Genomic DNA, 57671 nt, shown 5'->3' on the forward strand with positions numbered 1-57671 from the left:
GCATGTATTAGGCACGCCGCCAGCGTTCGTCCTGAGCCAGGATCAAACTCTCCATAATAGTTAAACCTATTTGAAAGCTTAATTGCTCATTTGCGTTGCTAGCGAGATTTGCATCTCTTTTTTGGTCACTTACGTGACCTGCTGATTGTTCACTTATTTGTTCAGTTTTCAAGGAGCTTTATTGCGTTACCGTTCAAAGCGTTAGTGCATCGCTCTTGCGGTGACAAGAACATATACTATCAGGTTTCAAAACCAAATGCAAGTATATTTTAATATCCATTATTCAACATTTCGAAAAACCCTTTTACTTTGTCGTCCAGACACCTAAGCATGCATTGTTCTCAATAAACGAAAACCTCCTAATCCTATCATGAACGCCATTTAACTATGCCCCACTAATCTGGTTAGCACCCACTCCCTTGCTTCAAAGAGACGCAGTCAGGTTACAAAACAGCGGATTGTTACACTATAACCAAATAACCAAGCCGTCTACCTTCTATATTTCTTTCCCTCCCTTGGGCTTGAAAGATAAAGGACCTCTCGGACACCTGCATGTCGATAGGTCCTTCGTATAAAAATTCGTTCATAACATATCAATACTTCTAACGTCTGGTTTCAAAATTTCCACCTAAACATCACAACACAAGTTGGTCAGACGGTTACGCTTCGCCTAGAAGCTGCAGAAGCTCCTGCTCATCATCAATAATTCTAATACCCAGGTCTTGCGCCTTCGTTAACTTGCTTCCAGCACTTTCACCTGCAATAACGATATCCGTTTTCTTAGAAACACTTCCGGTAATTTTGGCCCCGAGCGCCTCAAGCTTCTTGGCTGTTTCATCGCGCCCCATGGTGCTGAGTGTGCCTGTAAGAACAATCGTTTTACCAAAAAACGGATTATCAGAGCTTGCTTGAATGACAATCGGTTCCTCCGAGACTGGATTGACCCCTGCTTCCAGCATCCTTTGAATGCTCGATACCATAACGGGATCATGGAAAAATGTAACGATGCTATCGGCTACAATGCCGCCTACATCTGGAAGCATAATTAACTCCTCAGGTGTAGCCTCCATTAATTTAGCTAAGTTGCGGTAATGATCCGCCAATACTTTAGTCGTTGTTTTTCCTGAATTCGGAATTCCGAGCGCATACAGGAAAGAAGCGAGGTCGCGAGATTTACTTTTTTCTAAGGCGTCCAAGAGGTTCTTCGCTTTCTTCTCTCCGAAGCGATCAAGCTTCACGAGGTCTTCGAATTGAAGGGCGTACAAATCAGCAGGATCACGAACATCTAGCTCTTGATGAAGCTGTGAGGCGGTCATTTCGCTGAAAAATTCAATATCCATCGCGTCGCGCGAAGCAAAATGCGCCATACGTCCGACTAGCTGCGGACTGCAGCCAAGACGATTCAAGCAAAATAAATGCGCACCACGCATTTCCAATTCACTACCGCAGGAAGGACAATGAGTCGGGAAGAGGATCTCTTCGCCGTCGTTATCCTCGGTTACTTTGCCCAGTATTTCAGGGATAACATCATTCGACCGACGAATATAGACAAGGCTGCCCAGAGCATGCTTAAGATTTTTGCGCTCAATGTCGCCAACGTTGTTAAGCGTACAGTTCTGTACAGTCACGCCTGCCAAATCAACGGCCTCAACACGGGCTAGTGGGGTGATTTTACCTGTACGGCCTACTTCCCAAGAAACGCTTTGAAGAATGGTGGTTGCCTCTTCCGCTTCAAACTTGTACGCAACTGCCCAACGAGGAAATTTCTCCGTGTAGCCCAGCACTTCTCGCGTACGGATGTCGGTGAGCTTAATGACGCTTCCATCAATTAAAAAGTCAAAGCTATGACGCTCCTCAGCAATGCGCTCCAACTCGGCTGAAACGTCTTCCATATTCGTGAAAAACCGCGTACGATCGCTCACTTTAAAATGGTTATCTCGAAGGAATTGAATCATATCCGCATGGTTATCAAATTGGACATCGTCGGAAAAACCAACATTATAGAAGAAAGCGTTCAGCTTACGCTCTGCGGTCGTTTTGGGATTCAGGTTCCGCAGCGCTCCAGCGGCTGCGTTTCGGGCGTTTTTGAGTGGTTCCGCAGCTGTCTGGTTGTAAGCCTCCAGTACAGAAAGGAACATCATCCCCTCTCCTTGTACCTCAATTGTCCCCTGATCGTAAGGAATTTCTAACGGAATGGTCTTAATCGTCTTGATCTGCGCTAAAATTCCCTCGCCCACAGTACCATTGCCACGGGTGGAAGCTTGAATGAGCTGCCCCTTCTCATAAGTAAGATTGAGCGTCAATCCATCGAACTTCAATTCTACGACGTACGAAGGCTCAGGAAGTGGCTGTTCTGGATTCTTACTATTGTATTCGCCAATCAGCTTCAGCACACGCGTGTGCCAAGCTTGTAGATCCTCTGCATTTTGCGCCTTATCGAGGCTCCATAGGCGTGAAAGATGGCGATGTGGCTCAAAGCCTTTGAGAATATCCCCGCCAACTCGCTGTGTAGGTGAAGAGGGCAGGGTAACCCCTGTCTCTTTTTCCAACGTGACTAGTTTATCGTAAAGCGCGTCCCATTCCTGATCCGAAATGGTAGGCTTATCTAATGTGTAGTAATTACGGTTATGTTGATTAATTTCTTGGATGAGGGCTTTCATTGCCGCGATGGCATCTGTCATTACGGGCTCTTCCTCTCTATGTCGATATGCGATTAGGATTCTTTCGTAATCGGTGCGAATTTCGCTAACAGGCGCTTGAGCCCGACTGGTGCCGGGAAAGCAATTTGAAGCTCGGTATCATCGCCTGAGCCTTTGACGGACACGATGGTGCCGATGCCCCATTTGCCATGGGACACTTTGTCGCTGGCTTTGTAGTCCGTCACCGCGCCGCCCGCTGCGGCCTGCGGAGCCCGGAACGCTGTGGGTCTAGGGCTGGCTGCCGGGCTCGGAGCTGCCGTACTGGAGCCCGACCGACCGAAGGAGGACGGTGTGCCCCATGCGGACGAGCCAGTGGATCCGCGGCTCGCTGAGCTTCCAGCACCGCTGCTGCCCCATGAACTGGTGCGGCCAGCTCGCGAGAAGCTACCGCCCCCGCCCATCGAGACATTCTCAAGGAGTTCTTGCGGAATCTCCGTAAGAAATCTCGAGGGTGCATTAGCAGCGGTGCGACCAAAGAGCGTGCGCATACGCGCGCACGTCAGAAAGAGCTCTTGCTCAGCGCGCGTGATGCCTACGTAGGCAAGTCGGCGCTCCTCTTCCAGTTCTTCATTGTCGGAAAACGCACGACTGTGCGGAAAGACGCCTTCTTCCATACCGATAATAAAAACAACCGGAAATTCAAGCCCTTTGGCGCTGTGCATCGTCATCAAAACGACAGCATCCTTCTCTTCCTCACTCTTCTCCTTATCCATCGTGTCGATATCGGCAATCAGCGCCAAGTCAGTCAGGAACGAGATGAGTGACTTATCTTCATTACGTTTTTCAAAATCCATCGTTACAGACAAAAACTCTTCAATATTTTCAAGTCGCGCCTTAGATTCAATCGTATTCTCACGCTGCATCTCAAGCCTGTACTGCGACATCTCCAATATTTTCTCCGTTAACTCGGTCACTGATAAGTATTCAACCATCCGATTAAGGTTATCAATCATTTCTCGGAAATCCGACAAAGCATGTTTCGCTTTCGTATTGATTTCGAGCGCCTCGACTTCCTCTAGCATCGCGTAAAGAGAAATCCCTCTGCGTCCTGCCATGTCGGCTAATTTATCCATGGTGGTACCGCCAATGCCCCGCTTCGGCACATTCACAACTCGATTTAAGCTGATATCGTCATCTGGATTAGAAATGAGGCGTAAATAAGCCAAAATATCTTTAATCTCTTTGCGATCATAGAACTTCACGCCGCCGACAATTGTGTAGGAAATATCCGATTTAATCAAAATTTCCTCAATAACCCGGGACTGGGCGTTTGTTCGATAAAGAATGGCGTGATCGGCAAATTTTTTCCCTTTTGACTTATTCTTATTGATTTCACTCGTAACAAAATAACCTTCTTCATGCTCGGAGTCAGCTTGATACAGCTTAATTAGATTACCGCCTTCTTTATCCGTCCAAAGGTTTTTTGGCTTACGCCCTGTATTGTTCGCAATAACTTTGTTAGCCGACTGCAAAATATTCGAGGTAGACCGATAATTTTGCTCTAACAAGATCGTCGTCGCATTAGGGTAATCTTTTTCAAAATTAAGGATATTAGTAATATCAGCTCCGCGCCAGCGGTAAATGGACTGGTCACTATCGCCCACAACGCAAATGCGCTTATGTTTCTCAGCAATCATCTGGCATAACATATACTGTGCACGGTTCGTATCTTGATACTCATCAACATGAATATATTGAAACTTATTTTGATAAAAATCCAGCACTTCAGGAACTTCCTTGAATAATTGAATCGTTGCCATAATTAAATCGTCGAAATCAAGTGAATTATTACTTCTGAGCTTTTTTTGATACAAGGAATATATCTTAGCTGTAAGGCCTTCAAAGTAGTCACCTTGCTTATTTTCTAATTGCTGCGGGGTAATGAGTTCATTCTTTGCTGTGGAGAGCGCGGCTTGAAACGCCTTCGGTTCAAACTTCTTCGTGTCGATATTGAGCTCTTTGCAGCAGGCCTTAATGACGGAGAGCTGATCTCCGGAATCAAGAATCGTAAAGTTCGAGGAGAATCCGATTCTTGTAATATCTTTGCGTAGAATCCGCACGCACATGGAGTGAAAGGTAGAAACCCAAATATCCCTTCCGCCTCCGCCAACAAGCTTGCCTACTCGATCCTGCATCTCACGGGCAGCTTTATTCGTAAAAGTAAGAGCCAGGATGCTCCAAGGTGCCGCCTTGCGTGTTCCAATTAAGTAGGCGATGCGGTGCGTTAGCACACGCGTCTTACCGCTGCCCGCTCCTGCCATAATAAGAAGAGGGCCTTCAACGGCTTCCACTGCTTTACGCTGCTGGGGGTTGAGCCTTTTAATTGCATCCAAGATATTTACCGTTTCGTTCATAATCTACCTTCCTGTTCTATCAAGGTTCACGGTCTGAAGCGCTTGCTCCAAATCCGTATAGATAACGTTTCCTACTACAATAATGTCTGCCGCCTCCGCTGCTTGCTGCGCTTTATCCAAGGTATCGATCCCGCCACCATAAATGAGCCGCGCATTCTCCAGCACACTTCGTGTACGACGCACCAACTCCATGTCGCCAAAAACGCCGCTGTATTCCAGATAAACGATTGGCATGCGGAACAGCTTGTCCGCCATGCGGGCATAAGCTGTAACATCTTTGGTATCCAAGTTCGTACGGGCTGAGGTGAGCTGCGCCGCTGTCGCTTCATGGTTTAATATGATATAACCCTCGGTTATAATTTCATCCCAATTCAAAATGGCACCAAATTCTTTCAAAGCGTCATGATGATGCCCTACAATCCATTGCGGATCATTCGCATTTAACACGACAGGTATCAAAAACAGATCAAATCCAGGCACGATAGCCTCTTGATTGGAGATCTCCAATACACAAGAAACTTCGTACTGACGAATTCGAGCCAAAAGATCCACTGTATTATCAAAAGTCACCCCGGTAGAACCGCCTACCATGATTGCATCTGTACCCGACTGACACAATCGATCTAACGCCTCGTCGGAGATTTCTTTGTCCGGGTCAAGCTTAAATACATGCTTCCACTTGCTTATATCGACAATCAATGGTTTCCCTCCGATTAAGCGGCAATTATGCCATACTACCACCAGTCTATGCTAACCCATTCCGGTGTGTCAAATGACAAAAGACGGGCTAATCACCCGTCTTTTTAAGCAATTTGTACTTTTCACGACCTGACGTATGCTGAACCACTTATTTACTAAAATACAAACAAGCGTTCTTGTATATGGAACCTTTATAAATAAAAGCTGAGACGCTTGGTCTCAGCTTCGGGTTTGCCTACGTTTAAGTCTTATTTAACTTCAATGTTAAATATTTTTTCAACGTTCGTATCTGAGTGATCATTTTGCTGCAGCTCGAGTTTGATTTCATGCTTGCCTGCAGTCAGATTGGTCAGCTTCACAGGAGCATTCGTACCAAGCATAGCTTTCTGCTTTCCATCCACATATAAGTGAAGATGACCTTCTCCTTGTACGTTCTTCTTATCCATATGGTCTGTCGATAGTTGAAAATTGCTAGTCTTATACGAAATGGTAGCATTCCGTCCATCTAGGTTGATCTGCGCATCAATACTAGGCTTAGTTCCAGCTGGCGCAGTTTTTATGCTGCTTTCTTTACTGGGCTGAGCCACTGTCGATGTTACTTTGGAGACTCCAGTCAATCCCGTTGCATCAGCTTCATCTTTAGAACCACAAGCTGTTGCCATTGCCCCTAGTATAATGAGTGAAGCTGCGCTATAAACCCACGTTTTTCTCATCAGTGATACACCCTTTTCCCCATAAGTTTGGACATCCTTAGTCTCTTATATATGTATGACAAGCTGATTCCATACCTTGAATATTGTGATCCCATAGAATTATGCGCCTAAAGAAAAACAAAAGGACGCCCTAGAGCCTGGGAGCTAAGGACGTCTTGACAAATACAAATTCAATTAACCGTTTAGAAGCTATAACGGCTTCCTTCTTGGTGTCTGCTTAAATATGAGCTTTCCCCTGTCGAATGCGAGCTTTGATCACTCGATTGATTGCGAGCATTTTGCGTTTGGTTGGCTGACTTGCCAGTCAAGCTAGTGATTTCCGAAGACGTAAGATCGGTAGTATTGTAGGCGGATTTATTCTCAATCCCTCCTGATGAAATACCACCTACTCCATAATCGGATGTAGAATATCCTTGATTTGGACTATATCCTTGATCTTGCAATACGTTATAGGGCTGCTGTTGATGCGTATTTGGGGAATTACTTGTATGCTGGGAAAAACCCTGATTGTAAACGGCATTCGGGAATGAAGTCGCATTAATGGTCTGTGCCGGTTGGAAAGGCGCCTGATGCAAGGCCGCAATCTGATTTTGGCTAGGGCTCTGCGTCTGCTGGTGTTGGGCTTGCGTTTGATTTACCTGCTGTTGGCTATGACCTTTGTTCACTCTACTTAAATTCTGTTGAACAAACGATTGCAGCTTAACTGAGGATTGGCTTTGTTTTTGTAGTTCTTGTTGAAGCTGCTGCTGAGCGGCAGGTTGAATTTCATAACCGCCCAGGCTTTGAATTTCTTGAAACACAGCTGACTGATCCTGCAGCGTCTTCTGCAAAAGCGTCTGGAACGTTTGTCGAACCTGCGGATTCGCCGCCTCCAAGATGGCTGTCGTATATTCACGTGCAGTACGCTTCAACTCAGACAGAACGAAGTTTGCAAGATCTTGCTCTTCTAGATAAACTTGCTGCTGTTGGCTTTGTTGATGTTGTTGGTTTCCATAAGCCTGCTGCTGGTAGGAATTTCGCTGATTTTGTTGGCTTTGCTGATACACGATTCAATGCACCTCCTGGTGTCCGAATTAATGGGTAATGCCAGATTGCTGCTGCAGGGTGTTCACGAGCAAGCTAATGTTTTGCAGGCGCTCTTGAGAAAGATGAATCAACGTCATCTTCAAAGATGGGCTTTGGGACTCAACCGCGCCTTGCACACAAAGCTTCGTAAGTAACTCCTCATTTTTCAGTGAATCCGATATGTAGGCTAGTTCTTTACTGGAAATGGTTTGGTTTCCTTGATTGTACATGTGAATGATTACCCTCCTTTCCTTTGTTACTAGTAGGCTTCCCAATTTATTCCGTTTTATGTAAGTTCAAAAAAGGTTCACAAAAAAACCGTCCCTCGCATCATTTCCTGCGGAGAACGGTCTTCTGTGTTAGGAGGCTGGTTGTTCCGGTTTGCCGGCGTAGGCATCTGCCACCTTTTGTATATCAGCGGTTGTGAGCATGTAAGCCCAATCCCCACCTTGTTTAGCTAGCCAAAGCATATCTTGGTTCAGCTTTCCTTCATAGGTCTCTGTAGTGTCCTTACCATCAATCGTTAATCCGAGTTCAACTTTGAACTCGCCTCCCACTGTCGCGTGTCCTGCCGATGGTTGTGGCAGCACTGCCGTTCGCAGAAAGGTCAGTTGATCTAGCAACGGACTCGCCTCAGAACCTTTCAATTCCTTATCACCGAGCTTCCAATTAGCTTCAGCAGTAACCTTGTCCTTATCCGTCTTCGCTAACGTCCAAGATTGGCCTTTCCAAGTCAGCTTCACGTTCTGCACTTTATCGTTATCTAAAAGAAACGGATTCGTCTGGGCGAAGTCCACAGACTGCTTGTTAAGTGCCATTAACGATTGGTCACTCACCTGATAAACAGCGGCAGATCCCTCTACCATGGCATAGGAATATCCTTGAATGGGAAGCGCCGCTCCAACCTGAAGTCCTTTTTTTGATCCATCCTTCATCGTAACTTCATACGTTTGCGCAGGGTGATCTAACCCATACTTAGCCAAATCCGTTGTCTGTTCCTCCACGACCTTCACTTGATTCACAAGACCGAGCGCGTCAAGCCAGCTACTGACCAAATTCGTGTTGGTAGGCGCAGCCGCCGGCTCCTTCATCTCCCAGCCATTGTTGATTCGACTTAACTCAACCTGCTGAGTACCTGCCTGCACATGAAGAGACTGGACCTGCTCTTGCTGAATCGTGAGAAGAGCTTTCGGTTCTTCTTTCTTTTCTCGGAAGAAGTCCTTGCTTGAAGCATACCAGAATCCTCCAATGCAGATGACCACTAACAGAATGGTAGGAATAAACCGTTTCATCCCCTTCTCCTCCTCCACCAAATCATTCCACCAATCACTAAGAACAAGAGCGGGAAGAACACGATTGTAATGATGAAAATGGTATTAGCTTGGCTTGGCGTTATAAGCGCCTGTTGAAAAGCATCCCCTTGACGCGGACGAATGGTCACTTGGTCCTTTTGCTCCTGTAACCAGCCAATGCTATTCAGCGCAAAATCTTTATTGCCTTGATTTTGAATATCTTCATCCAATACGAACGTCGATCCACCTAAAATAACAGCTTTTGGCTTGTTATCCTTATTTTGGATCGCATAACCAAGGTTCAATGGACCTTTTACATCTGCCGCATCCTGCTTCGTTTTGGATTGTGCCAGGAGGTTAATATCGGTTTCACCGTAAGCCTTGTCAGACGTTGTGAGCAGCACCGATTTCGTCCATTCCCCTGCACTTTCGTCAGCATTCAAGCTTACAGCAAGCGACAGCATGGTGATCAAATTGTTGCTAGCCAATTTATTCGTAATCTCATGAGACCCATATTCCGGAATAATCGTCAATGGATCATAGAGGGATGTTTGCTTCGGTTCAATGGCAACAGCATGCTGATCCTGGATACCGAACGTTTTCATGATCGAATCGATGTTTTTCCATTTCGTCGCCATATCTTTATTAAAGCCTAAAGCGATATAAATTTTCCCTTTATCCTTCAAATAGGTATTGATGAGCTCAGCCTCTTTGTCATTAAGGTCATTTTGCGGCCCCAGCAGCAGCAGCATTTGCGCATCATCTGGTATTTTACCCTCGCGATACAGGTTCAGATCCTTAACGACATAGTTAGAGCTTATTAGACTGCTTGTAAGGATAGTCATCGCATTTTGCGGATACTCTTGATGCCCTGACAACAAGTAGACCGTATGCTTCTCAGTAGAAGTCAGACTTGTAATTGCTTGGGTAAACTTCTCTTCGCCCGTAAACGTATACGAGCCGTCTTGTTGACCGTTAAATAGCTCCGCAAAGTTTACATTTTTCTTTTTGTCACCTAATTCAAAAATGAGCGTTCCGCTTTGATCGACACCATACTGTTTCGCCATCGAAGGCTGTTTCAGCATATCGTATTCATCATAAGTGATTTTGCCGCTTTGCTTTTTATACTCTGCAGCCATATCAGTTACCTGGCGAGTAATGAAATCACTGCCCGCTCCACTGTTCGTAAAGGCGATAATATGGATGTCTTGATTCAAATTTTTGAGTGTCGTTACCGTTTGCTCGGAGAGCGTGAAGCTCTTGTTCTTCGTCAAATCGAGCTGAAAGCCCTTCAGCGAATGAAGGAAGATCGTCAGAATGATGAAAATCCCGATAACGGCGATTGATAACACAGTCGCATTGGTTCCCCGTATCCACTTATTCATCCCGCTCACCTCCAACGCTTTCTTTCAAGAACTTGTATGCTAAGAACAAGGAATACAGCAGCTAATGAGATATAAAAAACGATGTCTCCGCCGTGTAAAACGCCTTTTTGCAGGTTAGACATATGGCTGGTTAACGAAAATTGGCTTACCCATTCCTTCAGCTTCCCGCCAAAGCTATCGCTAAGCCAATCAAGCAACCATAAAAGCAGTAAAATAACAAAGCCTGCTATACCGCCCACCATTTGATTGCTTGTCAAGCTAGAGGCAAATAGACCTACTGCCATCATCGCGCAGCCAAGCAGGAACATTCCTAGGTAAGACAGCCACATAACCGGCTTATCTAACGTTCCGAAGGCTGACATAATGAGCGGATAAATTAAGCTGATAGCTACGAGCCCTACTTGAACAACCAGTGTGGACAAGTATTTGCCCAGAATGATTTCACCGATGCCTGCAGGAGAAGTGAGCAGTAATTCATCCGTTCCTTGCCGGAATTCGTCTGCCACGAGCCTCATCGTTAGGAGCGGAATAATAAATAGGTATACAAAAGTTGTATTCCCTACAACAGAACGAGCATCCACAATCGGCGGCTGGCCATTGACGAAATTAATGTAGAAAAAGAAGCTCGACAGAAGCACGTAAAAAGCAAATGCCACGTAAGCAATTGGCGAATAGAAATACATTTGCAGCTCTTTGGAGCAAATGGCCCACATTCTACGCATTGGCGGCAACCTCCTCTTCATCCTCAGATGAGGAGCCCTGTTCAGCAGGTTCATCCGTTGTCAGCTTAAGGAAAATGTCCTCTAAGCTCAGGCTCTCCCGCTTCATCTCGAGAATCGGATAGCCGGCCTGGGCTAGGTGGAAAAATAGCGCTTCGCGGATATCGGAACGATCCGCGGAGGTCACGAGCAGCTTCACGGTTTCCGAGGAAGCAGTTGTCACCGCAGCATCGATAGGCTCATCGCTATCGATGGCCGTAGTACTGTCAGGAGCGTCTACGGACGCTGCTGGGTGCATGAGGCTCGGCGCAGCTTCAGCGCCGAGTTCTTTCACTGCCGCGACGGCTTCCAGCCCACGCAGCTCGGTCAAGATCCGCTCGCGAGGTCCCTTGACCTCAAGCGATACCTCGAACGTCTCGCCCATTGTGCGGCCGAGATGCTCCGGGCGCTCGTCAAGGACGACGCGTCCTTGGTTAATAATGAGAACGCGGTTACAGATCGCGTTAATCTCAGGCAAAATGTGCGTGCTCAGCAGCACGGTGTGGTTCTCACCCAGCTCGTGAATGAGCTGGCGAATTTCAATGATCTGCTTCGGATCGAGTCCCGAGGTGGGCTCGTCCAAAATGAGCAGATCCGGTTGGTGCAGGATCGCCTGCGCCAAGCCAAGACGCTGCTTGTAACCTTTGGACAAGGAGCGAATAACTTGCTTCTCGCGGCCTTGCAGACCAAGCTTGTCAATGGCCTCGCCAACACGCAGCTTCTGTTCCCTCGCAGGGACATCCCGCAGGTTGGCAATAAATCTTAAATAAGCTTGCACTGTCATCTCTGGATACAAAGGTGGCGTTTCTGGCAAATAGCCAATCTTACGTCGTGCCTGCTTCGGATGATCCGCCATTGAAAGTCCGTCTACCCATATGTGTCCATGTGTCGGATTCAGATACCCCGTAATCATACGCATTGTCGTCGTTTTGCCAGCACCGTTCGGCCCTAAGAAGCCGACGATTTCGCCGCGCTGCATCGAGAAATCGATGTTATGCACGCCGCGCTCATTTTCGTACAGCTTGCTGACCTGTTTGACCTCAAGCATCGAAGATCCTCCATTCATAACATTCGTTCATATAAACCATCATCACTATACCCTTGGAACAATAAACCAACCTTAAGCAAAACTGAAAAATAGATTAAAATAATATGTCTAAATTGTGAACAAGATAGCTTGTTCGGATATAACCATTCAGCAATACTAAAAAACCTCAACACTTGCCTCGCATACATGAGCAAGGACGTGTTGAGGTTGCTTTTAAGAGAATTCAGCATGCGATCTAACATGCAAGCTGTTTTTTTCAAATTATTTAACAAGCTGACCGCGCGTAACTCCAAGCTGGTTAGTCGCTTTCAACGACTTCCATACTTGTGTTCCGCTGATTTGACCGGCAATAGCACGACTGTACAAGTCAAGAATCTCACGAACCTTATCCGGCGTCTCTTCAAGAAACTCAACACGGAAAGAACGAATACCTAGCTCCATAAAGTGGCTCAAATACTCTGCGCCCGATTGATCGACTGCATTGTAAACCGTATTCCGGCAGCCTTCGTCCACGCGAACTGGATGCGACATGCCTACGCGATCTTGCAAGGACACGCTGTGGTCCTCACAAGGACGACCACAGTTCGTGAAATCTGTGCCTTCACTCAGGAACGTACAGTATACACAATGTTCCGTATGGAACATCGGCATATGCTGATGAATCACGACCTCAAGCTTCGATGTTTCCGCTCGGCGCAGCAAATCAACCATCTGCTGGATATTCAAATCATAGGACGGAGTTATCTTGGAAAGCCCTGCTTCCAAGAACAATGCCGCCGTCTTGTGATTCGATACATTCAGCGAGAAGTCACCGATTAACTGAGGTTTCGGTGCGTTAAGATTCTCCCACTGATGTTTCAGGAAGAAGTACGCTGCGCCCGTATTGCGTACAAGCACGGCATCCGGATTAAGCTTCAATATATGGTTAAAGTAGCCTGTTTCCCCTGGCATATGAATTCTCGGCGTCACTAGCGCGATTTTGCGACCAGCGGCACGAACGGCTTCCACCGCGGCGGGGAACTGCTTAATAAATTCAAAATCGGCATAAATAAAATCAATCTCGGTTGTTTCCAGCACAGCCTTCACCTGATCCAGATTACGGCAAAGCGCAGTCAACTGAACCCCGTCCTTATCAGCAGGAACGGTACTGGAAGTCTGCTGCTGAGCTGAAGGTTCGCGCACATCGTCGTAAACGCCGACGATTCGCTTCTGATAAGCGCGAGGCTTCTGACGCTCGTCTTCCATCAGTTCAACAGCCATCCGACGCATGCTGTTCAGCTCGCGCATCGGAACGATTAACTCTCCCGTCAGCTGGACATCCAACTGGCTGAGCTCATAAATCGTGCCGCCTAGGCGTCCGAACTGCTCCTGGAAGAGCTGTTCGTCCATGGGACGCTTCTCCGCGCGAACTAGCGGAAGCTCGGATTGTACGAAGACAGTATGTCCGCCTCGGATATCTGTCCACCAGCTTTTCAGCGGCTCGCCTTCAACACCGCTTACCTTCAAGCTGACCGGGAACGTCCGGTAAGGCTTCTCGGTCTCGTACGTTTGGCGCAGACGCTTGTCCAGATGCGGATCGTTCGTTTTCCAAATGCGATCGCCTACGTGCAGACGGTTTAAATTCACATCATTCCGTCCTGGAATAATTTCAATCATTCCGCCCTCGGCCTCGCCTTCGATCTTCTCTCCCTTGCGGCGCAAATCGTAGATGCGCCCACCCTCTTCTTTCTTCGTTGGGTCCCCCGCATCGAACACAATCCCGTCGCCGCGCTTCAAAGGCGCTTCCAGCTCGCAAATGACGCCATCACGCAAAATCTGCCTGATGCGACCCACAAACACTCCACGACTCTTCGGATATGTACCCTCTACGAGTTGCTTATTGTTGGTCCCATTCAAGAAGCCAACCGTAAAACCACGCGAAAAGCTTTGCTCCAATTCACGCAGCTCTTCTTTCGTTGGGCGCGGATTCTCCCCATCGAAATACCGATCAATCGCGCGACGATATTTGCTCACGACGTTCGCAACATATTCAGGGGTCTTCAAACGTCCCTCAATTTTGAAAGAAGTCACGCCCGCTTCAATGAGCTCCGGCACCAGTTCCAGCGCCGCTAAATCTTTGGGAGACAACAAGTAGGCTACATCGCCCATTGGCTTTTCCACACCGTCAATCATCAGATCATAAGGCAGTCGGCAAGCTTGCGCGCATTCCCCACGATTCGCGGAGCGTCCTCCCCACATTTCCGAGGTGAGACATTGACCCGAATAAGAAACACACAACGCGCCATGTACAAATACTTCCATTGGAAGCTTTGCTTGATCGCCAATCTGTTTGATTTGTTTTAGGTTATTTTCACGTCCCAAAACAACCCGTTCAATATCAAACGGCTTCGTAAACTCAACAGCTTCTGGTGACGTAATCGTCATCTGCGTTGAACCATGAATCGGGAAATCCGGCGAGATTTCGCGAATCAATTTTACAAGACCGAGATCCTGAACAATCACCGCATCAACCCCGGCGTCCACGCAAGCTTCGATTAGTTGTTTCGCCTCATTTAATTCTTCCTCAAAAACTAGGATGTTAAAAGTTAGAAAACCTTTCACGCCATATAGATGAAGAAACGACATGATATCGGGCAATTCGTCCATCGTAAAGTTGTGAGCTCGCGCCCTAGCATTGAATTTCTCAACGCCAAAAAACACGGCATCCGCACCATTGGCCACTGCCGCCCTCAGGCAGTCCCAATCCCCGGCCGGGGCCAGCAATTCTATATCTTCTCTGCGTATCGTACGCATGGCAGCAAATCCTTTCACAAATAGATCCTTAAGTCACACTTAGTCTTCCTCAAGTCTTCTCTTTAGTGTAACAGAAAGGGTGGCAGGGAAGCTAGGGAGGGAGTAATTTGCAAACTTACCCACTTTCCGACACACGTCAACCCTTTTCCAAACGTTGCCTCTGGGATATATAACCCGTTAGAAGTTAACAAACCCCTTTATCAATGCTATAATGGCGAGGATAGTGACCATTTTAGTAATTGAGGGATATGTGTTGGTTTTGTCGAAATTTCATTATAAAAAGCTGCTTATCGGAATCGTCCTTGGATTCATTTTACTTGTTTCCTTGCTTTATTTCTTACCTAAAATAGACAGAACAAAGCTGCTCTATGCAACGAGCGGAAACACCTATGACTCAGCAGCCTACGGAAATTTTCAGCAAACCTTGCAAACCGGCGTTCGAATTGAACGTCAAGACCTACATACCTTATCAGGAAGCAAGCTGAGGCAGTACAGCGCTATTTATCTCGATCCTGCCCTTGGGCAAGCTACAGACTGGGCTGTGCAATCACCTAAGCTTACGCAATACGTCAAGGATGGCGGACATTTACTCTTGGAAAACACGTTCGCTAACAGCTTTGCGACGGCATTCCTCGGAGTTGAACAAGTTCTTGATTTGAAAACCGTCCGAGCAGCAAGTATCGCTGCCCCTGACTTTGCCGCTGGAGCGCCTAACTTTGGTTTCCCTCAGGTTCCCTTGAATCTGCAAGGCTTACAGCAAGTAGTTAGGTTATTTACGGAGAGCTATTTCAAACACAACACGTTGGATAACACACCTGGCTTCAATTGGGGTTATGGTTTCGTCCCATCCTCTGCGCAAACGATTGTGACGTTAAATCAGACGCCAATAAGTATCGTTAACCAAGTGGGTAAGGGCACGGTGCTCATGAGCAGCAATTTCTTGCCGAACCGCTACTTTCCGACTGGCTACGACATGCGAAGCGGAATGGACCCGAACCAAGGCTTTGCGCAGCTTGCAGACAAGTACAAAGCGGAGAGCAAACCCCTAGCCGGAACATCTTATTTCAATAAAAGAGAGCTACCGATTGAGCCCTATTTTAACTTCACTTTTGCAGCGGCTAACATGCAATATCGCAGCGAGCTGCTCGCCTATGTGTCCAAAGAAACACTTGGCTATAGTATAAAAAAAGTACTCGGCCCCTACGGCCGGCCAGCTATGGCTTTCCAAAACCATTTTGAGGCCATGCCGGCCATTCAGCAAAAAGATGGCATCGCTTGGGCTGAGCTTCTGAAAAAGTATGACGAGATTCCCTCATTTACACTAGTGCGTAACGCCTTCTATTGGGGGCAGTGGCGCGAGAGCTTGACCGTTCAGCTCAACAGCGGAACGAACGTTCAACCCAAATTCGCCGGGGAGCTTGCAGGCTCCGGCTATGCAAGCGGGCTGCACATAATGGCTGAAGGCAAGCCGCTGCGTCAAGCTTTGTTCCCTCAATATCGCGATCTGGCAAGCGCGATTGAGCTGCCTTACCGCGCTTACCCAGCCACTGCGGACTTGAACGGCGACGGCCGCAGCGATCTGCTGGTCGGCAGCGCGGATGGATTCGTGTATGTTTACACGAATCAAGGGACTCAGGCAGCGGCTTATGCGAGTGAGCCGCCGCCCGATGGCCTTGTGCTGCCGGATACGTTCGGCGCACCTGAGAAGTTAAAGCTGGAGTCGGGCGAGTCGCTCCAGCTCCAGCCCTACAGTACCGTTCACGCGGCAGACGTGAACGGGGATGGCCGCAAGGACCTCGTCGTTTCCGACGAGTCCGGCGCAGTTCGGTTCCTGCCGCAGCTTGCTAGCGGTAAGTTCGGCAAGCCCGCGGCTGTGCTCGCGGGCGGGAAGCCGTTGCAGCTGCCCGGAGGGCCTGCAGCGGCGGCCGTCGCCGACATCCATGGCGACGGCAAGCTTGACCTCGTCCTAGGCGAAGCCGATGGACGAGTGCGCCTGTACAAAGGCCGCAGCGCGGCTGGCCTGGATCTGGAAGAAGGCAGCGTGATCATCACGCTGCCCCGCAACGCCACGAACGCGGCGCCAGCCGTGCGTGATATGAACGGCGACGGCCGACCGGATCTCGTGGTCGGCAGCAGCGACGGGGACCTTCAAGTGTTTCTCCAAGGCGCAGACGGCGCTTGGAAGGCACAAGGTCCGATAGAGGGAGCAACTCTTAACCAAGTCGGCAATTATGCTTTGGTTGTAGGACATAATACTGTCCCACTATGGTTGGATCTCAATCACGACAGCAAAGACGATCTCATTGTTGGCAGCATCGAATTCGGATCTCCTGTAGCAATCGACGATCCGCAATTTCCTTATCAAACGGAATTGAAAGCATTCATCGAATACGCGCAGAACAATCATTTGGATCTGAATCCGCATGTATTTGTACATAATTTCAAAAACAACGAACAGGAACGAACCGAATTAGCCCTCCACAAACAAGCATTCGATAAGCTTGGTATCCCTTGGCTGCGTCCAGGAACTAATCAGCATACTTGGCGCATCAATAATGAGGACCAACAACAAACCTTGCGAAGCGAACAACAACAAAGCATGTGGTATAATTTCGGCTTCCTACCCTCTGAATCACCGGTTATCGCTCGGCCCGACTCGATATGGTCACTCCCTTTTCTGCTTCAAGACCAGCAAGGAAGTTCAGACCAGACGATGTTGATTCATACACCTACACCGGTGCTTAGAACAGGAGACTATTCGACAACGGATGTTTTCGAATCTATGGTTAAACTTGATATGCCGATTGATTATTTCGAGCACATCGAGTACCATTTTCCCGTACCTGCCAAGATTAATGATTTAAAGGAATTCGCAGATTATTTTAATAAGCTTCGAACGAAGCATGATTATAATTTTATGACTGAAACTCAAATGGCCAAATCTTTTTTGGCAGCGATGAAAAGCGATGTCACGGTCAGCCAGTCTTGGGCTCAGTATTTATGGGATAAACTAAAAGATCGTCTGACTGGCGGCAGCCCTCATTGGCATGCAACGTTAACGCCAAATACGGCACATGTGCCAGATTTGGCAGACGAGTACGCACATACGCTTGGCGTAGTTATTGAAAAGGGCGAAAAATTAGCCCCCTACACGCTGCAAAGCGACTCCGATATTTATACAACATTGGACAATCGCTTTTATGTCGGCCTTGCTAGACCTTCCTTAGTTGGTATTGGGCCCACCCAGGATCGTTTACATGTCGTACGCTCTAATATGCCCTTTGCTCTTACTCCCAAAGGATCTACTTATCAGCTAGAATTAAAGTCTTCTGGTCTCCAACAAGTAAAGTTGTACAGTCCTTATGATCTGCTTTTTGATAGCAAAGAGGCTAAAATTGAGTATGACGCCTTAGCACGCACGTATACAATTACCCGCTATGGCGATTCGACAACAATTATTTTTTCGAAGGCGAAATCACGATAACCGCCTTCCTTCACTTTTATCTACACATATCAGGAGGCTTACCATCATGTTTAATGAAGATCTTATTGCACAGCTAGAGCAGCATATTCGCGAGCGTTATGAAATTGCTGAAGACGACGACGATTTTGATGTTGACGTTCATTTATTTGATTATGGGTTTATCGATTCGATCGGCGCTACGGCACTGATTGCCCATATCGAGAAAACATATACTATCCAAGTGACGAATCAGGATTTAATGCTGTACACAATGAATACCGTACGCGAAATTGCTGATTTCATTTCCAAGAAGACTGCGAGGTAACTGACCCATGATGGAGTGTAAGATTTCTTTAGAACGTTTAGCTGAAAGTCAACATGGACAAGTAAAGTATGCCTCATCTTTCGTTGATGAGCACATTCAAGAAATTGCTCTTGTTGATAACCATATCCTTATTACACATAACTCACCAAATGGAAATGACACGATCATCGAACGAGTGGAACGCCTCATTGAGCGCTTCTCTCATGGTGATTTTGGCTTTAAAGAAAACATTCTGTTTGAACATAAAGTCGATACCCCTTATGAGGGCGATATTATCGCTGAATTGGTTGATCGCAAAGCGATTAAAGTGCTGGAGCCTGGACTGTTCATATTCCGTGAGCCTTTCTCCAGCTTAATGAGATTTTTCGACTACTCCTTCGTAACAAAAATCGCCAAAAAATTCGAAGGCATGCAAGAAGAGTCTTACCCGGCTGTCATTCACAGTCATACGTTAAATAAAACAAACCACTTCACGTCATTCCCAGAACATATTCATTTCTTAACGCATTTACGTGAGGACCTGGATGTTATCGAATCGTTCTCCCAATCCATCCGTGAAGCCGGTGGTTGGAACAAAGATCAGCCTATCGAGCTAGATCGCAATATGGTGAAGCCGAATTTTACAATGAATCCATCCACCTGCTATCACTGTTATGAAGGATTAGAGAATGAAACTCTTGAAGGCGACGGCATCGTTGTTACTGCCATTGCGAAATGTCACCGTTTCGAGTCTAAAAACCATACGGATTTCGGCCGACTGCTTGATTTCTCAATGCGGGAAATTATTTTTGTAGGTAAACCAGACTTTGTCAAAGAAAATCGTCTGAAATCAATCGAATATTTGAAAGAACTCGCAATTGAATGGAATGTAGACAGCATGATGGAGGTCGCTAACGATCCCTTCTTTACGAATGATTTCCAAGTTAAGGCATCCTTCCAACGTAACCAAGAGATGAAATATGAGCTGCGCCTGACGATTCCGCATGTGAAGAAGTCTATTGCATGTAGCTCCGTAAATTTCCACAGTAACACCTTCGGTAATGCGTTTAATATCAAAATGGGCAAAAGGAATGCTGTTACGGGTTGTGTCGGCTTCGGCATTGAGCGTTGGGCATTTGCATTCTTAGCGCAATATGGTCTGGACGAGCAGCAATGGCCGGCGACGTTCCGCGAGCAATACCATGCTTGGCAGGAGAAGGAACTCTAAGATACACTTCTTTCTGTCTTCTATATCCCAGCTTATCCGATCTTTCATCCAATATAATGATAATGAGTGATATCCATTGAAGGTAGCATCGTTTCTCCAGAAAAATAGCTTCGTTCTCGGTCTGCTGCTAGCATTTGTTGTTTCCGACCTTCTAGTCTCTTGGTGGAACCCTATGGCTAGCTCCCGCCGTTTTTACAAAAATGACTTTACTAAAACGCTCTACCACCACAGCTGGTCCCAATCGGGGCCGGTTTTCTTCGGTAATTCATCTGTTACGGGTGCTTACATCGAAGAGAAGTCCGCTGCTCATTTAGTTGAAATGGGACTGTCTTACGGCAAGTTAACCGATCTACAAGACATTCTGAAACATAATCTATATCAGGTCCAAAAAGAACTTGTCATCGGAATTGATGTTCACACCATGCTGGATTCACTGGAAACTGATCCTACTTATCAATGGTTTAAGCCTGTGTATCAGCCTTATGTGTATACGTACCGTGACTATTTCCGTGATTCGGGAGAAGAGTTTGCTAAAAACTTGTTAAAGGGCAGCCTCGCTTATGAACCGCGGTGGATCGATAAAGAGCTATATCCAGGACGCAAGGATAACACTTTTCTAAAGAGTAAATGGGACGATTACGACAAGCGCTTTGGCTCCATGACGCTCAAGGATTTTAAAGCGAATTTAACCGCACTAAATTGGATCATTAACTATGCGGATGAGCATCAGCTTTCACTGCGTGTCATCTGGATGCCATGGAATAAAGACTATGCGGATCCCCCATATGTCACTTCACTCAAACAAGAAGTAAATCGCCAGCTTGAGGCTGCGAATGTACCTACCCTTGATTTAATGCATACGTACGACCCTCGTTATTTCCATGATCTTGTGCATCTCAACCGAGAAGAGGGCGCTCCGCTGTTTACGAAGGAGGTTGACGCATGGTTAAAATCCTTAGAAAAACCATCGAGGTCCTAGTCTATCTCGTCATGCTTTACCTGGTTTTCATTTATTTTACCGGCAAGGGCCTGTTTATTTACGAGAAGTTCTAGTCATCTAGGTCGTCAAGCTTTTGAAGCGAGGAGTTCTGCAACCATGTTTTATATGCACATGAACGCGATTGTTGCCATGGCTGGTATGATCGCTGTTCTGATGCTCACCCGTAAGTGGGCCGATAATAAACGAATCCTGATGATTGTATTCAGTCTTTGTTTCTTGCTCTTGTTCAGCAAGAAGCTTTGTCTGTTCTATGCTGCCTTCACCATCATCAACTACGGCGGTTTTGTTTACTTATGCCGGACAACGCTATGGCGTAAGGCTACCTTTATTTTTGCGATCGCAGCTAATGTCGTTGGTGTGTTTCTTGGTGTTAGGCTGTTCGTTATGGATATTTTCCATAATCCCCTTTTCGATGCCATTATTTATTTAGGGCTCATTTATAACGTACTCAAAGTGATTGATTCTTACTATTTTGCTTATTTCTTTGGTAAAGAAGGCCAAGTGCCTGCTATTGACTACGCGAATTACATTCTCTTCATTCCGACATTTACTTCTGGGCCGATTTTGAAATTTCGCGATTTCATGGCTGATAGCAAAAAGCCTTACTCGGTGGATGCGACGCTGTTCAAGGATAGTGTGAAACGAATCATTTTGGGGATGTTTAAAAAAATTGTCGTCGTCACTTGGATGACCGGGATATTTGACCAAGTGCTGAAACAAGATCTACACACGCATCAATCCTTGTTCTTGCTTATCTGGTTCTATGCTCTTATTTATTTTGATTTCTCGGGCTACTCGGACATGGCCATCGGGTTTGGTCGACTTATGGGATACACGATGCCTGAAAATTTCAAACGTCCTTTCCTATCTCCTTCCTTAACCCAATTTTGGCGGAATTGGCACGCAACGCTCGGTGATTTTTTCCGTGATCATATCTTCATGTTCTTCTCGCGATCTGTTCCCTCTCGTTGGGTCGCTTCAGGTCTCTCCGTTTTGATCATGATATTGATTGGATTATGGCACGGTTTCACTTGGTTGTACCTGTTCTATGGCTTGTACCACGGTATTATCCTTGCAGTAGAAAACCTACTGAAAATCACGACTGTCAACAAAAAGAAAGTTTCTAAAACTTATTTCTACTTCCGCTGCTTCGTTACCCAGGCATTGGTTACTATATCTGTCATTATTTATAGCTCCAACTATGAAACCGTGCTGCGCATTTATAAGGGCCTGCTTCATTTTATGTAATACCAGTGATATAATTTGTAATGGTTCTTTACCTATTGATAGACATTAATGGAGGTGTACCGAATGAAGTTAGGCGTTTTTATGGTTCTGTTTGGAGGAAAGCCTTTCGAGGAAGCGCTGGATTATATTGCTGCAAAAGGCTTAGATACCGTTGAAATTGGTACGGGAGGCTATCCTGGTACGGCACATTGCAAACCCGAAGAACTTCTTGCCGATGAAAGCAAGTTGAAAGCATTTAAACATGCGGTCGAATCCCGCGGTTTGACAATCAGCGCATTGAGCGTCCACGGCAACCCGCTGCACCCGCAAAAACATATTGCCAAAGAATTTCATGATGCGTTTATACAAACGGTTGATCTTGCACAGCGCTTAGAAGTACCCGTCGTTAATACATTCTCCGGTTGTCCAGGTGACCACGAGGATGCCAAATATCCGAATTGGCCGGTAGCTCCTTGGCCAAACGATTTCCAAGAAATTCTGGACTGGCAGTGGGGCAACAAAATTATCCCCTACTGGACTGAAACAGGGAAATACGCTTCTGACCGTGGTGTGAAAATTGGACTCGAACTGCATGGAGGCTTCTCCGTACATACACCAGCTACGCTCCTTCGTCTACGCGAAGCAGCTGGCGAAGTCATTGGTGCCAATCTTGACCCGAGTCATATGTGGTGGCAAGGTATTGATCCCGTTCAAGCCGTTCACATCCTCGGCCGAGCTGGAGCGATTCATCACTTCCACGCTAAAGATACATCTGTTGATACCAATAATGTTAATCGCTATGGGGTAACAGACATGCAGTCCTACTCTAACATGCTGGATCGTGCTTGGCAGTTCCGTTCCGTCGGTTTCGGCCATGATCTCAAAACATGGGCTGACATCATCAGCGCACTGCGCCTCGTCGGTTACGATTATGTCGTGAGTATCGAGCATGAAGACGGCTTGATGTCAGTTGATGAAGGCTTCTCTAAGGCCGTACAGAATCTCCAACAAGTACTCATCAAGGAACCTCTTGGCGATATGTGGTGGGTTTAATCCCAACATAAACAAAAAGCCCGCAGACACTGATCACTCGATCACGTCCTGCGGGCTTTCTCTTTTATTCTAATTACCAACCACTGACCATAACAACATCCATGATACCAAATACAAGCAATGAAACTCCCGCAAATCCGAGGGCAAAAACATTTTTTTTCGGGCTGATCAATTGTCTGATGAAAGCGATCGCGATGATTATTGTAAAGATCAACACATAAATATCAAATGTTGTGTAGGTGCTAGTTGAAACCGCTTCTTCCGCGAATAACATGGTGAATCCTCCTCATCGTAACTCGGTGCAAGGCACACGTTCTGCTATTTTACTTCTATGTTAGCTTGATTGGACATCAGATGCAAGTGATTCCACTCATGTGTAACAAGTTTGTCACCATTTGCATACAATTCACACTTCTTACCGACAATATAACACATTTGAATGATTTGTATAACAAATGCTTATACCGTTTGAGAGCCATTTGCGTTTACCTGTATCACTAAGTATGGTACGATCTAGTTATATTCTTACCAAAGCTATCGGAATTCAATTGCAAGTTGCTGAGGCTTTCTCAAATAAAGCTTTTGCTTACTGTACAGTTTCTAAGAAACTCCAGTTTATGCTTACAACGGCCAGTTAAACTGGCAAAAAAACCTAAGGAGGACCTACAACGTGGCTTACGAAACGATTTGGGCTCAAGACCCTAAGCTAAACAAAATGGAATTGTGGAAACTTGAAAAAGACGGCCTTGATGTTATCCGTACGATTATTGAAGAGTATGCACATAAAGGCTATGATTCAATTCCAGAAGACGATATGAACCGTTTCAAATGGGCTGGCGTTTACGAGCAAAAGCCTAGGGATGGTCATTTCATGATGCGGGTGCGTATCAACTCAGGCGTAATGACAAGTGAGCAAGCTAGAGAAATGGCTGCCATTGCTAAAGAATACGGACGTGATTTAGTAGACATTACGACTCGCCAAGCCATTCAATTCCACTGGCTGCGCGTTGAGCAATTGCCAGATATCTTTAAACGTCTTGAAAAAGTTGGCTTATACTCCTATGAAGCTTGTGGAGATTGCCCGCGTACAATCGTTGGTAACCCCCTTGCAGATATTGATAAGGATGAGTTGATAGATACAACGGATCTGGTCAATCAAGTCAACGATTTCTTCTTAATGAACCGTGATTTCTCAAACCTGCCTCGTAAGTATAAAATGTCCATTTCCTCAAACATTTATAACTCCGGGCATGCTGAGATTCAATGCTTGGCTTACACGCCAGCTACTAAAGTCATTGATGGTAAGGAAGTAATCGGCTTCCATGTATGGGTGGGTGGCGGTCTTTCTGCGAAGCCTCACTTGGCTAGACAACTTGATATATTCGTCACGCCAGAAGAAGTACTTAAGGTAGCGGTCGGGGTAACAACCGTTTATCGTGATAACGGATACCGTGAAAAACGTCACCATGCGCGTCTGAAATTCCTAGTTGCAGACTGGGGCGTTGAGAAGTTCCGTGAGGAATTGGTTAAAGTTATTGGAGAGATGCCTACAAGCGGTGACGATAAAACAGTCGGCTGGAAGGCCGCTTATTTCGATGGTGTACATCCTCAGAAGCAAGAAGGACTAAGTTATATCGGTCTTAACTTACCTGTGGGTCGTCTTACGGCAGATGAACTTCTTGAGCTTGCTCGTATTTCGGATGAATATGGCAAGGGCGTGTTGCGCGCCACAGTTTCCCAAAACTTGATCATCTCAGATATTCCTAACGAGAAGATCGACGAAGTGTTAAAAGCACATGTATTCGAGCGCTTAACGCCAAATCCGAAGCATTTCATGAGTCGTACCGTTTCGTGCACAGGCAACGAGTTCTGTAACCTTGCTGTTGTTGAAACGAAAGAGCGTGCCGTTCGCGTTGCAAAGTATTTAGATGAGAATGTTCAGCTTAATGAAGAAGTTCGTATCCATTTCATCGGCTGCCCGAACGCATGTGGTCAAAAGCATATTGCTGATATCGGTCTACAGGGGGCTTTAATAAAAACACCTGAAGGCATGGTAGATGCATTCGATATCGCGGTTGGTGGTATTCTTGGACCAGGAGCGCAGTTCAACACAACCCTCAAAGGTCGTGTAAAAGGCGATAATGTTGGACCTGTTCTAGCTCAACTTATTCTGTTCTTCAAAGAGAACCGTGTCGATGGTGAAACCTTCAATCAGTACTTTAATCGTGTCGGTGCTAGTGCCTTCCAAGAGAAGCTTACACAAATTTTGGTCGACGCATCTTAATTTAATCATTTCACGAATCCGTATGAAGTTTACTTCATGCGGATTTTTCTTTTACTAAGACTTATTACTTTATGTATATATACATTGATTAAATCCGTTGCTGAGCTCGCTATAACCTTGCTCTTGATTACCACTGAATGACTTACAACCTCTTAATTACAACATAGTAAAAAGCCTATTTTGACTATTAAACATGTTACTCAAATGGTTTGCTACATATAAATTTACGTCTAAAAAATAAAAGTCAATAAAATGAAAGTGATAATCATTCTCATATTATCATAGTAGGTTTTAAACCCTTTGTCAATATTTCCAATTGCATGACTGTTGCTATGCGTCGCAAAATAAGCGGATGCTAACAAAGTATGTTACTCATCCGCATTTTTTTCTTTTTAGTATTTAAAATACCATCTCATAAACATCTGGTGCATCCATTGATTTATCTTCTAAGCTGGACGCTTCTGGTCTAGGCAGCTCACTCTGCTGCCATATGCGAAAGCGTTCAAGATCAATTCCAAGAGCAACAATAATCTCTTGCAGTTCTAACGTTGGTTTCATAACAAGCCTCCACACCCCTAGTAATTACTCTCTCTCCATCTCATCTGTATACATCGAGCAATCTGTCATTTTTATCCTATACTTTATTATAGGACTATATGGTCGCATTAGGATAGAGGGTGAAATTGTCGAAGCTTGTATGATTAAATTATTTATTACTATAAAACTAAAATATTCCACAGCTAATTGAAAAAGGCTTGGATACACGATCTATTTTCATCGTTTACCAAGCCCTTTCTATTAACCCACAGCGTCCTCTAACAACTCGAGGCGCTTGCTGTAATTCTCAGAACGCTCTCGATCCCGCTCGAGAATCGGTTTTAAATACTGACCGGTATATGACCCGGCCACCTTCACGACATCTTCCGGCGTACCAGAAGCGACGATCTGTCCACCCCGGTTTCCACCTTCTGGCCCCAGATCGATGAGATGATCCGCAGTCTTAATCACATCGAGGTTATGCTCGATGACAAGGACGGTCTCACCGTTCTCAACCAGACGGTGAAGAACCTTCAGGAGACGATCGATATCATCGATGTGGAGCCCTGTAGTCGGCTCATCGAGGATGTAAATCGTCTTACCTGTACTGCGGCGGTAAAGCTCCGCCGCGAGCTTCACACGCTGCGCTTCGCCCCCTGACAGCGTTGTCGCTGGCTGACCAAGAGTCATGTAGCCCAGCCCAACATCCAGTAATGTTGTTAGTTTACGATGAATACGCGGTAAGTTCTTAAAGAACTCACATCCATCTTCAATCGTCATCTCCAACACTTCTGAAATGCTCTTTCCTTTATACTTAATTTCCATCGTCTCACGATTATATCGCTTACCTTTGCAAATTTCGCAAGGTACATAAACATCCGGCAAGAAGTGCATTTCGATCTTGATAATGCCATCTCCGCGACAAGCTTCACAGCGGCCGCCTTTTACGTTAAAGCTAAAGCGGCCTTTCTTGTAACCACGTACTTTGGCTTCATTTGTATTCGCGTATACGTCTCTAATATCATCGAATACGCCAGTGTAAGTAGCTGGATTCGAACGAGGTGTCCGACCAATAGGCGATTGATCAATATCAATAACTTTATCAATATGCTCCAAACCATTAATCTCTTTGTGTTCACCAGGACGAACTTTGGCTCCGTTCAAATCACGCGCTAACGACTTGAAGAGAATTTCGTTAATGAGTGTGCTTTTACCAGACCCAGAAACGCCCGTTACACATGTAAATACACCTAGAGGTACTTTGGCCGAAACATTACGCAAATTATTTTCTTTAGCGCCCTTCACTTCAATCCACTTACCGTTGGGCTTTCGGCGCTCCGAAGGAATGGGAATGAAACGTTTCCCACTCAAATATTGACCTGTGATGGAGTTAGGATCTTCCATCAACTCCAGGGGTGTACCTTGAGCAATAATTTGCCCCCCATGGATACCTGCGCCTGGTCCAATATCAATAATATAATCAGCTGCCATCATTGTATCTTCGTCGTGCTCTACAACGATCAAGGTATTGCCTAAATTACGCATATGCTCCAAGGTTTGAATCAGTCTCGCATTATCCCTCTGGTGGAGTCCAATGCTGGGCTCGTCCAAAATGTATAAAACGCCCATTAAGCTAGAACCAATTTGCGTGGCTAGCCGAATCCGTTGGGCTTCTCCCCCAGATAGCGTCCCTGCAGTCCGATGCATCGTCAAGTAATCCAAACCAACGTTAACTAAAAAGCCTATTCGAGCTCTAATTTCTTTGAGTATCAAGTTGGAGATAGTAAGCTCTTTCTCGTTTAAATTCAGGCCTTTAAACCATTCCTCCGCCTCACCGATTGATAATGAAGTTGCGTGAGCAATGTTCTTGCCATTAATCGTCACAGCCAGAGTTTCTGGCTTCAAACGTTGTCCCTTACACTTAGGGCACGGTTTAGTACTCATATAGGTCTGGATATGCTCTCGGATACCCTCAGAGAACGTATCTTTAAACCTGCGCTCCAGATTACGGATGATCCCCTCAAAAGGAACGAGTGCTTCCTTCGTTGCACCCATATCGTTTTCATAACGGAAGCGGATCTTCTCTCCACCCGTCCCATAAAGAATGACCTTCATGTGATCGCTACTCAATTCAGAAACTGGCAAGTCTCGCGGAATGCTGTAATGCTCACAAACCGCCGCCAGAAATTGCGGGTAATAATTCGACGTACTGCCTGCCCATGCTTCAAAAGCGCCATCCTCAATCGTGAGCTTATTATCAGGAACGAGCAATTCAGGGTCGACAATCATCTGACTACCCAACCCGTCACACTCAGGACAAGCCCCAAAAGGACTGTTAAAAGAGAACATTCTCGGAGCCAACTCTTCAATGCTGAAGCCGCATTCTGGACAGGCCAGATTCTGACTAAAGAGAAGTTCCTCTTGGTCAATGATATCTACGATAACACGACCATTAGCCAGCTTCAGTGCTGTCTCCAGAGAATCAGCCAAACGGGCATGTACGTCATCCTTGACGACAATACGGTCTACGACAACCTCAATCGTATGCTTTTTGTTCTTTTCCAATTCAATTTTCTCAGAAAGATCAAGGGTTTCACCATTTACTCGAACCCTGACAAAGCCCTGTTTCTGAATATCGGTTAATAACTTTGTATGTTCACCCTTACGTCCAGAGACGAGCGGAGCAAGAATTTGCAGTTTCGTGCGCTCTGGATATTCCATGATTCGATCAACCATTTGTTCGACAGTTTGCGACGTAATTTCGATGCCATGCGTTGGACAATGCGGCCGTCCAATGCGGGCATAAAGAAGACGCAAATAATCATAGATCTCCGTAACCGTTCCGACTGTGGAACGCGGATTACGACTAGTCGTCTTCTGATCAATTGAAATTGCCGGTGATAGACCTTCAATGGAATCTACATCCGGTTTATCCATCTGCCCAAGAAACTGCCTTGCATACGCAGATAAAGATTCTACATATCTACGTTGACCTTCGGCGTAAATCGTATCAAAGGCAAGCGATGATTTTCCTGATCCGCTCAAACCCGTTAATACAACAAACTTATCGCGCGGAATGGTTACATCAATATTTTTTAGATTATGAGCTCTCGCTCCTTTAATGACGATATTATCTCTAGACACGAATACCCTTCCTCTCCAAGCTTCTTATCTATTCCTTTTAAACTACTAGGCCTCAGCTTTCATTTCCATAATTGCATCACGCAGCTCCGCAGCTCGCTCGAACTGCAAGTTCTTAGCGGCCTCTTTCATCTCGCCTTCTAAACGTTCAATGAGCGCAGCGCGATCCTTCTTCGACATCTTCGCGCCTTTAATATCGCTTAGATAATCCGCTTTCTGCTCAGCTACTTTCGTAGCCTCAATTACATCACGAATTTTCTTAGCAATCGTCTGTGGTGTAATGCCTTGCGCTACGTTATGCGCTTCTTGAATACTGCGACGACGACTCGTCTCGTAGATTGCCTTTTGCATCGAGTCGGTTATTTTATCTCCGTACATAATGACACGTCCATCGGAGTTACGCGCAGCGCGACCAATCGTTTGGATTAGAGAGCGCTCTGAGCGCAGGAAGCCTTCTTTGTCCGCATCTAAAATAGCGACTAAAGAAACCTCTGGCAAGTCAAGACCCTCTCTTAAAAGATTGATCCCTACAAGGACGTGAAAGGTTCCTAAACGCAAATCGCGGAGAATCTGCATCCGTTCAAAAGTTTTGATATCGGAGTGCAAATAACGAATTTTGATGCCGATTTCTTTGAAGTAATCGGTTAAATCTTCCGCCATCTTCTTCGTTAACGTCGTCACCAAAACGCGCTCATCCTTACGAATTCGGTCTTGAATCTCAGCCAGCAAATCATCAATTTGCCCTTTGGTAGGTCTAACTTCAATTATAGGATCCAATAAACCCGTTGGACGAATGATCTGTTGCGTCATTTCTGGACAATGTTCAAGCTCATAAGGTCCTGGTGTTGCTGATATATATAAAATCTGACTTATTTTCTCTTCGAATTCTTCAAAGCGAAGCGGTCGGTTATCCAGTGCAGAAGGCAGACGAAAACCATGATCTACGAGCACTTCTTTTCGTGCTTTATCTCCATTGTACATCGCACGGATTTGCGGCAATGTCACGTGGGATTCATCGACCATGAACAGCATATCTTCAGGGAAATAATCGATCAAGGTATACGGCGTTGCCCCACGTTCCCGAAACGTGAGAGGTCCCGAATAGTTCTCGATACCTGAACAAAAGCCCATTTCCTGCATCATTTCCATATCATAGCGCGTCCGTTGCTCTAGTCGCTGGGCCTCCAAAAGCTTTCCTTGCTCGCGCAGTTCCGTTAGTCGTTCCTCTAGCTCACGCTCAATATCCACAAGCGCCCGCTTCATAGAATCTTCATGCGTCACAAAGTGAGACGCCGGGAAAATCGCAATATGTTCGCGTTCTCCAACAATCTCTCCAGTAAGTACGTTAATCTCCGTTATCCGTTCGATTTCATCGCCAAACAATTCAACCCGTACCGCTTGTTCGCCATGGGAAGCCGGAAAAATCTCAACGACATCCCCACGAACTCGAAACGTACCCCGCACGAAATTCATATCATTTCTCTGATACTGAATATCGACCAGTCGGTGCAGAATCTCATTTCGTGATTTCTCCATCCCTACACGCAAAGAAAGCAGCAAAGATCCGTATTCCATCGGCGAGCCTAACCCGTAAATACAAGACACGCTCGCAACAATAATAACATCACGACGCTCAAACAACGAACTTGTCGCGGAATGACGAAGCTTATCAATTTCTTCATTAATACTTGAGTCTTTCTCGATGTAGGTGTCAGAGGATGCAATGTAGGCTTCTGGTTGGTAATAATCGTAGTAACTAACGAAATAGGAGACGGCATTATGAGGGAAAAATTCCTTAAATTCACTGCACAGCTGTGCGGCTAGCGTTTTATTATGTGCAATGATCAGAGTAGGACGATTCAACTTTGCAATGACCTGAGCAGCTGTAAACGTCTTACCTGTTCCCGTAGCACCGAGAAGCGTCTGATGCTTATTTCCCGCCTGAATACTGCTGACCAGTTCCTCGATAGCTCTTGGCTGGTCTCCTTGCGGGGAAAATTCCGATACAAGCTCAAATTTTTTTGGACTGACCACAATTTCATTCATCCATTATCACCTACACTATGGAAATAAATCGAACTTTTATCCTATAAACTTTCAGTTTGCAATTTCCGATAAAGAAGTAGAACTTCCAACATTTCCTTCTAATAAGAATGTTTGTTCTGGTTTTCCCATTATACTCTTTTTACACCATTGATGCAAACGGCAATATGTGTTTATACCGATTTAACCTTGATGCATGCGGCATCATTTTCAATGCCTTTTCTCTCTATTCTTTCTTAATGCTAATGTAGGAGTGGTACAAACATGGATTTGACAACAGTTTTAGGATTACTTTTAGGTCTTGCAGGTTTAATCGGTGGTTATATGTGGGATGGCGGGCACATCAGCTCATTAATTATCCCTAGCGCCATGTTGATCGTGTTCGCTGGGACGTTCGGAGCCGTGGCGATCAGTTTTCCTGGTTCTATTTTAGCCACGATTCCTGCAGCATTAAAAATTGCTTTCAAACAAGAGAAGCGTGATTCCGCTTCCACTATTGACGAAATCGTCGATATGGCCACGATCGCTCGCAGAGAAGGCGTTCTTGCCTTAGAACAACGTGCTCAAGAACATACAAACCCCTTCCTTAAAGACGGGCTGTTAATGGTTGTTGACGGTACAGACCCCGAACTTACACGACAAATTCTTGAATTAGAGATGGACGCGATTGAGCATCGAATCGATCATATGTCCAAAATTTTTGAGGCTGGCGGCGGATATGCACCTACGATGGGAATTATCGGTACGGTTATGGGATTGATTCACGTTTTAGGCAACCTTGAAAATCCCTCAACCCTAGGACCTGCAATTGCTGTTGCTTTTACAGCCACACTCTATGGCGTTATGAGCGCCAACTTAGTTTACCTGCCAATTGCAAGTAAAATTAAGCTTCGCGGCAAAGAGTTGATCTCTGAAATGGAACTAATGCTTGAGGGTATCCTTGCTCTTCAAGCTGGAGAAAACCCTCAACTAATTAAGAAGAAACTGACCTCCTTCCTTCATGACAAGTCGTCGAAGAAACCGGTAGAGGCAGGTGCTGATCATGGCGAGGAGAGGTAAAAAGCAAGAAGAACACGTCAACCATGAAAGATGGCTCATTACATACGCCGATTTAATCACCTTGCTTCTTGTATTTTTCATCATCATGTATTCGATGAGTAAAGTCGATGTTCAAAAGTATGCCGTTCTGGCTCAGATATTAAACATGCAGTTCCAGAAAGCCGACTCCGTTCTGGACCAAGGTAAAGGCATCAGCGGCCAAATGACCCCTAAACAAGGGGATGCTGACAGCAAGGATAAAGATTATACCCAGCACAATCAAGACGTTCAAAAGGAAGAACATTCGAAGACAAAACCAGAGGACAGCGAAAAAGAGAAGAAGGAGAAAGAACTTCAAGACCTCTTAAAACAAATCCAAGCTTACATCAAGGATCAAAATATCGAAGCGCAGGTGTCGGCCAGCGATACGGATCGAGGCGTAGCCATTACACTTAATGATCTGTTCTTATTTGATCTAGGCAAAGCGGATCTGAAAAATCCTTCCTTTCCAATTCTTCAAAAGTTAGCTTCGCTGTTTCCAACGCTCAACAGTAAAGTTAGTATCGAAGGCCATACAGATAACCTACCATTAGCAACTGGCTCTCCTTATAAAGACAACTGGGGCTTATCGTTCGCCCGATCATTATCGGTACTTCGGTATTTTAGCGATACAGCAGGGCTCGATGACAACAAATTTATTGCTACAGCTTATGCGGATACGATGCCCAAAGCTAACAATGATAGTGATGAGAACCGAGCTAAAAACCGACGCGTCGAAATCATCGTGCTGCGCGACGGTGTGTCCCCCGTCTCGACCGGTAATAAATAACAGCAAGACCCTGCATCTCACGGTGAGATACAGGGTCTTTTTCATCTATTTATCACATTGGCTTCGTCGAATCATTCGATAGGAGCCCTGTTAGCTTACTACGTAAATAGGAGAACAGATGCAGCGGTCGATACTCAACATAGTAAAGCGCATGCTGATCTGGGGCTAGAATTATGCCCAATTGATGATGATCACCGGAAAAAATACCCCGCTGCAGAAAGCGCACTTCCCCCTGCTCATTCAGCACTTCAAGCTTACAAAAAGCTGAGTTCAACTGCATGGCCGCATGGAGATCCGCTTTACTTAAAATCTTATGCCCGTTCACCTTGTGAATGATTTCTCCGGTTACAATCCCCATACCTTCTGCTGGACTATTAGGTACAACGGACAAGACCATAAGACCGCGCGAGGAATGAACAAACAATGGACTTTGCTTTGCATCCACCCAGCGGTTATAACTGATTAGCGCTTCATGTAAACCAATACTTAGCACTGCAGCTACAATAATAACCGGCGACCAATAGTTAGAAACGATAGCTGCTCCCAATACGATCATACCGTACAAGTACAGAAGCTTAGCGCTTTGCCGTGTTTGGATTCTAGGTAGCTTGGAAATCGTCAGCTCCGTGAAGCCAATCATCGCTGGGAAGGCCAGTAAACTCCATCCTGATGCAAGATCTGCATCTAGCAGTGTCCACCACGGAAGTCCACCCGTACTGCCACCAGCAAGCGGTACAAGTAAAAATAACGGAATCGGCCAGAAACCTTGCAGTTGATGTGCACCGATTATTCTCCCTCTTTTCCCTTCAAGAAATAAGGGAGTTGCCATCCGAGTTCCTTGATAACCTACCATGATCCCCTCCAACAGATGGAGAACAGCTACGATAATTAGCAATGAAGGAATGTCTGCCCGTACGACGATATCCAACATAGGTACAGTTTCCTGAAGGCTAGCAATATTGGGCAACCACGCAGCCACAGCATGCGCTATACCAAGGATACCAACGGCATAAGCCAGACATAAAAATCGAACACGTATGATCAGTAAAACGATTGAGATTGCCCATAAAAGCACGATCACATCGGCTTGGACGGTGACACCAGCAAAAAGCATCAAAACAGAAGCACTAATTCCGCCAACCCATCCCCAAAGTACGGTTCGCCAACTCTCGTCCAGCAGAGAATGTAGCTTCGTATGGAACAGTTTGCGCTCCATTTGCACTTGCTTACGATAGTGCAGCACGATAAACAGGATACCTATATAGTAAAAAGGATTTAGAAACAGCTGCAGCACAGCCTGTAATAATCTTTCCAAGAGTTGAATCAATAGTTCCATACGATTCGGGGCTCCTTGATCAAAAAGAAATAGGAAGGCTGCTACAGCAACCTCCCTATACTATTTCGACTATGCTGAGCTCATTTCCTGCTGAACTCGGCTATTTTCCAACAACTAAGCAACTTTATTTCCCAAGCTGTTTCAGCAATTCTTGAACAGCCGCTTTCAATTGCACATCATTTTTCGGTTCTCGAATTTGGGAGAGAACCGACTTCTCCAGCTTTGTTGCCGTTTCCGTATCCACTTCCCCCGTCATTGGGAGACCATTCGTACGTTGGAATGCCTTCACCGCGGTTACAGTCTTGTCATTGAAGTAACCGTCTGTCCGTTCTGTCGCGAAGCCGATTCCCGACAGCATCAATTGCAAATTCTTCACATCATCACTTGTATTATCCTGCTTTAATACCATTTTCTTAGAGATTGGCGCTGCTTTAAAGTAAGCAGGTTGTTCAACAACGATATCTGGTTGGATACCTTTCTTGTGAATCCAATTACCATTAGGTGTTAACCATTTATACACGGTCATCTTGATATTGCTGCCGTCGCCCATTTCCTTCTCAAAAGTCACTTGAACCGTGCCTTTCCCGTAGGACGTCTCACCTATGATTTTACTGCCCACAGCTTCTTGGAACGCTCCAGCCAAAATCTCAGAAGCGCTGGCGCTTCCCTTATTCACGAGAACAGTTACAGGATAGGCCTTGCCCTTGCCTGTCGAAGGCGTTGGTTCTCGCTTCCCATCACGGTTCTCCACTTGCAGGATCGGTTTGCCACTTTGAACGAAAGGATTCACGATGTCCACAACCACATTCAGCAGACCACCTGGATCGTTGCGCACGTCGATGACCAGCCCCTTCATCCCCTTCGCTTCAAGGCTCTTCAGTTCTTCCGCGAAGCGTGTAGCCGTATTAGATGAGAACTGCCGGATTTCAATCTTTCCAATTTGATCCGGCAACATTTCGGCATGGACCGTTTCCACATCAATGTTATCCCGTACAACGATAACTTGAATCGGGTCACCTACGCCTTGACGGGCCAGTTCAAGCTTGGCCTGCGTGCCCTTCGGGCCGCGAATCTTCATAACCGCCTGATTAAGCGTAAGTCCATCTAACTTATCGCCGTTTACGGAGACGATTACGTCATTCGCTTGAATGCCCGCTTTCTCAGCCGGTGATCCTTTAATTGGAGAGACAATGACGAATTTGCCTTCATCAATGGAAACTTCCGCGCCGATCCCCTGGAAAGAAGACGAAATACTTTCATCAAATTGCTTCGCTTCCTTCTGATCCATATATACCGTGAACGGATCTTCGAGGGATTCAAGCATCCCGTTAATTGCGCCATTAACCAGCTTATCATGGTCCATTTGTTTCAAAAATTTACTCTCGATCAGTTGATACGTAGTCGAAATTTTGCTCAAATCCTTACTTGATAAACCAGAAGAAGTTGAGGCAGACGCTGCTGCGCTCCCCGCAGGCTTTTCTTTCCAACCCAAAAATGTCGAGGAGTCTACAATCGTTAATGTCAAAATACTGCTTGCAAACATCGTTATCAAAACAAAAGCAAGCACGGTGCGTCCTTTAAATTGCACAGCGTGTTTCACACCCCTTTTTCCTTAACCCATTTGAGTACTGCTTGTTTTAGTATATGACAAGCTAGCCTCGTTTTATAACCAGTTGTCCTATCTCAAGTAGGGTTTGGGATCGGTCGGTACTTCGTTTATCCTTACTTCAAAATGCAAGTGGTTTCCGGTCGATTGACCCGTTGAGCCGACGCCTGCGATTTTTTGTCCGCGCTTCACGGTATCGCCTACTTTCACGTAAATACCATCATTCATGATATGCCCATAAGCAGTCCACAAACCATTGCCGTGATTTAGAATGATGTAATTGCCGTACCCGTTCATCCAAGAAGCGTAGATGACTGTTCCATTCTCAGCCGCTCGGATCTCCGTCCCTTTGGGAGCCCCCAAATCAATACCTTTATGGTTCTCCGATTTACCGGTTACCGGATTAATCCTATTGACGAAATCAGACGTAATCGGCGCCTGAACAGCGAGCGGATAGCCTAATTTACCGCCAGAATAAGTAAAAGGCGATTTCGCCTTGGAAGCTGCACGCTTTTTCTCCTGCAGCTCGGCCTCTTGCTTAGCCAATTGAGTGACCTGCCGCTCACTCTCTTCGGAAATATCTTCGAGCACTTTTTCCTGCTTGCTTAAGGAAGCAATTTTCACTTCTTTTTCTTTCTCTTTCACTTGCAAATCATCCCGAACCGCATCAGCTTGCGTATAAAGTATCTTTACTTTCTCTAGCTGTTGCTCCGTTTCCACTTTCTTCTGCTCTACCGTATCACGATCTTTTTTATTGGAGACCAGAATCTCTTTATCTTGATTCACAATAGATTGCAAAGCTTCCAGACGGTTCAAAAAGTCAGAAAAACTGGTCGCACTCATCAGCACGTCCATATAAGACACGAAACCATTCATATACATTAAGCGCAAGCGGGATTTCAGCATTTGATCACGAGTCTCAACCCGCGCCTCCGCTTCGTCTAATTGTTTGCCGCTTTGTTCTAAAGTATCGGATACCTGATCAATCTGATTGTTCAATTCCGTCAGCTTTTTGCTCGCTGCATTCACTTGATCGAGAAGCGTCTTCATATCTTTGGTTGTTTGATCTTTTTCCGAGTGTACCTTCGTTATTTGATTCTGAGCGTCATTTGCTTTTTGCAGCATTTCTGATTTCTTCTTCTTAAGCTGAGACAGCTGCTGGTCGATCTTATCCGTTGTTGAAGCGGCATACCCTGCATAAGGAATTACCAACGTTCCCGCAATACCGAGCGACAACAACACGGGCAGAATCTTCTTCTTCAAGCACTTAGCCTCCCCATTCTTCCAAACCAAATCTGGAAAACTTATTCTAGTGAATCGGTGTATCCTATCATCTCTTAAACACGCAAAAATTTTCGCACAGAAATCAAGCTTCCCCATATGCCGATAACCATCCCAATGCCAAGTAAAAGTGCCGTCAGCTTGAAGCTGATGTCGTTAAAGGGCGTTAATTTAATCATCATCAAACTAAGATCAAGCGAGCCTGTATTCATAAGCTTCCAATACCCGCCTAAAATGACCCCAATAGGGATAACCGAACCTATGAAACCTAGTAAGGCACCTTCTATAAAAAATGGCCAACGAATAAAAGAGTTCGTTGCACCTACCAACTTCATAATTGAGATTTCTTTGCGTCTAGCCAGAATCGTGATCTTAATCGTATTAGCAATGAGAAATACTGCGGTAAACGATAATAAAATTACAATACCAAAGCCAATCCAACGAGCGATCTGCGTCACTTTAAATAAAGCTTCTACAGTGCCCTTGCCATAATTCACTTTGTAAATCGGTTTAGGATCTTTACCTATATTCAGCGAGCTGACTTGATCAGCAACCGCCGCAACATTCCTTGGTTCGTCCACCTCAATGGTGAAAGCATCGTTAAGCGGATTGTTTTCTCCGTCGAATCCTTCGAGGAGAGCTTTACCACTGTCCCCAAGCTTTCCTCGCAAGTAAACAAGTCCTTCTTCTTTAGAGACGAACTTTACCGTCTTCACTTCAGGGATACCCTTAATTTGATTCTGGAGTGCATCAATCTGCTGCTGAGGCGTATTAACTTCTAAATACACATTAATTTCAACTTGTTTTTCAATCTGATTGGCAATATCGTTGACATTTAACGTAATAAGTACAAAAATACCGAGAATAAATAAGGAGATGGAAATCGAACTAATTGATGCGAAAGTCATCCAACCGTTACGAACTACGTTTTTTCCACCTTCGCGCAAATGACGAGAGATTGTACTAATCTTCATAGCCGTATTCCCCCCGCGCTTCGTCACGCGCAATAAGCCCATGCTCAATAGCGATAACCCTTTTGCGCATCGTGTTGACGATTTCTTTGTTGTGAGTAGCCATGACGATCGTCGTGCCGCGGAAGTTGATTTCCTCCATCAATTTCATAATGCCCCATGAAGTTTCAGGGTCGAGATTTCCTGTCGGTTCATCAGCAATAATGACGGATGGGTTGTTAATTATTGCCCGGGCAATGGCAACGCGCTGCTGTTCCCCCCCAGATAGTTGGGAAGGCAGTGAATTAGCCTTATCTTTCAACTTAACGAGTTCCAGTACTTCCATTGTGCGTTTCTTAATTTGCTTCTTTGGAGCTTCAATGACCTCCATCGCGAAAGAAATATTTTCGAAAATATTAAGTTTCGGAAGCAAGCGATAGTCCTGAAAAATAACGCCAATATTACGTCGCACATAAGGAATCTTACGCTGCTTGAGCTTTTCCAAATTAAAACCGTTCACGAAAATTTGACCTTTAGTCGGCTTTTCTTCTCTATACATTAATTTCATAAAAGTAGATTTACCTGCGCCTGATGGCCCAACAACATAAACAAACTCGTTGCGGTCCACTTTTATATTAATCCCTCTCAATGCATGAGTGCCGTTGGAGTACGTTTTCCATACGTCCTGCATTTCGATCACAATATCACATCCCATTTTATAGATAGCCAGTATTCATTCGACATAAAAGCCGAAATCCCTTTAGAAGACCCAGAAAATTCGTGCCAATCACCCTCATTATATCATTTTTCAGTAGATTATGAGAAAGAATGCGCTAGTAATTTCAAACAGGAGAACCATCGCATGCGAATATGCGAAAAAAAACACCCCTGTAAAAGTCGGTTTTTCAACAAATCTTTTATCGTGTAGGCGCTGCTGCACTGGATCGAAGAAGTTCCGTTGGAAGTGCTAATTGTTCGACCTGATTTCCTTCAAGCACGTCAATCAGCATCTGGGCAGCTTGATAGCCAATCCCATAAGGGTCTTAATTAAAGCTTGTCAAGCTGATTTTTGGCGTCTTTACGTCCCAGCAGGTTTCCTTCCACTCAAGTACTAAAAATCTCCCGCCAACGATACATATATTAGTACAGGCATTGAGTTGTCTGCTCTACTTTTATCTGATAGCAAAGGAGCACCTTCCATGCGATCAACTTCACCCTATTACTCCCCTTTCCGTACATATATCCTTACTCTTGGACTAATGACCGTCTTAACAAGTGTTGGCGGAGGGGTTCTCTATCTCTATGGAACCGGACAGTCCCTACCTGCTCACCTTCAGGTTGCCGGGTGGAAACCGGGTGCGATTCCCTATATGCAATTTCAAACACAGTTAGACGAACAGTTAGCTTTGTATGCTTCCCTCAGGGTCCACTTGGCTTCACCAAGCCCTGATATTGCATCCATGGATCTGTCTCTGGGAGAATTAGGCCTCGCCATTCACAGGGGACCGTTGGATGAAGCTATGGAGCGTATGTTCCACGCTTCCCTTACGGACCGCATCGCAGCCAGATGGTCGCTTCGCAAGGTACAATTACCCCTCCAGATCACAATAGACCAAGACAAGCTTCGAGCCATTGTGAAGCAAACTTGGAAAGAACTATATAACTATCACCCCACAGCTGCAATGCGAATCGTGAACCCAGACGATACGATCCGATATGAACCTGAACGCGGTGTCCTCCGCCTAGATACAACTACCCTGCAGAAAGAGATTGAAGCACAATTACCGCCTTTTTCTTCACCTTCTAACCCGCTGAAGCCACTTAAGCTACCCGTCCCTATCTACACAGAACTTCCTTCAGTCACTATGGATTCACTCAGAAGGCAAGGAGTGGAGCGGAAAATATCCGAATTCACGACGACGTTTCCCGTCTCAGGACAAGGTCGTATTCATAATATTCGTTCTACAGCTGCCTCCATCCAAGACATGCTGCTCGCGCCTAACGAAACGTTCGACTACAGCAAGATCATCGAACAAACCGAGGCTAAATTCGGCTATCAGGAAGCGCCTGTCATCTTAAACGGCAAACTCGTTCCAGGTATCGGTGGTGGGATCTGCCAAGTGTCTTCCACCTTATATAACGCTGTTCTGCGCAGCGGCCTGGAGATCGTTGAACGACGCAGCCATTCGTTACCTGTTAGTTATGTGCCCTTAGGTCAAGATGCTACCTTCGCCAGCGGCTACATCAACTTCAAATTTCGTAACAGTACCGATGCCTATATACTCATTCGAACGATTTCTACAGATCGTGACGTAACCGTAAAACTTTTCGGCCGCATCTCTCCATCCACTACCTATGATATCGAATCTAAAATTATTGAAACGATACAGCCAACCGTCAAATATTTGCACAACCCCAGCATGCGCAGCGGCTCCATTAAACCAATAAGTGCTGGCAAAGAAGGCTATGTCGTTGAAACGTATCGTTATAGAAAGCTGAATGGAGCAGTAGTAAGCAAAGAACTCATCTCCAAAGATCGGTACTCGCCTGTTCCCGCACTTGTAGCCTCAAATCGCGGAGATATTAAGCCCGAAGAAGGAAATCCCGACGAGAACGGTAAACCGTTATTGGAAGATGGGGTTAAAGGGCCTAGTTTTCGCTGAATATTAAATAATGGTAAAAACAATGACAGGTCATATGACTCTAGATACTAGGTCATTATGACTTTTTTCTTTTATGCTAGGTACATGAGAGAAAGCATGAAGGAGGCAAGACAATGAGTAAATCTGATTACTTTAAAGAATTAACCTATAGGCTTCGCGGACTTCCTGAAAAGGAACGACACAATATATTATCTGTATATGAGGAATTATTTCAAAAGGCGCTTGCGAACGGGAAAAACGAGGAAGATGTTGCCGAATCTCTTGGCTATCCCAGAATCCCCAATTGGGATGCCCCAAAAGAGGCACCACGCGAACAACAAGAGCCAGTTAAACAAGCATCACCAAATGAACAAGAGGTACCCTTTCATAGACCTGAGTCGACGCCACTTACGTATGAGGCTGAGAGACCAGTCCCCTCTACACAAGCTTACAACACTAATGCATATGCAAATGGTAATCCTTATCCACCCTATCCAAGAAAGCCAGAATCAGGTATGAAAGCAATTGTTGCGAGCATTGCACTTGGGTTGTTTAACCTAATCTTTGTCTTGGGGCTTTGGTTCAGTCTCCTCGGAACGTTAGTTGCTTTGTTCGTCTCTGGGATCTGCTTGATCATCGCGCCCGTTGTTGGGGCCACAGGAAGCTTCTTAGAGAGTTCCGGAGGCGACTTACGATTGATCTTCTTTGCGATGCTAGCCTGCTTCGGCTTGGGACTCATTCTTACAACAATTGGCTCATGGTTGTTCAAATGGTTCTTCAAACTGACTTGGATGTATATCCAATTCAACGCAAAACTGATTAAGGGGGCTTAAGCCATGAAACGCGGAGCGAAATTTTTCTTACTGGTGGGCTTTGCCTGCTTAGCCGTTGGCATCGTCGGGGCTGCGGTCTCATTTAAAGATACAGATTTCAAAGCAGGGACAACAACCATCGACATAGAAAAGAAAATTGCTGCAACAAATATTGACACTCTGACGATCCAAAATGAGATTACAGGAGTTACCTTCATCCCGAGTGATACCGACGAAATTAGCGTACATCTTATCGGTACAGTTACCAAAAATCGTGCGAATGAGTGCACCATCGATGCCGTCACCGAAGGCTCTAACGCATGGCGGGTCAATGTCTGTAAAAACAAAAAAATCCGTTTTAGTTTCAATCTAGATGAACTTAAGGACGCGATCGCCAATTTCGATAATCAATTGAGAACGGAAGTCAAGCTTCCAAACAAACTGTATAAGGAAATTAAGGTTTCCTCTGGTACAGGGTCTCTGAATCTCAAAGAAGTGAAGGCGGAAACATTGACTGCCTCTACAGATACAGGATCAATTAAAGTTGATCGTTACGAAGGGAAACAACTTGATCTCGAAAGTGACACCGGTCGTATCACCGTTGTAGAAGGCCAAGGAAATGTTCGCTTACGCACGAGCACCGGAAACATCCATGCTAAGCTTCATGACATTGGCGACACCGTTTCACTCGATGCGGATACAGGCAATATTGAGCTCCAGCTATCCCCTCCGCCAACCTCAGCGAGCTTTGACCTGAGCACGGATATCGGAAGCGTAACCCTCGATATTGCCGGTGTAAATATAACGGAATCCGCCCGCAGCACGGTGATAGGGACTCTTGGCGATGGCCGTAAAAAAGTGACAGTTAGCACCGATACGGGCTCCGTAACCGTTACAGATAAATAAGAAACAAAGAAACCTTCTGTGCCACAAGCCCGTGGAACAGAAGGTTCTTTGTTTCTAAATACTTCTTATTTACTTTTCTCCAAATATGTCTGAACCCATTCGTTTGACTGCTGGAGCACAAGCTCTGCGCGGCCAATCGCTTCAGACACTTGATTGCTAGCCGTGCCGCCGTATACGTTACGAGCGTTAACGACTTGCTCTGGCTGCAGAACTTGATAGATATCTGATTCGAAGAGGCCCGAGAAGGTTTTGAACTCTTCAATTGACATATCGAGCAAATACTTTTTATTTTGAATACAATAGAGTACTGTCTTGCCAATGACTTCATGCGCTTGGCGGAAAGGCAGCCCTTTGTTAACCAAGTAGTCAGCAATATCTGTCGCATTCGAGAAATCTTGGTTCACAGCTTGTCTCATCCGCTCGGTATTTACCTTCATCGTAGCCACCATAGGCGCGAACAATTGAAGCGCACCTTGAAGGGTACGAACCGTATCGAACATGCCTTCTTTATCTTCCTGCATGTCTTTGTTGTAAGCCAGTGGCAAAGACTTGAGCACGGTCATCAGACCGAACAAGTTGCCATAGACGCGCCCTGTCTTACCGCGGACAAGCTCCGCGACATCTGGGTTTTTCTTCTGCGGCATAATGGAACTGCCGGTGCAGAATGCATCGTCGAGTTCGATGAATGCGAACTCCGTACTAGACCATAGCACCATTTCCTCGCAAAAACGGGAAAGGTGCATCATGATCATCGACGCGTTAGAGAGAAACTCCAGAATGAAATCGCGGTCACTAACCGCATCCAGAGAGTTCTCGTACACGCGATCGAACCCAAGCTGCGAAGCCACGAAATGGCGATCGATCGGGAACGTCGTGCCAGCGAGAGCGCCAGCACCCAAAGGTAAGATGTTAACTCGCTTGTAGCTATCCTGCAAACGCTCAAGATCCCGCTGGAACATGCTAACGTAAGCCATCAAATGATGCGCAAATAGGATGGGTTGTGCGCGTTGCAGATGCGTATATCCAGGGATAATCGTATCCAGATTCTCCTTCGCTTTCTCCAACAGAGCCTCTTGCAGCTTCGTCAGCAGACCAACGAACTCTACTACTCTCTTTCGCAGGTAAAGATGCATGTCCGTTGCTACTTGGTCGTTACGGCTGCGACCCGTATGCAGCTTGCCGCCTACTGGACCAATCAAGTCAATCAATGTCTTCTCAATATTCATATGAATATCTTCATTCTGCACGGTGTATTCGAGTTCGCCGCGACGAATCATACCCTGCACTTCATGAAGGCCATCTTTGATCTTCTCCACATCAGCCGCAGGAAGAATGCCGCACTTACCCAACATCGTTACATGAGCCAAGCTGCCCTGAATATCTTCATCCGCCAGTTCTTTATCAAATAGAATTGATGCTGTATATTCTTCGACCAGTTGGTCGGTTTGCTTCGTAAAACGTCCACCCCATAGCTTAGACATCGTAGATGCTCCTCTCGTATTTACAGCCCAAAGGCTTTCCACGAAGGGAAAGCCCACTTTGAACGACTATAGATTTATTTTTTCGCGCTTTGCTCCACGCCAGAGGACACTTTCAAACGCAGCGCATTCAGACGAATAAATCCAGCCGCATCGCCTTGATCGTAAGCTTTGGTAGGATCCGCTTCCATGGTTGCGATATCCGGATTGTACAGGGATACAGGGCTCTTCACGCCAGCTCCCATGATATTTCCTTTGTAGAGCTTCAAACGAACGGTACCCGACACGTTCTTCTGGCTTTCATCCACCAGTGCTTGGATCGCCAAACGCTCTGGCGCGAACCAGAAGCCGTTGTAAACAAGCGTCGCGTACTTTGTAATTAGTGAATCACGCAGATGCATGACATCGCGATCCATCGTGAGCGACTCCATTTTGCGATGAGCCGTGAACAAAATCGTTCCCCCCGGTGTTTCGTACACGCCACGACTCTTCATACCGACGAAGCGGTTCTCAACCATATCTACACGACCGATGCCATGCTTGCCGCCTAGCTCGTTCAAAGCTTCCATAACCTGCAGAGGTGTCAGTTTTGCGCCATTCAAGCCTACGCAATCGCCTTTTTCAAAATCAAGCTCAACATATTCCGCTTGATCCGGAGCATCCTCAGGCGAAACGCTTAACACGTACATGCCTTTGTTCGAATCCGCAGCCGGATCGAACCAAGGATCCTCCAGCATGCCGCTCTCGAAGGAAATATGAAGCAGATTGCGATCCGTTGAATAAGGCTTTGCCGCAGATGCTGTAACGGGAATGCCATGTTTCTCAGCATAAGCGATCATTTCAGCGCGACCTGGGAACTGCTCGCGGAATTCTTCCAAACGCCAAGGCGCGATAACCGATAGCTCGGGCGCAAGTGCCGCTGCTGTCAGCTCAAAACGCACTTGGTCGTTGCCTTTGCCCGTTGCGCCATGGGCAATCGCCGTTGCGCCTTCAGCGCGGGCGATTTCGACCATGCGCTTCGCGATTAAGGGACGCGCAATACTCGTACCGAGCAAGTATTGCCCTTCATACAGAGCACCCGCTTGGAACATCGGGTAGATGAAATCCTTCGCGAATTCATCGCGTAGGTCGTCAATATAGATCTTCGACGCGCCCGTTTGAAGCGCTTTTTCCTCCAAGCCATCCAACTCGTCTTTTTGGCCAATGTCAGCTGTAAAAGCAATAATTTCTGCGTCATAGGTTTCTTTGAGCCATTTCAAAATAACAGACGTATCCAGCCCGCCGGAATAGGCGAGTACGATTTTTTCCTTAGCCATTGTAATAATCTCTCCGTTTCTACCTAGTACTCCTAGTACTGGAATAATGAATCTATCTCATCGTCGCGGCCATGATAGCCTTTTGCGCATGAAGACGGTTCTCTGCCTGGTCAAAAATAATCGAATGCGCGCCGTCAATGACACCCTCACTTACTTCTTCACCACGATGTGCCGGAAGACAGTGCATGAATAAGTAATCCTGCTTCGCATATTTCACGAGCGCTTCGTTCACCTGATAATTCTTAAAGGCGATCTCCCGCTCTTTCTGCTCATCTTCAAAGCCCATGCTCGCCCATACATCGGTATAGACGATATCGGCATTTTCGATCGCTTCGCGTGGATCTCGACTGATAAGAATACTGCCACCCGTTTGTGCCGCATTATCCTTCGACATTTGGATCACTTCAGCATCAGGATCATATCCCTCTGGCGATGCGATTGCGAAGTCCATCCCAAGCTTACTTGCGCCCATCATCAGGGAATGCACCATATTGTTGCCATCCCCGATATAAGCTACTTTCAAGCCTTTCAAATGCCCCTTCTTCTCAAGCACAGTTTGGTAGTCCGCCATAACCTGACAAGGATGTGCATAGTCGGTTAATCCATTAATGACAGGCACTGTAGCGCCTCTAGCCAGATCGATCACTTTACGGTGTTCATAAGTACGAATCATGATGCCATCAAGGTATCGGGACAACGTCTGTGCCGTATCCCAGACCGTTTCGCCGCGTCCAAGCTGAAGATCATTTTTACTTAGGAAAAGCGCTTGCCCCCCAAGCTGATACATGCCCACTTCAAAGGATACCCTTGTGCGCGTGGACGACTTTTCAAAAACCATCCCAAGCGTCTTACCAGCTAGCACGGCATGCGGCTCTCCGGCCTTTTGTTTACGCTTGAGCTCGATGCCATAATGAATTAAGTATTCGATTTCTTCCGATGTATAATCAACCAAGGCAAGAAAATCTTTGCCCTTTAACTGGACAGCTATTTCTTCCTGTAGGGTACTACTGTTCATTTCATCCAACCTCTCTGCTGTTAACTCTAGACCGCACTCGTTGTGGAGGCAGCAGCCTTCTCAGCCAACACTGCGCAAACCACATCTAACGCTTTATCTAGATCTTCCTTTGGAATCGTCAAAGCTGGTACCAAACGGATCACGTTCGGACCTGCTGGAATGACCAGCACGCCTTGTTTATGAATTTCACTAATAATTTCACCTGCTGGCTGCTTGCACTCGATACCAATAAGAAGACCGACGCCACGCACTCTTCCGATAAGCGGATTACCAGCGAGCTTGCTTTCAAGCTTCTCAATTGTATATGCACCAAGCTCAGCTGCACGTTCAGGCAGCTTGTTAGCAATCACAGTTTCAATAGCCGCAATTCCGGCCGCTGTGGCAATTGGCGTTCCACCGAACGTGGAGCCATGACTCCCCGCACCGAACGCTTCAGCTAGAAACGCCTTACCCAGCATAGCCCCAATTGGGAAGCCAGCCCCTAAGCCTTTGGCTAGTGTGAAAATATCTGGCTCTATGCCATAATGCTCATAAGCAAAAAGCTTACCCGTACGTCCAACACCCGTCTGGATTTCATCCACGATTAGAAGCAAGTTCTGTTGCTTACAGAGTTCCGCAATTTGTTTCACAAATGTTGGGTCAGCGGGTAGCACGCCGCCTTCACCCTGTACCAATTCCAGCATGATCGCGCAAGTTTTATCATTCACGAGACTGCGCACAGCCTCGAAATCATTATATGGCGCGTAGGTGAAGCCGCCAGGAAGCGGATGGAAGCCTTCCTTTACTTTATCTTGGCCCGTCGCAGTTAGTGTAGCCAGTGTCCGTCCATGGAACGACATGTTGAACGTGATAATCTCATACCGACCGTTATCCAACACTTTCTGTGAATAGCGACGCGCGAGCTTAATGGCCGCTTCATTCGCCTCTGCGCCAGTAGAACAGAAGAATACCGCATCCGCACAGCTATTATCTGTCAGCAGCGAAGCCAGCTTCTCCTGATTTGGAATGTGGAACAAATTGCTCACATGCCACAATTGATCAAGCTGCTCGACCAGCTTCTCCTTAACAGCTTGCGGCGCGTGCCCAAGATTCGTTACCGCAATCCCGCTCATCAAGTCAATATATTCCTTGCCTGTGTCATCCCACAGTCGGCTGCTCTCTCCCTTTACCAGCGTGATTGGAAATCTAGCATAAGTTGGAAACAGCGAGCTTTTTCCCGTTTTCGTCATATACATTCCCTCCTTAGAGTTTTTGGATAGAAAACTGACCCTATCATCGCAGAAATTTCTTATCGCACAATACGCGTGCCGATTCCTGTGCCCTTTAATACTTTGCTAAGCACATTCGGCTCGGAGCCATTCACGATCACAACTTCCTGTACTTTCCCCTGAATGCAGGCAATTGCAGCACGAACTTTAGGAATCATGCCTCCATAAATATCCCCGCTTGCGATCATCTCTTCGATTTCCGCTACGCTTAGCACAGGCAGCACCTGTTTCTCTCCGCCTACCATCTTCATAATGCCAGGAACATCCGTCACTACAATCATCTGCTCCACGCCAAGATGGGAAGCAACCGCTCCAGCCGCCGTGTCCGCATTGATGTTATAGCGTTGTCCACCGTCAGCACCAAGACCTACAGGCGCGATCACGGGGATATAACCCATGCTAACAATGCCTTGGATCAACTCTGCATTCACCTTCGTAACGTCGCCAACAAGGCCAACCTCATGTGCGTTACTTACTGGCTTCGCCTCGATTAAATGCCCATCTACACCAGATAATCCTAGCGCAGCTGCGCCTGTTAATTGAATGCGTCGTACGATTTCTTTGTTAATCTGGCCCGATAGCACCATCTCAACAACATCGAGCACAGCCTCATTCGTCTTACGCAAGCCATTCACAAACTCCGTCTCAATACCCAGCTTTGTCAGTGTATCCGAGATGGCAGGGCCGCCACCATGGACGATAACGGTTACGATGCCTTCGTCCTGCAGCTCGCGCATATCTTCAAAAAAACTAACCGGCAGAGCGGCCAATGTGCTTCCGCCGCACTTCATCACAAAGCAATTGTTCTTCACTGCTTCCGTTTCCCCCTTGCCCTTTACTCATGATACTGCTTAAGTTCGGTATGCGGCATTGATCCGTACATAATCATAGGTCAAATCACAGCCCCAGCCCGTAGCTTTACCAGCACCCATATGTAAATTCACGTGAATTTGAATCGTATCTGTTTTCAAATAGGCAAGTGCAGCTTCCTCATCGAACTTCACGGGACGCGACTGTATTAGAACCGCAATGTCGCCTAAGCGGATATCGACCGTGTCCACATTGACTGGCTGCCCAGAGTAGCCAATAGCAGCAATGATACGGCCCCAGTTGGCGTCTGCACCATAAACAGCCGACTTCACAAGGCTTGAACCGATGATTGACTTTACGATCTTACGAGCGGCATCGTCACTATCCGCACCAATGACCGTCGTCTCAATCAGCTTCGTTGCACCCTCGCCGTCTCGAGCAATCGCTTTGGCGAGGTATTCACCAACGTGCTGCACAGCGGCTGCAAAAGCTTCCCAATCCGGGTGATCCGGATGTAAAGCTTCATTTTCCGCCAGACCGCTTGCCATCACAACGACCATATCGTTCGTACTCGTATCCCCGTCTACGGTAATCATGTTGAACGTGTTATCTGTAATTCTGCTCAGCAGCAATTGCAGATACTCGCTTTCAATATTCGCATCGGTCGTCATGAAACCGAGCATCGTTGCCATGTTCGGGTGAATCATCCCCGAACCTTTGGCTGCGCCAGCAATGTGAACCTCTTTGCCGCCAACGACAAGACGAACACACGTCATCTTCTGTACGAGATCCGTCGTGAGAATCGCCTGGCAGAAGTCGTCACCACCGTCTGCTTTCACACTCAGCGGCAGCTTTTCGATACCGCTGAGTACTTTATCCATCGGCAGCAGCTCGCCGATGACGCCTGTGCTCGTCACGCCGACTTGGTGCTCCTCTAAGCCTAGCGCCTTCGCACTGGCAGCGCGCATTGCTCGCGCGTCGTCCTCGCCCTGCTGGCCCGTACACGCGTTGGCATTGCCGCTATTGACGATCATCGCCTGCAACTTGCCGCCTTGGGCAATGCTTTCTTGCGTCACACGAAGCGGAGCCGCTTGAAACGAGTTCAGGGTATAAACACCTGCCGCCGCTGCTGGCACATCACATACGATAGCGCCCAGATCGAAGCGCTCTGTCTTCTTCAAACCGCAGTGCAATCCGCCTGCACGAAACCCTTTTGGCGTAGTAACTGTGCCCTCTGGCACGACGATATATTTCCCTTGCCCTTGAACTGACATGTTCGTCATTCACCTGTCCCATCGTTAAATATAAGAAGAATGGCAGGCATCGCAGCGGCTTTCTCAACTAAGAAGTCGCAGCCAGGCTCTCCCTTTTTCAAATGCAATTTTCTATTGATACTTATGGATAAACAGGCGCGAATAACAATCCTGTCGTTTCGTCCCAACCCATCATGATGTTCAAATTCTGAATTGCCTGACCAGCAGCGCCCTTCACCACATTATCGATAACGGATACGATAGTGACGCGACCCGTACGCTCATCCGCAGCGAAGCCAATGTCACAGTAATTGGAGCCGTACACCTCTTTTGTTGCAGGCAATTTACCGCTGTTGCGTATACGCACAAATTTACGCCCCTCATAATATTGCCGGTAAAGCGTAGTAAAATCTTCCGTCGTGTGCGCACCGCTAATGGTGGCGTACATCGTTGACATAATCCCACGCGTCATCGGTGCCAAGTGCGTCGTGAACGTCGTCACAACCGGCTTGCCTGCCACACTGCTTAGGGCTTGCTCGATTTCGGGAATATGCTGATGCTTGTTTATTTTATATGCCGTGAAATTCTCATTCACTTCTGCGTAGTGAACACCCAAATTCACACCGCGACCCGCGCCGGACACGCCAGATACAGCATCAATAATAATACTGGAAGGATCAATCCAGCCAGCCTTAACCGCAGGAATAAGACCCAGCAGTGTAGCTGTCGGATAACAACCTGGGTTAGCAATCAAGTCCTTGCCCTTCACTTCATCACCGAATACTTCGGATAAGCCGTAAACCGCACGTGCCAGAATCTCATTTGGAGCCGCCGTACGCTTATACCATTGTTCATAATCCGCTTGCGACTTTAAACGCAAATCTCCTGAGATATCAATAACCTTCAACCCCGCTGCAAGCAGCTTGGGCGATAACTCCGCGCTTACGCCAGCAGGTGTAGCCAAGAACACAACATCCGCTTTGCCAGCAATTAGTTCTACATTAAGCTCATCAAGAATATCAACAACAACTTCCTGCAAATGTGGAAAATGATCCGCAAGTGGTGCTCCAGCATTCGAAGTGGAGATAACCGAAGTAATGTGAACGGACGGATGCGCCTGCAGAAGTCGAATTAACTCTGCGCCGCCATACCCAGTCGCACCTATGATAGCCGCTCTAGCTGTATTACTCATTAAAAATTCCCCCAGACGTCCATAAAATATATGTATTATTATACATTCGTATACATAATAATTCAATGATATTTTTCTCGTTAAAATATGCCCTCAAAAGGCATAGGAATAAGCATCCTAGCATCTTTCATGCGTTCGTCCAGGAAACCGCTCTAAGGTCAAATTGCTCTTTTTTCGGCCTATAACCATACAAATATGCAATCATAACGATCTCTCTCTCGTTCTCACGCTTCTAGATCGAGACTAAATAATTTAGATAACAGTTATATTATCCCAAAACATGTGCCCATCTAGCAAATTATAGGTTATCTCCTCATTTTCATGACAGCTAGAGGCATAGTAGCTACACGGCTATCGATTCGTTCCTACTTTGCGGCATAGGAAAAAGCGATGTACCTACGCACATCACTTCTCCCTGACGCTTTAAGAATTAATTCAATAACATGTTCGACCTTACCTTATGTATGAACACAACTACGCATGCCTTTTAAACCCTTCCCCTAACACTTCATTCGTTTCGCTCAAGATGACAAATGCCTGCGGATCCACGGAACGAACTAACATCTTGAGACGGGTTACCTCGTTTTGCTTAACGACCACCATCATCACCGTCCGCGACTCTCTTGTATACCCTCCAGAACCGTTAAGCTCGGTAAGCCCTCGATCCAAATCATGTAAGATCACTTGGCGAATGGCATCGGTCTGTTCCGAAATAATGAAAGCTACCTTCGCATAATTGAAGCCGAGTTGAACAACATCAATTGTTTTCGTAGTAACAAATAGTCCTATCATAGCATAAAGCGCATTTTCCGGTGTAAATACAAGCGCAGAACTCAAGATGACGATACCATCGAATATCGCAACGCAAAACCCAATACTAAGACCTGAATATTTATGCAAAATCTGTGCAGCGAGCCCAAGTCCCCCTGTAGATCCCCGTCCTCGGAACACGATTCCAAGCCCCAGTCCAATCCCGATCCCGCCGTATACGGCTGCAAGCAACGGACTATGCGTAGGAGTTCCTATGTGGCTCGTTAGAAGAACGCAAAGCGGAAATACGATTGAACCGACAGCGGCTTTCACTCCGAATTGTCCTCCTAATAACCATAAGGCAAGTAAGAAAATCGGAATATTCAACCCCCACTGCGTAATCGCTGGATTGAGGCCTGTCAGCTGCAACACAATCGTAGAAACACCCGAAACACCGCCTGAAGCGATTTGGTTCGGATTAAGGAAAGCATTAAAACTCGCAGCCATAATGAGCGAGCCCAGTACTAATAACACATATTCAAACGCAGTGTGTAACGCACTGCCTACGGGTAAAGCAGGTAAACGCGGTTCTTTTCTGGGCACACAAGGCCCTCCTCTCACAAAAAAACCTACACCAAAAGGTGTAGGATGGACACTAACTCAGCTTGCACGCGCGTTAACTCATGTGGGCAAAAGCTTGAGCGGCCCTCCTAAATTGGCGAGCCGCTAAGACTTCCCGCATCACAAGCGCTATTCCGGCTTGCGAATCTGATGACGGAGATAAGCATCAATGAACGTGTCCAAATCGCCGTCCATGACGGCGCCTACGTTCCCTGTCTCCGCTGAGGTCCGATGGTCCTTGACCATGCTATAGGGATGAAATACATAAGAACGAATTTGGCTGCCCCACGCAATATCCGACTGCTCGCCGCGAATCTCTGCGAGATGCTTTAATTGCGCTTCGATTTTCTTCTCATAAAGCTTGGAGCGAAGCATCTTCATCGCCTTCTCACGGTTCTTGATTTGAGAACGCTCCTGCTGGCAGCTTACTACAACGCCCGTAGGCATGTGCGTAATCCGCACAGCGGAGTCGGTTGTATTGATATGCTGACCGCCGGCGCCGCTGGCACGATACGTATCGATCTTGAGATCCTCGGTGCGAATCTCAACCTCGGTATCATCCTCAATCTCTGGCATGATATCGCAGGATACGAACGATGTGTGCCGTCGGCCTGATGAGTCGAACGGCGAGATGCGAACGAGCCTATGCACGCCTTTCTCCGCCTTCAAATAGCCATAGGCGTTGAAGCCCGTGATTTGCAGCGTGACGCTCTTCACCCCAGCCTCGTCGCCTGGCAAATAGTCGAGAACCTCGACTTTGTAACCACGCTTCTCTGCCCAGCGGCGGTACATGCGTAGCAGCATCTCGGCCCAGTCCTGCGACTCCGTACCCCCCGCTCCGGGATGAAGTTCAAGAATGGCATTCAATCGGTCATAGGGCTGATTGAGCAGCAACCCGAGCTCGAACGATTCGAGCTTCTTCATTAGAACGGCAATGCCGTTTTCAATATCGGCAGCTAGGCTGCTGTCGCTTTCCTCCTCTTCGAGTTCGACCATGACCATGAGGTCATCGTACTCGTCAGAGAAGCCTTGGAAAAGATCAACGACGCTTTTGATGGCGTTGAGTTCACCGATTGTCTTCTGAGCGCGATCATTATCGTCCCAGAAATCCGGCGCCCCCATCTTTTCCTCAAAGTCGCCAATTGCTTCAAGCTTATGATCTAAGTCAAAGAGACCCCCGTAATTCAGTTAATCGCTTCGCTGTTTCTCTTAGGTCTTGTTTCACTTCTGGTTCCAGCATGTCTTACACCTCATTTATTCTGGTTGTACCTAACCTAGACAAACAGCATTAGCTGCTTTGTCCGTGGCACTGCTTGAACTTCTTGCCACTACCGCATGGGCACGGATCATTGCGTCCGATACGCTGCTCATCGCGTATTACTGGCTTTTTGCCGCCTGCTTCGTTTTTCGGATCGACGGCTTGACCTTCAGCTACCGCTTGACGCTCTAGGTTGCTTTGAACGTGAGCTTTCATCGTGTACATAGCGACTTCTTCACGAATGTTCTCAATCATTTCTTGGAACATCTCAAAGCCTTCGAATTGATACTCACGTAAAGGATCTGTTCCGCCGTAAGCGCGAAGATGGATACCTTGACGAAGCTGATCCATCGCATCGATATGATCCATCCATTTGCTATCCACCGCACGAAGTGCAACAACTTTCTCGAACTCGCGCATGAATTCCGCACCGATGTCTTCCTCACGCTCATCATAGCGTTTGCTCACAAGCGCCTTAATGAACTCGATCACATCTTCTTGCTCTTTGCCCCACAGGTCTTGATCTGTTATCTGACCTTCTTCAGTCAGCAGGTTATTGTTCACGAAGTTGGCAACTTCGTGTAGCTCCCATTCCTCCGGAATTTGGTCCTCCGGACAGTGAGCCTTCACGATACGCTCGATAACCGAGTTAATCATGCCCTCAACAACTTCGCGAATGTTCTCGGATTCAAGCAGTTCACGACGCTGTTTATATATAATTTCACGCTGTTGATTCATCACATCGTCATACTGTAGGACAACTTTACGCACATCGAAGTTGTTACCTTCTACACGCTTCTGTGCGGATTCTACAGCACGTGAAATCAACTTACTCTCAATCGGTTGATCTTCCTCCATACCTAGACGATCCATCATCGCCATGATATTGTCAGCGCCGAAACGCTTCATCAGCTCATCTTCAAGAGATAAATAGAACTGTGAAGAGCCTGGATCACCTTGACGGCCCGCACGACCACGAAGCTGGTTATCGATCCGTCTGCTTTCATGACGCTCCGTACCTATGATATGCAGTCCGCCTGCTTCGTGTACGCCTTCGCCCAGCACAATGTCTGTACCGCGTCCTGCCATATTAGTTGCAATCGTAACTGAACCTGGTTGACCCGCGCGTGCGACGATTTCCGCTTCTTCTGCATGATACTTCGCATTCAATACTTTATGTTGGATACCCTTGCGCTTCAGCATTTCGGAGAGAAGCTCCGAATTCTCAATAGAAATCGTACCCACGAGCACAGGTTGGTTTAACTTGTGACGCTCAACAATTTGTTCAACAACTGCCTTAAATTTACCCTTTTCCGACTTGTACACGACATCTGCCATATCCTTACGGATCATAGGACGGTTCGTCGGAACTACAATAACCTCAAGACCATAAATTTTCTTAAGTTCTTCTTCTTCCGTTTTAGCCGTACCCGTCATACCAGACAACTTGCGATACATCCGGAAGTAGTTCTGGAACGTGATTGTCGCTAACGTCATGCTCTCATTTTGAACTTGCAGCTGCTCTTTGGCCTCAATTGCTTGGTGTAACCCATCACTATAACGACGGCCTGTCATAATACGGCCCGTAAATTCATCAACAATCATGACTTCGTCTTCTTGCACAACGTAATCTACATCGCGTCTCATGATGAAACGCGCTTTAAGCGCTTGTGTCACATGGTGGTTGATATTCACGTTTTGATGATCAAATAAGTTCTCAATCCCGAACGCTCGCTCCGCTTTGGCTACGCCTTCTTCCGTAAGCGCCACGGAACGCACTTTAATATCTATGGTATAGTCTTCTTCATGATTTAATTTAGAGACAAACCGGTCAGCCGAGTAGTACAAATCTGTCGATTTAGCAGCTTGTCCCGAAATAATAAGCGGCGTTCTCGCTTCATCGACCAAGATAGAGTCAACTTCGTCAATAACCGCAAAGTACAACGGACGTTGCACCATTTGCTCTTTGTAAAGCACCATATTATCACGTAAGTAGTCGAAGCCGTATTCATTATTCGTCCCATAAGTAATATCACAAGCGTATGCCGCTTGCTTCTCTTCATGCGACAAATCATGTAGGTTGACCCCAACCGTTAACCCAAGGAATTCATAAATCTGGCCCATTTCGCCACTATCGCGTTGCGCCAAGTAATCATTAACCGTTACTACGTGTACACCCTTACCTAACAAAGCATTCAAATAAACAGGAAGCGTTCCTACGAGCGTCTTCCCTTCCCCAGTTCTCATTTCTGCGATCTGGCCTTCGTGGAGCACCATACCGCCAATAAGCTGCACGTCATAATGACGTTTGCCTAAGACACGCTTCGCTGCTTCCCTCACTACTGCAAAAGCCTCAGGCAGCAGATCATCAAGTTCCTCGCCTTTGTCTAAACGGTTTCTAAACTCTACCGTTTTGCCTTTCAGCTCCTCATCGGATAACGGCTGAATATCCGCCTCAAGCTCATTGATGTGATTAACGGCTTTAAGCATCCGTTTAATTTCCCGTTCATTGGAATCACCAAAAATTTTCTTCACAAGTCCTAGCATCGGTGAACCCCTTTCCCTTACATTCGTATCCTTAAATTGTACCAGTTTGGCGGTCTTGCCGCAACAAACGCGCAATTATTTTGGGCTGCTCTTTCCCGTTCCTGTATCCTATATACGTATAAATTGTATCTATGTTGCAAAAACATAACATTCCTATCCATTCTTATAGTATTGAATCTAACCTTAGATTACATGCATAAAAAAAGCTTGATTCGAATGAAATCGAATCAAGCTCGTGAAATTCAATAATTATTATAATGTCTGTCCACTATTTGCATTCTTATACAGCTGGCTCAATCAGACCATACTTGCCGTCGTCACGTCGGTAAACGACATTCACTTGATCGGTATCCATGTTAGAGAATACAAAGAAACTATGGCCTACCATGTTCATCTGTAGAATCGCTTCTTCCACATCCATAGGCTTCAACATGAAGCGTTTGCTGCGAACCAGTTCGAAGTCTTCTTCTTCATCCAAATACGTGACAGGTGAAGTCTCCATTTTAAACAAATCTCGCTTGCCGCCTTCTTGACGAATTTTACGATTCGTTTTCGTCTTATGCTTGCGAATTTGACGTTCTAGCTTGTCCACGACCAAGTCGATGGATGCGTACATATCATTGTTACGTTCCTCGGCCCGTAACAGCACGCCTGCTAGTGGAATGCTCACCTCAACAGCTTGCATACCTTTGATAACTCTTAACGTTACTTGTAAATCGGATGTAAGGGGGGCTTCAAAATACCTCTCTAGTCTATTCAATTTCTTGTCGACATAGTCCCTGAGGGCTTCAGTTACTTCAAGGTGTTCTCCGCGAATGTTAATATTCATAGTTACACATCTCCCTTCCTGCTTACATTATACTACATTCCACCTAACCTTCATAATTCCTTTAAATTCCGATCTAAGATTCATACGCAAAAAAACACCCTGGAATTTCTCCAGGGCGTCTGCTCATGTTTGTATTCAAGCGGCTCTCTCAGCCGGATGATTATAATCTGGATACGTTAGCTGCTTGTGGTCCGCGTGCGCCTTCTACAATGTCAAATTGTACAGGCTGACCTTCTTCCAATGTTTTGAAACCATCGGATTGAATCGCTGAAAAATGTACAAAAACATCTCCACCATCTTCACGCTCAATGAAACCATAACCTTTTTCTGCGTTAAACCATTTCACTTTACCCTGCATGCCGTACACGTTCCCTTCGTTTTCAAATAAGTAGAATAAAATGTAAGCCCTTTCTTTTCGACTATACCACCCGTTAGCTTGGCATGTCAATTTTTTACTTATTCCACGTATAATTTTTAGAAAATTCGGGTATATACATCCCGTGGATAAGTGAGAAATTTGTAAAACCTTGTCGTATAGAGCATCTTTACAACTTATTCACAAAGTTATGCACAGAGTTGTGCACATTGTCCACAGGGTATCATGACATATTAATTCCACCACTACCACTATTAGTTTTTACCGATTCCCAAGCCATCTCTAAATTGAACCTACTACCCACCTAATCATTAAAAAGCGAACTCTCCTTCCTGTGCAGTCTGCTTTCATTCGTTTCTTATCCTCCACTTGCAAGTTCTAGGTCTTTCACATTGAAGTTGTCTCGCTTCGCCTGAAGGTGCCCTTGTTCGTGACATCTGCTGCCTAGCGGTTGCTAGCGACAGGACGTGCA

Annotated in this window: 44 protein-coding genes and 1 rRNA gene; 12 read left to right on the forward strand and 33 right to left on the reverse strand. The window is 46.2% G+C overall.

All coding sequences use genetic code 11. From position 1 onward, the window contains the following. From GK047_RS29305 to GK047_RS22655, 12 genes are all read right to left on the reverse strand, one after another. A 16S ribosomal RNA gene (locus GK047_RS29305) occupies positions 1 to 58 on the reverse strand; the annotation flags it as partial. A 601-nt stretch (positions 59 to 659) separates the two neighbouring features. After that, positions 660 to 2681, reverse strand: a complete 2022-nt coding sequence (gene ligA, locus GK047_RS22605; RefSeq protein ID WP_163952025.1) for an NAD-dependent DNA ligase LigA — start codon at positions 2679 to 2681, stop codon at positions 660 to 662. Positions 2682 to 2713: 32 nt separating this feature from the next. After that, on the reverse strand, positions 2714 to 5053 hold the full coding sequence (pcrA, locus tag GK047_RS22610) for a DNA helicase PcrA (protein ID WP_163952027.1): 2340 nt from the start codon (positions 5051 to 5053) through the stop codon (positions 2714 to 2716). A gap of 3 nt (positions 5054 to 5056) precedes the next feature. Then, positions 5057 to 5752, reverse strand: a complete 696-nt coding sequence (pcrB, locus tag GK047_RS22615; RefSeq protein ID WP_163952029.1) for a heptaprenylglyceryl phosphate synthase — start codon at positions 5750 to 5752, stop codon at positions 5057 to 5059. A 248-nt stretch (positions 5753 to 6000) separates the two neighbouring features. Further along, the gene (locus tag GK047_RS22620; RefSeq protein ID WP_163952030.1) at positions 6001 to 6465 is read right to left on the reverse strand and encodes a hypothetical protein; all 465 of its coding nucleotides are present in this window, start codon (positions 6463 to 6465) and stop codon (positions 6001 to 6003) included. A 182-nt stretch (positions 6466 to 6647) separates the two neighbouring features. Further along, positions 6648 to 7511, reverse strand: a complete 864-nt coding sequence (locus tag GK047_RS22625) for a spore coat protein (protein ID WP_163952033.1) — start codon at positions 7509 to 7511, stop codon at positions 6648 to 6650. 27 nt (positions 7512 to 7538) lie between these two features. Beyond that, entirely contained in the window at positions 7539 to 7760 is a 222-nt protein-coding gene (locus GK047_RS22630) for a hypothetical protein (protein WP_163952035.1), read from the reverse strand. 129 nt (positions 7761 to 7889) lie between these two features. Next, entirely contained in the window at positions 7890 to 8822 is a 933-nt protein-coding gene (locus GK047_RS22635) for a DUF4340 domain-containing protein (protein WP_163952036.1), read from the reverse strand. Then, positions 8819 to 10207 carry a GldG family protein gene (locus tag GK047_RS22640; RefSeq protein WP_163952038.1) on the reverse strand — a complete coding sequence of 463 codons (1389 nt, stop codon included), beginning with the start codon at positions 10205 to 10207 and terminating at the stop codon, positions 8819 to 8821. The genes GK047_RS22635 and GK047_RS22640 overlap by 4 nt, the downstream gene beginning before the upstream one ends. Before the next feature lie 5 nt (positions 10208 to 10212). After that, positions 10213 to 10929, reverse strand: a complete 717-nt coding sequence (locus GK047_RS22645; RefSeq protein WP_163952040.1) for an ABC transporter permease subunit — start codon at positions 10927 to 10929, stop codon at positions 10213 to 10215. Continuing rightward, on the reverse strand, positions 10922 to 12013 hold the full coding sequence (locus GK047_RS22650; protein WP_163952042.1) for an ABC transporter ATP-binding protein: 1092 nt from the start codon (positions 12011 to 12013) through the stop codon (positions 10922 to 10924). Before GK047_RS22650 ends, GK047_RS22645 begins: the two co-directional genes overlap by 8 nt. Positions 12014 to 12274: 261 nt before the next feature. Further along, the gene (locus GK047_RS22655) at positions 12275 to 14806 is read right to left on the reverse strand and encodes a U32 family peptidase (protein WP_163952044.1); all 2532 of its coding nucleotides are present in this window, start codon (positions 14804 to 14806) and stop codon (positions 12275 to 12277) included. Between the two features lie 253 nt (positions 14807 to 15059). Between GK047_RS22655 and GK047_RS22660 the strand changes: the two genes are divergently transcribed. From GK047_RS22660 to GK047_RS22685, 6 genes are all read left to right on the forward strand, one after another. Next, positions 15060 to 18290, forward strand: coding sequence for an FG-GAP repeat domain-containing protein (locus GK047_RS22660; RefSeq protein ID WP_163952046.1), 3231 nt, complete (start codon positions 15060 to 15062; stop codon positions 18288 to 18290). A 46-nt stretch (positions 18291 to 18336) separates the two neighbouring features. Next, positions 18337 to 18594: an acyl carrier protein gene (locus tag GK047_RS22665; RefSeq protein ID WP_163952048.1), complete on the forward strand. Its 258-nt coding sequence runs from the start codon at positions 18337 to 18339 to the stop codon at positions 18592 to 18594. Positions 18595 to 18601: 7 nt separating this feature from the next. After that, the gene (locus GK047_RS22670) at positions 18602 to 19801 is read left to right on the forward strand and encodes a hypothetical protein (RefSeq protein ID WP_240344111.1); all 1200 of its coding nucleotides are present in this window, start codon (positions 18602 to 18604) and stop codon (positions 19799 to 19801) included. Positions 19802 to 19877: 76 nt separating this feature from the next. Continuing rightward, the gene (locus GK047_RS22675) at positions 19878 to 20780 is read left to right on the forward strand and encodes a hypothetical protein (RefSeq protein ID WP_163952050.1); all 903 of its coding nucleotides are present in this window, start codon (positions 19878 to 19880) and stop codon (positions 20778 to 20780) included. A 117-nt stretch (positions 20781 to 20897) separates the two neighbouring features. Then, complete coding sequence (locus GK047_RS22680) at positions 20898 to 22049, forward strand: MBOAT family O-acyltransferase (protein ID WP_163952051.1); 1152 nt, start codon at positions 20898 to 20900, stop codon at positions 22047 to 22049. Between the two features lie 63 nt (positions 22050 to 22112). Continuing rightward, a complete protein-coding gene (locus tag GK047_RS22685) occupies positions 22113 to 23081 on the forward strand; it encodes a sugar phosphate isomerase/epimerase family protein (RefSeq protein ID WP_163952053.1) in 969 nt (322 codons plus the stop codon). A gap of 73 nt (positions 23082 to 23154) precedes the next feature. On the opposite strand, the gene GK047_RS22690 is transcribed toward GK047_RS22685, so the two are convergent. Continuing rightward, positions 23155 to 23355 (reverse strand): DUF2759 family protein, encoded by a 201-nt coding sequence (locus GK047_RS22690; protein ID WP_163952055.1) that lies wholly within the window; start codon positions 23353 to 23355, stop codon positions 23155 to 23157. Between the two features lie 396 nt (positions 23356 to 23751). On the opposite strand from GK047_RS22690, the gene GK047_RS22695 reads away from it, so the two are divergent. Then, the gene (locus tag GK047_RS22695; protein ID WP_163952057.1) at positions 23752 to 25365 is read left to right on the forward strand and encodes a nitrite/sulfite reductase; all 1614 of its coding nucleotides are present in this window, start codon (positions 23752 to 23754) and stop codon (positions 25363 to 25365) included. A 399-nt stretch (positions 25366 to 25764) separates the two neighbouring features. Here the strand turns inward: GK047_RS22695 and GK047_RS22700 are convergent, their stop codons facing one another. The 3 genes from GK047_RS22700 to uvrB form a co-directional block, all read right to left on the reverse strand. After that, entirely contained in the window at positions 25765 to 25923 is a 159-nt protein-coding gene (locus GK047_RS22700; RefSeq protein ID WP_163952059.1) for a hypothetical protein, read from the reverse strand. A gap of 240 nt (positions 25924 to 26163) precedes the next feature. Then, complete coding sequence (gene uvrA, locus GK047_RS22705) at positions 26164 to 29046, reverse strand: excinuclease ABC subunit UvrA (RefSeq protein WP_163952061.1); 2883 nt, start codon at positions 29044 to 29046, stop codon at positions 26164 to 26166. Between the two features lie 45 nt (positions 29047 to 29091). Continuing rightward, the gene (gene uvrB / locus GK047_RS22710) at positions 29092 to 31089 is read right to left on the reverse strand and encodes an excinuclease ABC subunit UvrB (protein WP_163952063.1); all 1998 of its coding nucleotides are present in this window, start codon (positions 31087 to 31089) and stop codon (positions 29092 to 29094) included. A gap of 261 nt (positions 31090 to 31350) precedes the next feature. Here uvrB and GK047_RS22715 point away from each other — a divergent pair, with 261 nt between their 5' ends. Next, positions 31351 to 32145 (forward strand): flagellar motor protein, encoded by a 795-nt coding sequence (locus GK047_RS22715; protein WP_163952065.1) that lies wholly within the window; start codon positions 31351 to 31353, stop codon positions 32143 to 32145. Then, on the forward strand, positions 32129 to 32953 hold the full coding sequence (locus tag GK047_RS22720; RefSeq protein WP_163952067.1) for an OmpA/MotB family protein: 825 nt from the start codon (positions 32129 to 32131) through the stop codon (positions 32951 to 32953). Before GK047_RS22715 ends, GK047_RS22720 begins: the two co-directional genes overlap by 17 nt. A gap of 52 nt (positions 32954 to 33005) precedes the next feature. Here the strand turns inward: GK047_RS22720 and GK047_RS22725 are convergent, their stop codons facing one another. From GK047_RS22725 to ftsE, 5 genes are all read right to left on the reverse strand, one after another. Next, positions 33006 to 34289, reverse strand: a complete 1284-nt coding sequence (locus GK047_RS22725) for a PDZ domain-containing protein (protein ID WP_163952069.1) — start codon at positions 34287 to 34289, stop codon at positions 33006 to 33008. 124 nt (positions 34290 to 34413) lie between these two features. Further along, a complete protein-coding gene (locus GK047_RS22730; protein WP_163952267.1) occupies positions 34414 to 35877 on the reverse strand; it encodes a S41 family peptidase in 1464 nt (487 codons plus the stop codon). Between the two features lie 90 nt (positions 35878 to 35967). After that, on the reverse strand, positions 35968 to 37158 hold the full coding sequence (locus GK047_RS22735) for a murein hydrolase activator EnvC family protein (protein ID WP_163952071.1): 1191 nt from the start codon (positions 37156 to 37158) through the stop codon (positions 35968 to 35970). 74 nt (positions 37159 to 37232) lie between these two features. Continuing rightward, positions 37233 to 38150 (reverse strand): permease-like cell division protein FtsX, encoded by a 918-nt coding sequence (gene ftsX / locus GK047_RS22740; RefSeq protein ID WP_163952073.1) that lies wholly within the window; start codon positions 38148 to 38150, stop codon positions 37233 to 37235. Next, positions 38140 to 38826 (reverse strand): cell division ATP-binding protein FtsE, encoded by a 687-nt coding sequence (gene ftsE, locus GK047_RS22745; RefSeq protein ID WP_163952075.1) that lies wholly within the window; start codon positions 38824 to 38826, stop codon positions 38140 to 38142. Before ftsE ends, ftsX begins: the two co-directional genes overlap by 11 nt. 499 nt (positions 38827 to 39325) lie before the next feature. Between ftsE and GK047_RS22750 the strand changes: the two genes are divergently transcribed. From GK047_RS22750 to GK047_RS22760, 3 genes are all read left to right on the forward strand, one after another. After that, positions 39326 to 40789 (forward strand): VanW family protein, encoded by a 1464-nt coding sequence (locus GK047_RS22750; protein WP_163952077.1) that lies wholly within the window; start codon positions 39326 to 39328, stop codon positions 40787 to 40789. Positions 40790 to 40902: 113 nt separating this feature from the next. Beyond that, positions 40903 to 41601 (forward strand): DUF1700 domain-containing protein, encoded by a 699-nt coding sequence (locus tag GK047_RS22755; RefSeq protein WP_163952079.1) that lies wholly within the window; start codon positions 40903 to 40905, stop codon positions 41599 to 41601. A gap of 3 nt (positions 41602 to 41604) precedes the next feature. Then, positions 41605 to 42486 (forward strand): DUF4097 family beta strand repeat-containing protein, encoded by an 882-nt coding sequence (locus GK047_RS22760; RefSeq protein ID WP_163952081.1) that lies wholly within the window; start codon positions 41605 to 41607, stop codon positions 42484 to 42486. Between the two features lie 65 nt (positions 42487 to 42551). Here the strand turns inward: GK047_RS22760 and argH are convergent, their stop codons facing one another. The 12 genes from argH to GK047_RS22820 all read right to left on the reverse strand — a co-directional run bounded on the left by argH (position 42552) and on the right by GK047_RS22820 (position 57181). Next, entirely contained in the window at positions 42552 to 43967 is a 1416-nt protein-coding gene (gene argH, locus GK047_RS22765) for an argininosuccinate lyase (RefSeq protein WP_163952083.1), read from the reverse strand. A 74-nt stretch (positions 43968 to 44041) separates the two neighbouring features. Further along, positions 44042 to 45280 (reverse strand): argininosuccinate synthase, encoded by a 1239-nt coding sequence (locus GK047_RS22770; RefSeq protein ID WP_163952085.1) that lies wholly within the window; start codon positions 45278 to 45280, stop codon positions 44042 to 44044. A gap of 52 nt (positions 45281 to 45332) precedes the next feature. After that, positions 45333 to 46295 (reverse strand): ornithine carbamoyltransferase, encoded by a 963-nt coding sequence (gene argF / locus GK047_RS22775; RefSeq protein WP_163952087.1) that lies wholly within the window; start codon positions 46293 to 46295, stop codon positions 45333 to 45335. 26 nt (positions 46296 to 46321) lie between these two features. Next, positions 46322 to 47524 (reverse strand): acetylornithine transaminase, encoded by a 1203-nt coding sequence (locus GK047_RS22780; RefSeq protein WP_163952089.1) that lies wholly within the window; start codon positions 47522 to 47524, stop codon positions 46322 to 46324. A 59-nt stretch (positions 47525 to 47583) separates the two neighbouring features. Then, positions 47584 to 48354: an acetylglutamate kinase gene (gene argB, locus GK047_RS22785; protein ID WP_163952091.1), complete on the reverse strand. Its 771-nt coding sequence runs from the start codon at positions 48352 to 48354 to the stop codon at positions 47584 to 47586. Positions 48355 to 48414: 60 nt separating this feature from the next. Then, positions 48415 to 49647, reverse strand: a complete 1233-nt coding sequence (gene argJ / locus GK047_RS22790) for a bifunctional glutamate N-acetyltransferase/amino-acid acetyltransferase ArgJ (protein ID WP_163952093.1) — start codon at positions 49645 to 49647, stop codon at positions 48415 to 48417. 121 nt (positions 49648 to 49768) lie between these two features. Continuing rightward, positions 49769 to 50818 carry an N-acetyl-gamma-glutamyl-phosphate reductase gene (gene argC / locus GK047_RS22795; RefSeq protein WP_163952095.1) on the reverse strand — a complete coding sequence of 350 codons (1050 nt, stop codon included), beginning with the start codon at positions 50816 to 50818 and terminating at the stop codon, positions 49769 to 49771. Between the two features lie 474 nt (positions 50819 to 51292). Continuing rightward, positions 51293 to 52171 carry a YitT family protein gene (locus tag GK047_RS22800; RefSeq protein ID WP_346010378.1) on the reverse strand — a complete coding sequence of 293 codons (879 nt, stop codon included), beginning with the start codon at positions 52169 to 52171 and terminating at the stop codon, positions 51293 to 51295. Between the two features lie 147 nt (positions 52172 to 52318). Next, positions 52319 to 53429, reverse strand: a protein-coding gene (gene prfB / locus GK047_RS22805) for a peptide chain release factor 2 (RefSeq protein ID WP_163952097.1) whose coding sequence is annotated in 2 segments (ribosomal slippage) — positions 52319 to 53356 and positions 53358 to 53429 — 1110 coding nt in all. Because the reading frame shifts where the segments join, the coding sequence is not laid out codon by codon here. 48 nt (positions 53430 to 53477) lie between these two features. Next, on the reverse strand, positions 53478 to 55994 hold the full coding sequence (gene secA / locus GK047_RS22810; protein WP_163952099.1) for a preprotein translocase subunit SecA: 2517 nt from the start codon (positions 55992 to 55994) through the stop codon (positions 53478 to 53480). Between the two features lie 280 nt (positions 55995 to 56274). Further along, positions 56275 to 56823, reverse strand: coding sequence for a ribosome hibernation-promoting factor, HPF/YfiA family (hpf, locus tag GK047_RS22815; RefSeq protein WP_163952101.1), 549 nt, complete (start codon positions 56821 to 56823; stop codon positions 56275 to 56277). Between the two features lie 160 nt (positions 56824 to 56983). Next, positions 56984 to 57181: a cold shock domain-containing protein gene (locus GK047_RS22820; protein ID WP_163952103.1), complete on the reverse strand. Its 198-nt coding sequence runs from the start codon at positions 57179 to 57181 to the stop codon at positions 56984 to 56986. Positions 57182 to 57671: the final 490 nt, after the last annotated feature.

Source organism: Paenibacillus sp. SYP-B3998 (genome assembly GCF_010820665.1).
Taxonomy (GTDB): domain Bacteria; phylum Bacillota; class Bacilli; order Paenibacillales; family NBRC-103111; genus Paenibacillus_E.

Bases quoted from the DNA above. Each gene is read 5' to 3' on its own strand.
- argJ (WP_163952093.1), bottom strand. From the start codon at position 49,647: ATGTCAGTTCAAGGGCAAGGGAAATATATCGTCGTGCCAGAGGGCACA.
- GK047_RS22670 (WP_240344111.1), top strand. From the start codon at position 18,602: ATGATGGAGTGTAAGATTTCTTTAGAACGTTTAGCTGAAAGTCAACAT.
- ftsX (WP_163952073.1), bottom strand. From the start codon at position 38,150: ATGAAGATTAGTACAATCTCTCGTCATTTGCGCGAAGGTGGAAAAAAC.
- argB (WP_163952091.1), bottom strand. From the start codon at position 48,354: ATGAAGTGCGGCGGAAGCACATTGGCCGCTCTGCCGGTTAGTTTTTTT.
- GK047_RS22620 (WP_163952030.1), bottom strand. From the start codon at position 6,465: ATGAGAAAAACGTGGGTTTATAGCGCAGCTTCACTCATTATACTAGGG.
- GK047_RS22685 (WP_163952053.1), top strand. From the start codon at position 22,113: ATGAAGTTAGGCGTTTTTATGGTTCTGTTTGGAGGAAAGCCTTTCGAG.
- GK047_RS22760 (WP_163952081.1), top strand. From the start codon at position 41,605: ATGAAACGCGGAGCGAAATTTTTCTTACTGGTGGGCTTTGCCTGCTTA.
- GK047_RS22750 (WP_163952077.1), top strand. From the start codon at position 39,326: ATGCGATCAACTTCACCCTATTACTCCCCTTTCCGTACATATATCCTT.
- GK047_RS22630 (WP_163952035.1), bottom strand. From the start codon at position 7,760: ATGTACAATCAAGGAAACCAAACCATTTCCAGTAAAGAACTAGCCTAC.
- GK047_RS22680 (WP_163952051.1), top strand. From the start codon at position 20,898: ATGTTTTATATGCACATGAACGCGATTGTTGCCATGGCTGGTATGATC.
- ligA (WP_163952025.1), bottom strand. From the start codon at position 2,681: ATGACAGATGCCATCGCGGCAATGAAAGCCCTCATCCAAGAAATTAAT.
- GK047_RS22645 (WP_163952040.1), bottom strand. From the start codon at position 10,929: ATGCGTAGAATGTGGGCCATTTGCTCCAAAGAGCTGCAAATGTATTTC.
- uvrB (WP_163952063.1), bottom strand. From the start codon at position 31,089: ATGAATGAAATTGTGGTCAGTCCAAAAAAATTTGAGCTTGTATCGGAA.
- argC (WP_163952095.1), bottom strand. From the start codon at position 50,818: ATGAGTAATACAGCTAGAGCGGCTATCATAGGTGCGACTGGGTATGGC.
- GK047_RS22700 (WP_163952059.1), bottom strand. From the start codon at position 25,923: ATGAAACCAACGTTAGAACTGCAAGAGATTATTGTTGCTCTTGGAATT.
- GK047_RS22720 (WP_163952067.1), top strand. From the start codon at position 32,129: ATGGCGAGGAGAGGTAAAAAGCAAGAAGAACACGTCAACCATGAAAGA.
- GK047_RS22655 (WP_163952044.1), bottom strand. From the start codon at position 14,806: ATGCGTACGATACGCAGAGAAGATATAGAATTGCTGGCCCCGGCCGGG.
- GK047_RS22770 (WP_163952085.1), bottom strand. From the start codon at position 45,280: ATGGCTAAGGAAAAAATCGTACTCGCCTATTCCGGCGGGCTGGATACG.
- GK047_RS22690 (WP_163952055.1), bottom strand. From the start codon at position 23,355: ATGTTATTCGCGGAAGAAGCGGTTTCAACTAGCACCTACACAACATTT.
- secA (WP_163952099.1), bottom strand. From the start codon at position 55,994: ATGCTAGGACTTGTGAAGAAAATTTTTGGTGATTCCAATGAACGGGAA.
- pcrA (WP_163952027.1), bottom strand. From the start codon at position 5,053: ATGAACGAAACGGTAAATATCTTGGATGCAATTAAAAGGCTCAACCCC.
- GK047_RS22725 (WP_163952069.1), bottom strand. From the start codon at position 34,289: ATGGAACTATTGATTCAACTCTTGGAAAGATTATTACAGGCTGTGCTG.
- GK047_RS22665 (WP_163952048.1), top strand. From the start codon at position 18,337: ATGTTTAATGAAGATCTTATTGCACAGCTAGAGCAGCATATTCGCGAG.
- argF (WP_163952087.1), bottom strand. From the start codon at position 46,295: ATGAACAGTAGTACCCTACAGGAAGAAATAGCTGTCCAGTTAAAGGGC.
- GK047_RS22640 (WP_163952038.1), bottom strand. From the start codon at position 10,207: ATGAATAAGTGGATACGGGGAACCAATGCGACTGTGTTATCAATCGCC.
- hpf (WP_163952101.1), bottom strand. From the start codon at position 56,823: ATGAATATTAACATTCGCGGAGAACACCTTGAAGTAACTGAAGCCCTC.
- argH (WP_163952083.1), bottom strand. From the start codon at position 43,967: ATGTCTAAGCTATGGGGTGGACGTTTTACGAAGCAAACCGACCAACTG.
- GK047_RS22780 (WP_163952089.1), bottom strand. From the start codon at position 47,524: ATGACGAAAACGGGAAAAAGCTCGCTGTTTCCAACTTATGCTAGATTT.
- GK047_RS22650 (WP_163952042.1), bottom strand. From the start codon at position 12,013: ATGCTTGAGGTCAAACAGGTCAGCAAGCTGTACGAAAATGAGCGCGGC.
- GK047_RS22820 (WP_163952103.1), bottom strand. From the start codon at position 57,181: ATGCAGGGTAAAGTGAAATGGTTTAACGCAGAAAAAGGTTATGGTTTC.
- GK047_RS22715 (WP_163952065.1), top strand. From the start codon at position 31,351: ATGGATTTGACAACAGTTTTAGGATTACTTTTAGGTCTTGCAGGTTTA.
- GK047_RS22755 (WP_163952079.1), top strand. From the start codon at position 40,903: ATGAGTAAATCTGATTACTTTAAAGAATTAACCTATAGGCTTCGCGGA.
- GK047_RS22635 (WP_163952036.1), bottom strand. From the start codon at position 8,822: ATGAAACGGTTTATTCCTACCATTCTGTTAGTGGTCATCTGCATTGGA.